This window comes from Epilithonimonas sp., from assembly GCF_032055105.1.
Lineage (GTDB): Bacteria > Bacteroidota > Bacteroidia > Flavobacteriales > Weeksellaceae > Epilithonimonas.
The window spans coordinates 1-57,671 of the sequence record NZ_DAMBRK010000014.1; the positions used below are offsets into that span (position 1 = coordinate 1).

At 36.1% G+C, this 57,671-nt stretch carries 51 protein-coding genes and 1 tRNA gene (1 of these 52 running past the window's edge); 38 read left to right on the top strand and 14 right to left on the bottom strand.

Translation table 11 applies throughout. From position 1 onward, the window contains the following. The first annotated feature begins 160 nt into the window (after window positions 1-160). The 5 genes from tsf (at window position 161) to trmB (ending at window position 10,259) form a co-directional block, all read left to right on the top strand. A complete protein-coding gene (tsf, locus tag RTY06_RS11990) occupies window positions 161-988 on the top strand; it encodes a translation elongation factor Ts (RefSeq protein ID WP_312825160.1) in 828 nt (275 codons plus the stop codon). Window positions 989-1,088: 100 nt separating this feature from the next. Further along, window positions 1,089-3,431 carry a choice-of-anchor L domain-containing protein gene (locus RTY06_RS11995; RefSeq protein ID WP_312825162.1) on the top strand — a complete coding sequence of 781 codons (2,343 nt, stop codon included), beginning with the start codon at window positions 1,089-1,091 and terminating at the stop codon, window positions 3,429-3,431. A gap of 68 nt (window positions 3,432-3,499) precedes the next feature. Beyond that, window positions 3,500-8,521: a gliding motility-associated C-terminal domain-containing protein gene (locus RTY06_RS12000; protein ID WP_312825164.1), complete on the top strand. Its 5,022-nt coding sequence runs from the start codon at window positions 3,500-3,502 to the stop codon at window positions 8,519-8,521. Window positions 8,522-8,667: 146 nt separating this feature from the next. Further along, window positions 8,668-9,468 carry a hypothetical protein gene (locus tag RTY06_RS12005; RefSeq protein ID WP_312825166.1) on the top strand — a complete coding sequence of 267 codons (801 nt, stop codon included), beginning with the start codon at window positions 8,668-8,670 and terminating at the stop codon, window positions 9,466-9,468. A gap of 110 nt (window positions 9,469-9,578) precedes the next feature. Continuing rightward, window positions 9,579-10,259 carry a tRNA (guanosine(46)-N7)-methyltransferase TrmB gene (gene trmB, locus RTY06_RS12010; RefSeq protein ID WP_312825168.1) on the top strand — a complete coding sequence of 227 codons (681 nt, stop codon included), beginning with the start codon at window positions 9,579-9,581 and terminating at the stop codon, window positions 10,257-10,259. Between the two features lie 108 nt (window positions 10,260-10,367). On the opposite strand, the gene RTY06_RS12015 is transcribed toward trmB, so the two are convergent. Then, window positions 10,368-11,390 carry a glutaminyl-peptide cyclotransferase gene (locus RTY06_RS12015; protein ID WP_312825169.1) on the bottom strand — a complete coding sequence of 341 codons (1,023 nt, stop codon included), beginning with the start codon at window positions 11,388-11,390 and terminating at the stop codon, window positions 10,368-10,370. A 170-nt stretch (window positions 11,391-11,560) separates the two neighbouring features. Here RTY06_RS12015 and RTY06_RS12020 point away from each other — a divergent pair, with 170 nt between their 5' ends. The 3 genes from RTY06_RS12020 to RTY06_RS12030 are packed head-to-tail and all read left to right on the top strand — an operon-like array spanning window position 11,561 to window position 13,538. Further along, window positions 11,561-12,055 (top strand): dihydrofolate reductase, encoded by a 495-nt coding sequence (locus RTY06_RS12020; protein ID WP_312825171.1) that lies wholly within the window; start codon window positions 11,561-11,563, stop codon window positions 12,053-12,055. 44 nt (window positions 12,056-12,099) lie between these two features. Beyond that, entirely contained in the window at window positions 12,100-12,711 is a 612-nt protein-coding gene (gene recR / locus RTY06_RS12025; protein ID WP_116035132.1) for a recombination mediator RecR, read from the top strand. Then, window positions 12,711-13,538 (top strand): glycosyltransferase family 2 protein, encoded by an 828-nt coding sequence (locus RTY06_RS12030; RefSeq protein ID WP_312825174.1) that lies wholly within the window; start codon window positions 12,711-12,713, stop codon window positions 13,536-13,538. The genes recR and RTY06_RS12030 overlap by 1 nt, the downstream gene beginning before the upstream one ends. Window positions 13,539-13,540: 2 nt before the next feature. Here the strand turns inward: RTY06_RS12030 and RTY06_RS12035 are convergent, their stop codons facing one another. Then, window positions 13,541-14,056 (bottom strand): hypothetical protein, encoded by a 516-nt coding sequence (locus RTY06_RS12035; RefSeq protein ID WP_312825175.1) that lies wholly within the window; start codon window positions 14,054-14,056, stop codon window positions 13,541-13,543. 328 nt (window positions 14,057-14,384) lie between these two features. Between RTY06_RS12035 and RTY06_RS12040 the strand changes: the two genes are divergently transcribed. The 25 genes from RTY06_RS12040 to RTY06_RS12160 all read left to right on the top strand — a co-directional run bounded on the left by RTY06_RS12040 (window position 14,385) and on the right by RTY06_RS12160 (window position 37,660). Further along, window positions 14,385-15,206, top strand: coding sequence for an energy transducer TonB (locus tag RTY06_RS12040; protein ID WP_312825177.1), 822 nt, complete (start codon window positions 14,385-14,387; stop codon window positions 15,204-15,206). Window positions 15,207-15,393: 187 nt separating this feature from the next. Continuing rightward, complete coding sequence (locus RTY06_RS12045) at window positions 15,394-16,167, top strand: AAA family ATPase (RefSeq protein WP_312825178.1); 774 nt, start codon at window positions 15,394-15,396, stop codon at window positions 16,165-16,167. A 75-nt stretch (window positions 16,168-16,242) separates the two neighbouring features. Beyond that, a complete protein-coding gene (locus RTY06_RS12050; RefSeq protein WP_312825179.1) occupies window positions 16,243-17,133 on the top strand; it encodes a ParB/RepB/Spo0J family partition protein in 891 nt (296 codons plus the stop codon). Continuing rightward, the gene (locus RTY06_RS12055; RefSeq protein ID WP_312825181.1) at window positions 17,134-17,763 is read left to right on the top strand and encodes a DUF5683 domain-containing protein; all 630 of its coding nucleotides are present in this window, start codon (window positions 17,134-17,136) and stop codon (window positions 17,761-17,763) included. A gap of 28 nt (window positions 17,764-17,791) precedes the next feature. Beyond that, window positions 17,792-18,490: a 4-hydroxy-tetrahydrodipicolinate reductase gene (gene dapB / locus RTY06_RS12060; RefSeq protein WP_312825182.1), complete on the top strand. Its 699-nt coding sequence runs from the start codon at window positions 17,792-17,794 to the stop codon at window positions 18,488-18,490. Between the two features lie 7 nt (window positions 18,491-18,497). Beyond that, window positions 18,498-18,827, top strand: coding sequence for a hypothetical protein (locus RTY06_RS12065; protein ID WP_312825183.1), 330 nt, complete (start codon window positions 18,498-18,500; stop codon window positions 18,825-18,827). Window positions 18,828-18,927: 100 nt separating this feature from the next. Then, on the top strand, window positions 18,928-20,562 hold the full coding sequence (gene lepB, locus RTY06_RS12070; protein ID WP_312825184.1) for a signal peptidase I: 1,635 nt from the start codon (window positions 18,928-18,930) through the stop codon (window positions 20,560-20,562). A 335-nt stretch (window positions 20,563-20,897) separates the two neighbouring features. Beyond that, window positions 20,898-21,512 carry a WbqC family protein gene (locus RTY06_RS12075; RefSeq protein WP_312825185.1) on the top strand — a complete coding sequence of 205 codons (615 nt, stop codon included), beginning with the start codon at window positions 20,898-20,900 and terminating at the stop codon, window positions 21,510-21,512. A gap of 140 nt (window positions 21,513-21,652) precedes the next feature. Beyond that, a complete protein-coding gene (locus tag RTY06_RS12080) occupies window positions 21,653-23,344 on the top strand; it encodes a S8 family serine peptidase (RefSeq protein ID WP_312825186.1) in 1,692 nt (563 codons plus the stop codon). A 107-nt stretch (window positions 23,345-23,451) separates the two neighbouring features. Next, the gene (locus tag RTY06_RS12085; RefSeq protein ID WP_312825187.1) at window positions 23,452-23,949 is read left to right on the top strand and encodes a lipocalin family protein; all 498 of its coding nucleotides are present in this window, start codon (window positions 23,452-23,454) and stop codon (window positions 23,947-23,949) included. A gap of 15 nt (window positions 23,950-23,964) precedes the next feature. Next, window positions 23,965-24,651, top strand: a complete 687-nt coding sequence (locus tag RTY06_RS12090; RefSeq protein ID WP_312825188.1) for an OmpA family protein — start codon at window positions 23,965-23,967, stop codon at window positions 24,649-24,651. Between the two features lie 84 nt (window positions 24,652-24,735). Beyond that, window positions 24,736-25,623, top strand: a complete 888-nt coding sequence (locus tag RTY06_RS12095) for a UbiA prenyltransferase family protein (RefSeq protein ID WP_312825189.1) — start codon at window positions 24,736-24,738, stop codon at window positions 25,621-25,623. Between the two features lie 58 nt (window positions 25,624-25,681). After that, entirely contained in the window at window positions 25,682-27,001 is a 1,320-nt protein-coding gene (locus RTY06_RS12100; protein WP_312825190.1) for an FAD-binding oxidoreductase, read from the top strand. 157 nt (window positions 27,002-27,158) lie between these two features. Beyond that, window positions 27,159-27,884 (top strand): SDR family NAD(P)-dependent oxidoreductase, encoded by a 726-nt coding sequence (locus RTY06_RS12105; protein ID WP_312825191.1) that lies wholly within the window; start codon window positions 27,159-27,161, stop codon window positions 27,882-27,884. Window positions 27,885-27,970: 86 nt separating this feature from the next. Then, window positions 27,971-28,558: an HAD family hydrolase gene (locus tag RTY06_RS12110; protein ID WP_116035180.1), complete on the top strand. Its 588-nt coding sequence runs from the start codon at window positions 27,971-27,973 to the stop codon at window positions 28,556-28,558. Window positions 28,559-28,609: 51 nt separating this feature from the next. After that, window positions 28,610-29,782: a cysteine desulfurase family protein gene (locus tag RTY06_RS12115; RefSeq protein WP_312825193.1), complete on the top strand. Its 1,173-nt coding sequence runs from the start codon at window positions 28,610-28,612 to the stop codon at window positions 29,780-29,782. Window positions 29,783-29,849: 67 nt separating this feature from the next. Continuing rightward, entirely contained in the window at window positions 29,850-30,167 is a 318-nt protein-coding gene (gene trxA / locus RTY06_RS12120; RefSeq protein ID WP_312825195.1) for a thioredoxin, read from the top strand. Window positions 30,168-30,301: 134 nt separating this feature from the next. Next, window positions 30,302-30,375: transfer RNA gene (locus RTY06_RS12125), tRNA-Asp, on the top strand. Window positions 30,376-30,624: 249 nt separating this feature from the next. Further along, a complete protein-coding gene (locus tag RTY06_RS12130; RefSeq protein WP_312825197.1) occupies window positions 30,625-31,863 on the top strand; it encodes a site-specific integrase in 1,239 nt (412 codons plus the stop codon). 260 nt (window positions 31,864-32,123) lie between these two features. Further along, a complete protein-coding gene (locus tag RTY06_RS12135; RefSeq protein ID WP_028123103.1) occupies window positions 32,124-32,312 on the top strand; it encodes a DUF3606 domain-containing protein in 189 nt (62 codons plus the stop codon). 95 nt (window positions 32,313-32,407) lie between these two features. After that, window positions 32,408-32,650, top strand: coding sequence for a DNA polymerase ligase N-terminal domain-containing protein (locus RTY06_RS12140; RefSeq protein ID WP_034981618.1), 243 nt, complete (start codon window positions 32,408-32,410; stop codon window positions 32,648-32,650). Between the two features lie 306 nt (window positions 32,651-32,956). After that, window positions 32,957-34,351, top strand: coding sequence for an ATP-dependent helicase (locus tag RTY06_RS12145; RefSeq protein ID WP_312825199.1), 1,395 nt, complete (start codon window positions 32,957-32,959; stop codon window positions 34,349-34,351). 248 nt (window positions 34,352-34,599) lie between these two features. After that, window positions 34,600-35,151, top strand: coding sequence for a hypothetical protein (locus tag RTY06_RS12150; RefSeq protein ID WP_028122560.1), 552 nt, complete (start codon window positions 34,600-34,602; stop codon window positions 35,149-35,151). 2 nt (window positions 35,152-35,153) lie between these two features. Then, window positions 35,154-36,512: a Dyp-type peroxidase gene (locus tag RTY06_RS12155; protein ID WP_312825200.1), complete on the top strand. Its 1,359-nt coding sequence runs from the start codon at window positions 35,154-35,156 to the stop codon at window positions 36,510-36,512. Window positions 36,513-36,523: 11 nt separating this feature from the next. Beyond that, window positions 36,524-37,660, top strand: coding sequence for a catalase family protein (locus RTY06_RS12160; protein ID WP_068941668.1), 1,137 nt, complete (start codon window positions 36,524-36,526; stop codon window positions 37,658-37,660). A gap of 225 nt (window positions 37,661-37,885) precedes the next feature. On the opposite strand, the gene RTY06_RS12165 is transcribed toward RTY06_RS12160, so the two are convergent. The 12 genes from RTY06_RS12165 to RTY06_RS12220 all read right to left on the bottom strand — a co-directional run bounded on the left by RTY06_RS12165 (window position 37,886) and on the right by RTY06_RS12220 (window position 49,403). Next, window positions 37,886-39,655 carry an oleate hydratase gene (locus tag RTY06_RS12165; protein WP_312825202.1) on the bottom strand — a complete coding sequence of 590 codons (1,770 nt, stop codon included), beginning with the start codon at window positions 39,653-39,655 and terminating at the stop codon, window positions 37,886-37,888. Between the two features lie 126 nt (window positions 39,656-39,781). Beyond that, window positions 39,782-40,780 carry an MlaD family protein gene (locus RTY06_RS12170; RefSeq protein WP_312825203.1) on the bottom strand — a complete coding sequence of 333 codons (999 nt, stop codon included), beginning with the start codon at window positions 40,778-40,780 and terminating at the stop codon, window positions 39,782-39,784. 3 nt (window positions 40,781-40,783) lie between these two features. Next, complete coding sequence (locus RTY06_RS12175) at window positions 40,784-41,551, bottom strand: ABC transporter ATP-binding protein (RefSeq protein WP_028122565.1); 768 nt, start codon at window positions 41,549-41,551, stop codon at window positions 40,784-40,786. 9 nt (window positions 41,552-41,560) lie between these two features. Further along, entirely contained in the window at window positions 41,561-42,322 is a 762-nt protein-coding gene (locus tag RTY06_RS12180; RefSeq protein WP_028122566.1) for an MlaE family ABC transporter permease, read from the bottom strand. A gap of 36 nt (window positions 42,323-42,358) precedes the next feature. Continuing rightward, a complete protein-coding gene (locus tag RTY06_RS12185; RefSeq protein WP_034981335.1) occupies window positions 42,359-43,318 on the bottom strand; it encodes an alpha/beta fold hydrolase in 960 nt (319 codons plus the stop codon). A gap of 100 nt (window positions 43,319-43,418) precedes the next feature. Further along, window positions 43,419-44,051, bottom strand: a complete 633-nt coding sequence (locus RTY06_RS12190) for a porin family protein (protein ID WP_068941673.1) — start codon at window positions 44,049-44,051, stop codon at window positions 43,419-43,421. Window positions 44,052-44,108: 57 nt separating this feature from the next. Beyond that, window positions 44,109-45,698: an oleate hydratase gene (locus RTY06_RS12195; RefSeq protein WP_312825208.1), complete on the bottom strand. Its 1,590-nt coding sequence runs from the start codon at window positions 45,696-45,698 to the stop codon at window positions 44,109-44,111. A gap of 99 nt (window positions 45,699-45,797) precedes the next feature. Beyond that, complete coding sequence (locus tag RTY06_RS12200) at window positions 45,798-46,673, bottom strand: helix-turn-helix domain-containing protein (RefSeq protein ID WP_028122570.1); 876 nt, start codon at window positions 46,671-46,673, stop codon at window positions 45,798-45,800. 602 nt (window positions 46,674-47,275) lie between these two features. Next, on the bottom strand, window positions 47,276-47,416 hold the full coding sequence (locus RTY06_RS12205; protein WP_154656849.1) for a hypothetical protein: 141 nt from the start codon (window positions 47,414-47,416) through the stop codon (window positions 47,276-47,278). Window positions 47,417-47,501: 85 nt separating this feature from the next. Next, on the bottom strand, window positions 47,502-48,236 hold the full coding sequence (locus tag RTY06_RS12210) for a hypothetical protein (protein WP_028122572.1): 735 nt from the start codon (window positions 48,234-48,236) through the stop codon (window positions 47,502-47,504). A gap of 134 nt (window positions 48,237-48,370) precedes the next feature. After that, the gene (locus RTY06_RS12215) at window positions 48,371-49,003 is read right to left on the bottom strand and encodes a hypothetical protein (protein ID WP_068941675.1); all 633 of its coding nucleotides are present in this window, start codon (window positions 49,001-49,003) and stop codon (window positions 48,371-48,373) included. Between the two features lie 55 nt (window positions 49,004-49,058). Next, window positions 49,059-49,403, bottom strand: a complete 345-nt coding sequence (locus RTY06_RS12220) for a helix-turn-helix domain-containing protein (RefSeq protein WP_034981338.1) — start codon at window positions 49,401-49,403, stop codon at window positions 49,059-49,061. A 961-nt stretch (window positions 49,404-50,364) separates the two neighbouring features. Here RTY06_RS12220 and RTY06_RS12225 point away from each other — a divergent pair. From RTY06_RS12225 to RTY06_RS12245, 5 genes are all read left to right on the top strand, one after another. Beyond that, window positions 50,365-53,349, top strand: a complete 2,985-nt coding sequence (locus RTY06_RS12225; RefSeq protein ID WP_212650770.1) for a SusC/RagA family TonB-linked outer membrane protein — start codon at window positions 50,365-50,367, stop codon at window positions 53,347-53,349. A 59-nt stretch (window positions 53,350-53,408) separates the two neighbouring features. Beyond that, the gene (locus RTY06_RS12230) at window positions 53,409-54,794 is read left to right on the top strand and encodes a RagB/SusD family nutrient uptake outer membrane protein (protein ID WP_028122576.1); all 1,386 of its coding nucleotides are present in this window, start codon (window positions 53,409-53,411) and stop codon (window positions 54,792-54,794) included. Beyond that, window positions 54,781-56,409, top strand: a complete 1,629-nt coding sequence (locus tag RTY06_RS12235) for a hypothetical protein (protein ID WP_312825215.1) — start codon at window positions 54,781-54,783, stop codon at window positions 56,407-56,409. Before RTY06_RS12230 ends, RTY06_RS12235 begins: the two co-directional genes overlap by 14 nt. Beyond that, the gene (locus tag RTY06_RS12240; protein ID WP_232816388.1) at window positions 56,379-56,795 is read left to right on the top strand and encodes a heme-binding domain-containing protein; all 417 of its coding nucleotides are present in this window, start codon (window positions 56,379-56,381) and stop codon (window positions 56,793-56,795) included. The genes RTY06_RS12235 and RTY06_RS12240 overlap by 31 nt, the downstream gene beginning before the upstream one ends. A gap of 85 nt (window positions 56,796-56,880) precedes the next feature. Then, a protein-coding gene (locus tag RTY06_RS12245) for a copper-translocating P-type ATPase (RefSeq protein ID WP_409450854.1) crosses the window boundary here: on the top strand, window positions 56,881-57,671 show its 5' portion. It continues 1,249 nt past the right edge of the window; 791 of the gene's 2,040 nt are visible here — the first part of the coding sequence; its start codon is at window positions 56,881-56,883; its stop codon lies beyond the right edge, outside the window.

Here is a 57,671-nt window from a genome sequence, read left to right on the forward strand (position 1 = left end):
TAGAAAAATGAATAGACTTAAAATTGAATTAATTTAATAATGCACTACGAGTTAAGAATATTTAGGTGTGTTATTTTTTTTATAAAAATCACTATATTTGCACGCTGAAAAACCTCAACGAGGAAAATCAAATCAATTAAATAAAAAAATAATCAATATTATGTCTTATACACCAGTAGCTGCAGACGTAGCAAAACTAAGAAACACAACAGGTGCAGGAATGATGGACTGCAAAAAAGCTCTAGTAGAAGCTGAGGGAGATTTCGAAAAAGCAATCGATATCCTTAGAAAAAAAGGACAAAAAGTTGCTGCTAACAGAGCAGACAGAGATTCTTCTGAAGGTGCTGTTATCGCAAGAGTAAACGAAGATAATACTTTAGGTGTTGTGATTTCTCTTAACTGTGAAACTGACTTTGTTGCTAAAAACGAAGCGTTCATCGAGTTGGCTTATGAGTTGGCTGAAATGGCAATTTTTGCTGCTACTAAAGAAGAATTATTGGCTACAGATTTCCACGGAATGACTGTTGCAGATAAATTAATCGAGCAAACTGGAGTTATCGGGGAGAAAATCGAGATTGGTGCGTTCGAAAGAATCGAAGGTCCTTTCTTAGGAGCTTACATCCACGCTGGAAACAAAATTGCTGCAATTACTTCTCTTTCTGCGAAGGCAGAAGGTGCTGATGAGGCTGCAAAAGCGGTTTCTATGCAAGTTGCTGCAATGAACCCAATTGCTCTTGACGAAAATGCGGTTTCTCAAGAAACTATCGATAAAGAATTAGAAATCGAAAGACATAAACTTATCGAAGAAGGTAAGCCTGCAAACATTATCGATAATATCTTGAAAGGTAAAATGCAGAGATTCTACAAAGACAACACTTTGGTACACCAAGATTTCATCAAAGATTCTAGCGTATCAGTTGCTGATTATGTAAAATCTGTAAACGCTGATCTTAAAGTAACAGGATTCGTAAGAGTTGCTCTTGCTTAATTAAGACTCGGAATAAATAAATTAAATCCTGCTATATTTTTATAGCAGGATTTTTTATGTCGTAATTAATGAATATTTTTGCATCCCATTATTATGTTAAATGATACGTTCTAAATTTTTCCAATTATTGCTTTGTTTTTTTAGTCTTAATAATATTAATCTGATCAAAGCGCAGAATATTAGCGTTGATACAAGTTTGAACGCACAGCAATTGGTGGATAAATTCATTGGAGCACAAAATGCAAGTTGTATCACTGTTTCGAATGTCTCTATCTCAGGATGGAATTTTGGAGGAAATGATACAAGTTATGGTTATTTTAGCAGAAATGGAAGTAGTTTTGAAATTGATGAAGGCATCATTCTTTCTACTGGAAAAGCTAAAGACGCAGAAGGGCCAAACAGTACATTGCAAAGTAATTTTGATAGCAATTGGCCTGCAGGAGATCCAGATTTGGTTTACATACTCAGTCAAGCGGGGTTGCCAACAGATAATATTCTGAATGCAACTTATCTCGAATTTGATTTTGTATCTCTGCAAAGTGATAAGATTAGTTTTGATTATATGTTTCTGTCGGAGGAATATCGTGATAGCAACTGCCGTTATTCCGATGCTTTTGCTTTTTTGATCAAAGAGGCGAGTAGTACAGATCCTTATCAGAATATTGCACTTGTCCCAGGAACCAATACGCCTGTAACTTCTCTTTCTATAAATGGAGCTACAAATTGTCCTCGTAATGTTGATTACTTTGGGGGTTTTAATGGATTGGTGAGTCCAACCAATTTTAATGGACAAACCAAGGTTTTGAAAGCTAACGCAACTGTGAAAAAAGGAGTGACTTATCATATAAAATTGGTAATAGCTGATCATGGTGATGCTAATGGACTCTATGATTCTGCGGTTTTTCTGAAATCTGGAAGTTTTACAGGGAATATTAATATTGGAAATGATCTTACAATTGATAATGCGGATCCACTTTGTGAAAATGTACCATATAGGATTCAACCCAATCCTATAATTAATGATCCATATGCCAAATATACTTGGTTTAAAAATGGAGTGGCAATTACTTCGATTCCTCCAAGTCAATCTTATTATGATGTTGTCAATGAAGAAGGGGATTTCAGTGTGGAAGTTACTTTGGGAAGTGGATGTAGATTGGAAGGTTATGTGAAGATTGAAAAAGTACCAGTTGCTAATATTAATACAACTCCAATTCAAGTTTGTGATAATGATTTTGATGGGAAGTATTCTGCGGTTCTATCGGATTTCAATAGTCAGATAATAACCAATTTTTCAAGAGATTTTAAGGTTTCTTATTATACTACTTCGGGAGCTCTAATTGATCCGGATAAAGAATTTGTATTTACTAGTAATCCCCAAACTATTAATGTTTCCGTAGGAGCGTTTTCCTGTACTCCAAAAATTTATCCAGTTCAATTTTATTATGGAACAAAACTGACGGTTAATTCAGTTCCTATTTATCCTATTTGTGATGATGAACTTAACGGGAGTGAGGATGTTAATTTGGCTGATTATGTATCGTTAATTACAAATGAAACTGGTGTTACGCCAACTTATTTTGCAACAGAAACCCAAGCGAAAACAGGCGGGAGTTCTACTATCTCTAGTTTACAAACCATCAGTACGGATAAGTCATTTTTTATCAGAATAGAGAAAAATGGGTTTTGTCCTAATTATAAAGAAGTGAAGTTTAACTTCAAAAAACCTAACCAATCTACTACGTTAACAAATGATCCGATAACTATCTGTAAAGGAGCTACCACAATCTTAGATGCTGGTATGGGTTTTACAAGTTATGATTGGTATAATGAGGCAGCTCCTACAGTTTCTATTAGTAATCTTGATAAAATAACAGTCGGTGTAGGTAATTATTTTGTAATTCTTACTTCTCCAAATGGATGTAGTTTCAAACAATCTGTAATAGTTGAAGAAGCTATAGAGCCAGTGATTGATAATGTTTTGATAGAGGGAACAACGGTTACGGTTTTGGTTTCGGGTGGAACAGCTCCTTATCAATATGCTTTGGACGGAGGTAGTTACCAATCCTCTAATATCTTTACAAACGTAGATCTTGGAAATCATACAGTTTTTGTTCAAGATGCAAATGGTTGTTCTATAATTACGAAAGATTTTTCTTTGATTAATATCCAGAATATCATTACACCAAACCATGATGGTATTAATGATGTTATCAATTATTCTTCTTTGTTAACAAAACTAGAACCAAGATTTGAAATCTATGATAGGAATGGGATTCTGGTTTTCAAAGGTGATGTCAATAACCAATTTGTTTGGGATGGTACTTTAAATGGAAGAATATTACCAACCGCTACATATTGGTACATTATAGAATGGAATGAATCTGGAAATCCTCAAAGAACAAAACTTACAGGTTGGATATTACTGAAAAATAGAAATTAGTAAATTTAAATATAAGGCAATAAAATGCTTTTTTCTACATTTGTAATAATATTGATAAGGTTATTACAATGAAGAAAGTTTTACAAATTCTATTATTATTTATTTTTTCCATAAAATTTTTTGCTCAATTAGATAGGGAACATTGGTTTGCACCAATGATTGATAGAACAGGAAATCCCAATCGATTTCAAACGTTGTATATGTCAACTGATGAGGCGGTGCCCTTCAAAGTCGATATTTATAACAATAATGTTGTTATTGGATCTGTCAATATCAGCAAGAATAATCCAGGGAAATTTGATATTCCAAGGAATTACATTATTACAACAACAAACGGAGATCTATTCAAACCTGTTTCAAAGGGACTTTATTTAAAAGGAGAAAAACCTTTCTTTTCTAGCTTACGCCTCTCAGTATATAATCATGGGGAATTGATAACATCCAAAGGGACTGCCGGAATTGGGAACTCCTTTCGAGCGGTTATGGCTCCTATCTCAGCAAGTAATAATATTCTGAATTTCATGACCAGTGTCATGGCGACAGAGGATAATACCAATGTTACAATTACAGGATTTAGTCCAAGTCTTATTTTTTCTGATGGAGTTGGAAGAACTCAGTTTACTTTTACTCTCAACAAGGGACAATCTTATATTATAGATGGTAGAGGAGGAATATCTCAAAACTGGACTGGTTTTATAGGTGCAAAAATAGATTCGGACAAGCCGGTTTCTATAACCAATGGTAATTTCAACGGACAATACGCAACTAGTTCTACAAATAGCTCTGATATCTTGATGGATCAAGGTGTTCCTATTGATAAACTGGGACAAGAGTTTGTTCTAATGAAAGGCAATGGAAATCCTTACAATGGGATGGAAAAAGCTCTTATTGTAGCAACAGAGGATAATACTCAGATTTATTTGAATGGTTCTGGAATGCCTGCTGCAACTATTAATGCGGGTAAATATTTTGTAACACCTAATAATGCTTACGTTTTGCAAGGTTCTACGCATTACAACATGCATGTTAAAACTACGAAAAATGTGTATGTTTATCAATTGTTGGCGGGAGATCCAAATAGTTCGGAAGTTGCAACAGGTGGTTTTAATTATATTCCGCCACTAAGTTGCTACCTACCAAAAAAGATTGATGAAATTGGAGCTATCCAAGAAAATTATGTTGTAAGCAACGGAAATCCCGGTGGCATTCTCAATATCCCAACAAAACTTAATATCATTACAGAAAAAGGTGCAACTATAGATGTTAAAAGAAATGGAGTTTCTCTTAATTTAACTTCTGCTAATGGACCTTTCAATGTTTCGGGATCTAGTAATTGGGTGACTTATTCTTATCCCAATATTACAGGAAATGTAGCGGTTATTTCCTCTAGTGCGGTTACTGCTGGTATCTCTGCAGGGGATGATGCTGTAGGTTACGGCGGTTATTTTGCGGGTTTCTCCTATATTCCGGCCATTATTAAGCAAGAAGGAGATTGTCTACCGGGAGTTAAACTTGCTGTAACAGAGGGTTTTACGTCTTATCAATGGGTTGTTAAAGATAATTCAGATGCTTATTCACCAGCACCAGGTGTTAATAATACTAATACTTATGAGCCGGCTCAAGCAGGGATCTATGCAGTAATTATTCAGCAAGGATCTTGCCCAGCAATCCAGACTCCAGATTTTAAATTTTATAATTGTACTACCTACACCAATGTCAATTATGAGACTTGTTCTACACTTACTATTACGCCAACATTTAGTTTAAGTCCACAGGCTTTAAATCCATCAACTGTAAAAATAGAAACACCTCCAACAAAAGGTACTGTTTCTATCGCAGCCAATGGTGTTATAACTTATACTGCAAATCCTAATACTTCTGGAATTGATATTTTCAAATTCTCATATTGTGGAAATGGCACAATCCCAGATTGCGAAACCACGCAAGCAACTATCCAAGTCAATCAAATTGTTGGACAAGATGCTACTTTGAGAGAGTGTACTTCTACAAATAGTGCAGTTTATAACCTTTCTCAGGCCGATGTAACATCAGATACAACAACAACCAAAGTCTATTACAAGTCGTTATCAGGAGCGCAAAACGAGACGACCGCAGATGAAATTTCAAACTTTACGGCATTCAACTCTCCAGATAACAATGTGTATGTTCGAATCAAAAATGCGACAGGTTGTTTTGCCATCTTTAAAATTGAATTGAAGCACAAAGCAAATCCTGTTGTTCAAGAAAATCTTTATACAAAAGTACATTGTGACGATGAAGATGGAGTTGTAGACGGTAATTATGTTGTAAATCCCAATGATATTACACCAATTGTGCTGTCAAATCCAGAAACATTTACTGTAAAATATTATGATTCTGCGGCTAAAGCAAATGCTGGAGGAACAGATAATATTACAGGAAATTATATTTTCACTGCTGCCAATGCAAAAATATGGATTAGAGTAGAATCTGTGGAAGCTTGTGCTGCGGTAAGAGAAATTACATTAAATATAGGTAATAAAATACCACTTATTACAAATAACCTGAATGCCGACGTTTGTGACAAAGGTTTAGATAATACAGAAATTGTAAATCTTGCCGACTATCTACCACAGTTGACTTCCGAAACTGTTCTTACAGCATTATATTATGCATCAATGGTAGATGCGCTTAGTGGTCAAAATGCAATTTCTGCATCGCAGACAGTAACTTTAGGAACAGTGGCTACATTTTATTATGTCATCAAAAATGCTAGTTTCTGTTCGGATGTTGCAACCGTTAATTTGACATTGATAGAAGGCGGAATTGCATCCACAACTTTGCAACCAAGCTATACGATTTGCGAGGATTCAACAATTCTTTTAGATGCAGGAACCGCTCATTCTACTTATAATTGGTATAACCAAAACGATCCAACTACAATTATAGGAACAAGCCCGAAAATAACGCTTCCTGTTGGAAAATATTTTGTAATCTTAATTTCTACCACAGGTTGCGAATACAAACAGTCTGTAGAAATTGTAGGTACGCCAAAACCGGTTCTTAATATTGCGGCTTATAATGCAACTCTTTGCGATGATAACCTAGATGGACAAATTGATCTTACATTCTCAACAAACGTTACACCAACTATTTTAACAAATAATAATACCTACTTCACGGTAACATATTACAACAATCCAGCAATGTTGCCAACACAAGTATTGCCAGATGCTTGGAGTTTCTCAGCAGATACAAGAGTGTATGTAAAAATAGCTTCTAGCAATTGTACAGATGTAACCGGTTTTATTGATTTCAAAATAGGAAATAAAGTTGTTCTTCTTACAGAGTCTGCTAATCAAAACATTTGTGATACAGATTCTAATGGCGATGAAAATATAGATCTTAATGATTATAAAAACTTATTTTTATCAGCAGCCGACATGGGAATCCAGCCCACGTTCTACTTGACTTTGTCTGATGCTCAAAATAATACTAATGCAATTGCAACTAATGTAGTTTTAACTGCAAATATTAATTACTATTACCGATTCGAAACCTCAGGAAGTTGTGCAAACGTTGGCGAGTTGAAAATAGCATTCAAAAATGGTTTTTCCTCTACAACGTTGCAGCCAAGCTATACGATTTGCGAAAATGCAGCAACAGAATTAGATGCGGGAACTGCTCATGCTTCTTACAATTGGTACAACGAGGCAGCCCCATCCACAATCATAGGAACAACTGCAAAAATTACTGTTCCACCAGGAAAGTACTATGTGATTCTTACATCGGCAGACGGTTGCGATTATAAGCAGAATGTTGAGGTTGTTGGTTCTCCTGTTGCACAGCTGGATGTTACAAAACTTCCATCAACTTATTGTGATGATAATATTGATGGTATAATTAATCTTCAACTATCAACAGACGTCACGCCTTTGATTTTGTTGAATAATAACAGTGTTTTCACGGTTAATTACTACAATAATGTTACGGGGCAATTGCTTCCAGATAATTGGAGTTTCACAACCGATACAGTAGTTAGAGTAGAAGTAATATCTCCATATTGTGGAACGGTTACAGGAATCCTTAATTTCAAAATTGGGGCAAAAGTTCCGCTTATTACATCTGCTGCAACAGAATCTGTTTGCGATGATGATCTAGATGGTGAGAAATTAGTTCAAAACCTGGATGACTATATTGCCAATTTTACATCCGATCCAGCGGTAACCGCTAAGTTTTATACTAATAAAGTAGATGCGCAAGACAATGCTTCTAACAATATTACAGAGATGACTGTTAACCAATCGCAGACTTTATTTGTCAGACTTTCTAGCCCAACAGAGTGTCCAGAGATAGTCGAGTTGACAATCAAAATAAAAGTTCCATTGCCATCCACTAGCTTGCAATCAGTTTATCCTATTTGCCCAGATGCAATAATAAGTTTAGACGCAGGTTCAGGATTTAGTTCTTACGCTTGGTATAATAAATCAGACCCTACAACTATCATTGGAAGTACTTCGGTGATTCCAGATTTGCCGGTTGGTAAATATTTTGTAATTCTAACAGGATTCTCACCAAACGATTGTCCTTACACTCAAAAAGTTGAGATCAAAGCAGTAGAATTGCCAATTATAGAGGGGATTGCCATCACCGGAAATACAGTTATTGTCACTGCAACCGGAGGAAACGCTCCGTATAGATATGCTCTAGATGGTGGTAGTTATCAAGATTCTAATACGTTTACCAATGTTGCACCAGGATTACATACTGCTTATGTAATTTCTGATGATAATTGTACACCAGTTACCAAAGATTTTTCTGTCATAGAAATTTATAATTTGATTTCACCAAATGGAGACGGCAAAAACGATGTTCTAGATATGTCGCTTCTGAAGTATAAAGAGAATGTGAAGTTCCAAATCTTAGATAGAGAAGGTAGAAAACTTTTTGAAGGTGATAACAAAAACAACTATATCTGGGACGGAAAACAAAATGGAAAAGTATTGCCGACATCTAGCTATTGGTATATTATGCAATGGCAAGATTTTGTTGACTCGCCTCCGGTTAAATATACCGGTTGGATATTGTTGAAAAATAGAAACTCCGACTAAAATAGATCGAACAGTTATGATGTAAAATATATTGTAATTCTAATTACTTAACACAAAGCCGATAAAGTTTAATATAATTTTAACCTTATCGGCTTCTTTTTTGTAACGATTCTCTGTTTATTTCTCTATAAATTTGCCGGATTATTATGAAGAAGATATTTATTGTTTTTCTATTACTTTTTGTAGCATATGTTTCTGCGCAGGAGATTCAGGGAGAGATCTTTATACGGGACAAGTCTAGCTTGTATCTTAATCAAGTCTATGTTACTAATCTCAATGAACACAAAAGTGTAATGGCGAACTATAATGGCGAGTTCAAAATTGCTGTTAAAGAAGGGGATGTCCTTAGATTTACTTCTATAGCAACAGAAAGAAAAGATGTAAAAGTTACCAGTCAAATGCTGGGGATTAGGAAAAATTTCGTAGAATTACAAATTGCTTATTACGAGATTCAAGAAGTTATCGTAAGCGCTTTCAAACCAACGGGCAACCTTCGTAGAGATGTCGCAATGCTGAAAGGTTCGGATAAAGCTTTCGAACTCAAAAAAATGATTGGCCTTCCAGAACCTAAAGGCGACGGGACTTCTCCAGAAATTCCTATCTTGGGCTTCAATCAAGGACTTAATTTTAGTATCGATAGTTTTTTTGATTTAATCTCGGGAGAAAAGAAAAAGAAAGAACGAGCCTATCAGTACGAAAGAATGAGTAAGAATATCAAGAATCTTCAAGATTATTTCGGGGACGATTATTTTATCAGAATGAAAATCCCAAAAGAACTGATCCCAAATTTCTTACAATTTATCTATAGTTCAGATAATATTACAGAGTTTTTGGAGACTAATAATTACGAAGCTGCAAAAATTAATATAGAAAAATATTTGCCGATTTATCTTAAAAGATTGCAAAATTCCAATCTGATGCAAGTTACATCAGATATGTCAAAATAATATTATTAACTAATTATCAAATTTTAAAAACAATTGAAAAAGCTGTAAGTTATTACAAGGTAGCTGATTACAAGTTTTTCATTTTCAAGATAAAAACAACCTTAGAAAAAATGGGCAAGAACAAAGCTGCAAGATTTAGAGAAAATACGATATTACCAAATGTAATCCAGCCAACGCGTGATCAGGCAATCAATGGGTTTGAACACAAAGGGAAATGGAAAGAGTTTTTTGGAAATGATAATCCAATAGTTTTGGAACTTGGCTGTGGGAAAGGAGAGTACTCGGTAGGATTAGCAAATGCTTTTCCGGATAAAAATTTTATTGGAGTAGATATCAAAGGAGCAAGATTTTGGTTTGGTGCAAAAGAAGCTATAGAAAAGAACCTTAATAATGTCGCTTTCCTCAGAACCCAAATAGAATTAATAGATAATCTCTTTGCTGAAAATGAGGTGTCTGAGATTTGGATTACGTTCCCAGATCCACAGATCAAATACAGAAGAACAAAACATAGGCTTACGAATCCAGAGTTTTTGGCAATGTACAGAAGGATTCTGAAACCAGACGGAATCATCCATTTGAAAACAGATTCCGAATATCTTCATGGGTACACCTTGGGACTTTTACAAGGTTTGGGACACGAGATTCTGACTGCTCATCACGATATTTACGGAGCTGCAGAATATCAGCCAGATACACCATTGTTGAAAGATATTAGAACTTATTACGAGGAGTTGTTTTCTGCGAAAGGAAAAACCATCACGTATATCAAATTCAAATTAAAGAACGAATAAAATTTTCTATAACAAAAATCTTGAAAATACAGATTTAGCGATTATTCATTAATAAAAAAAACGAGTTTCAAAAAAAGAAACTCGTTTTTTATGCATTGTAAAGTGAAATTACTTGATTGATATTTCGTAGATTCTGCTCCAGTTTTTACCAGTTATTACCATATTGTCTCCCTTGAAAGCGATCCCATTCAAAACATCTTCACCACCAGTAGAACTTTGTTTTACAATGTTTGTAAGATCAAGAATACCTGTGACTTCTCCATTAGTTGGGTTGATTTGCAGAATGATTGGTTTGTGCCAAACATTAGCATAAACAGAGCCGTTGTGATACTCTAGCTCATTTAGTTGATCGTAACCTTCTGTGTTGCTTGCTACAGCAATTGTTCTTAAGACTTTCGATGGATTTTCTGGATTCAGGAAGTAGAGGTTTTTTGTTCCATCGGAAAGGATAAGCTCTTTCCCGTCGTAAGTCAATCCCCAACCTTCACCTAGTATGTTGTCATAAGGGAATTCGCTTAATAATTTCAGACTGCTTTTATCGTAGATAAAACCTTTTTTGTTCTTCCAAGTTAATTGATAAACTTTATCTCCAACAATGGTACTTCCTTCCGAAAAAATGTCTTCAGGTTGAGATGTGCTGATGATTGGAGTTGTAGAGCCAAGATTATAAGTTAAAATTCTAGATTGTCCGTTTTGTCCATCAGATTCGTAAACGGTATTTCCGTCCAGTTGAAAACCTTGTACAAAATTATTGGCATCGTGTGGATATTGGTTTATGACAGTATATGTTATACTTCTTGGTTTTGCTTTTGCAAAAACGTTGATGGTTGCATCTTGCTGTAGAACTTCTCCACTTTTTGTTTTGATATTGAAAGTTACATCATTTTCTCCCAAAGTGAAAAAAGTTGGGTCAATGGTCAAATTGCTGATTTCTTTATCACCATAGCTTATTGTGATAGCTTCCGAATAGTCCAAAACATCTTGAGGGATTTGAAGTTTATCCCCAAAGTGATAACCTTTGCTCTGTTGGCTGATATTATAGTCATTCAGTGAGTTGAGGATATCCTTGTCATTAGTACAACTTACTAGAAATAAAAATGCAACAGCGGATGTAAAAAAAATCTTTTTCATTAGAAAATATTGTCTGTCGGACTTATCCGATTTTTAAATTAAAATTTGGGAGAATCTATTATTGTTTCCAATTCTATAGCTCAGAAACTTTGCCAAAATTACAAAATATGAAAACTAAGAGCTCATAAATTTTTCTTAATTAAACATAAAAATGTAGATTTGTAGATATTATGATTACGATAATTGCCGCTATAGGAAAAAATAATGCTCTAGGAAAAGATAACCAATTACTTTGGCGTCTTCCAAAAGATTTGAAACATTTCAAATCGCTTACAGAAAATCATCCCGTGGTTATGGGCAGGAAAACTTACGAAAGTATAGGAAAAGCTTTGCCAAACAGAACCAATATTGTGGTGAGTAGAAAAGATAACTGGTTTGAGGAAAACATTCTGATTGTTTCCAAACTTAAAGAAGCTCTCAAGTTTGCAAAAAAAATTAATGAAGATTTTTTCATTATTGGTGGTGGTGAGATTTATAAACAAACAATGGAATTGGCGGATAAATTAGAAATCACCTATGTGGAAGAAGATTTTGAAGCAGATACATTTTTTCCGAAAATAGATTTGAAAATCTGGCAAAAAACAAACGAAGAATTTCACGCAAAAGATGATAAAAACGATCACGATTTTTATTTTCAAACCTACGAGAGAATTAACAAAGATTAAATTATTAGGATTAAGTCTTCTGTCTCAATTCTTGATTCTGAATTATGGATTATCCAAGCAAAGTTTTATCGAAAGCTGTTGAAGAAATATCTGGTTTGCCCGGCATCGGGAGAAAATCTGCCCTTCGATTGGCGTTGCATCTGCTTCGTCAACCAGCTTCGCAGGGAATTTCTTTAGGTACATCAATCCAAAATTTGGTTACGGATATTAAGTATTGTAAAGAGTGTCATAACTTTTCCGATTCAGAAGTTTGCGATATTTGTAATGATCCCAAACGCAATGATGAGCTTCTTTGTATAGTAGAAGACGTAAGAGATGTAATGGCGATTGAGAATACAGGAAAATTCAAAGGGAAATATCTGGTTTTGGGAGGGAAAATTTCGCCAATGGAAGGTATTGGTCCCAATCAATTAAGAATAGGAAGCATAGAGAAAAAACTAACGTCCAATACAATAAAAGAGCTGATTTTTGCGTTAAGTGCTACTATGGAGGGCGATACTACGGCTTATTATATCTACAAAAAATTCAAAGCTCAGCAAGTCAAATTTTCGAGTATTGCTAGAGGAATTGCTGTGGGCGATGAGTTGGAGTATGCAGACGAAATCTCTCTAGGAAGATCTATAACAAACAGAACTGCTTATAACGAAGCCGAGTAATGAAAGTAAGTGTCATCATTGTTCATTACCAAGTAAAGGATTTGTTGAAGAGTTGTATCCTTTCTATTCAAAAATATTTTCAAGGATTTGACTATGAGATTATCGTTGTAGACAATAGCTCTCCAGATTCTGCATGGAAAAGCTTGATTAATCAATTTGATGATGTCAAATTCATTGCTCTAGAAGAGAATTATGGTTTTTCTAAAGCTAATAACATAGGTGTAAAATCTGCAAAAGGAGAGTATGTTTATATCTTAAATCCAGATACAGAAATTGAAAGCAATTATTTTCAAGAAGTTCTAGATTATGCAGATCAACAATCTGGATTTGGAGCATTGGGTTTGAGAATGCACGATAAGCAAGGTATGTTTTTGCCAGAAAGCAAACGCTCTATTCCTGCATTGATTAATTCCTTCGAAAAATTATTTACAAAACTGAGTAACGATTCCAAAACTTATTATCGTAATGATGTAGACGAATTCGAGATTGCTGAGGTTGAAGTGATGACTGGTGCTAATCTTCTCATCAAAAAATCGGTTTATGAAGAGGTTGGTGGTTTTGATGAACGTTATTTTATGTATGGTGAAGACATAGATTTGTGCTACACTATTCTGAGAGCTGGTTACAAAAATTTCTATTATGGGAAGTATTCTATCCTACATCATAAGGGTGAAAGTACGGTGAAAGATAGAGTCTATCTCAATCGGTTTTTCGGAGCGATGGATATTTTTATCAACAAGTATTATAAAAAACAAAAGCCTTTTCAGTTTGTCCTGATGAAAATTGGATTGAAATTGAAACATTTTATAGAAGCGCAAAAGGTTTGATATTAATCTTCCTTCTCAACGTGTAAAGTAGATTCTTCTGCAAATTTTCTTAACTCCTGCATTTCCTCTTTAGCTTTAATTTGTCCAAGTCTTGCCGCAAGATATGTAAGCGCAATTAATCCTAATACAGCAAAAGAACAAGGCAAAGCCCAAGGATAGTTACTGGTATTGATTTGTTTTTCTACATAATACAAAGTGACAAAAGTCATCCAGGAAACAGTGAAAAGAAAATATAAAAACATAAAAAATGTCCAGACAGAAGTACTCGGGCCAAAAATTCCTCGGATAACGGTTTTTTCGTCTTCCTTTTCAATTCTCAATGCTAGATTGGGTTTCCAGTAGTTGTCCTCTTCTTTTCTTACAAATATTGTTGCAACTTCTTTGTTGATATTGCCATAAAATTGATCTTGATGTTCATTAAGGTATTTTTTCAGATTAGCTTCATATTCTTCCAAAGAAAGATCTGTGTATAGCTTGAATCTCGGTCTGTTTCGTATGCTGTTCAAAGTCTCGTTCATAATTTCAAATATTAGTTTTCAATTATACCATTACTAAAATCATTCCTCAATGTAAGGAATTGGGTCTTTTAATGTGAATTCGAATTTTATTAGTAGACTGAGCGCTGGTCAAGACACTGAAAATTAAACTGATAATGATTAATAATTTCATCATATTAAATTACACTTATTTTTAATAATTGCAATTTTAAGAGAATTTATTTTATTAAATATTTGTGTTAATTATAATTTATTTGATAATTATTATAGTATTGGAATGTTATTTGGTGTTTTTTTCAAAAATTTTAACAAAATGTTGTTAATCGTTTAATTTAAAAATTTATCAGTTATGAAAAATCTATCAACTTACTTTGGAAAAGACAATTTGGATGAAATAGTATTCTCCAATAGAAATAAAGCTTATGGTGCTTATGCTCTCAGAAATGAGTATTCTAATGATCTTACGAAGGCATTATTTGTAGGTGTCGCTTTTTTTGCTTCAGTAGCGGTGATTCCGTTGGTGGTTTCCTCATTTGAAGTTAAAATTGTTCCTAAAGAGATTCCTGTTTCAGATCCAATTATTTTGGATAATGTAGATGATCCGGAGGTTGTAAGAGCTACGCCAGTTGCGGTTGCTCCACCTAATATTAAAACAGTTGTTAATCCAGAATATACACCAGTAAGAGATCTGAAAAAAGACACTCCAATTCCCACTGTTGATGATATGAAAGGAGCTGCTATTGGTTCCGAGACCAAAGGCGGTGATGAAACAACTATCGCTTATGTTCCTCCGGCTGTAACTTCTGGACCACCAGCGGTTGTTTATACAGCACCTGTAAAAGTTGAAAATCCTGATAAACTTATCAATCAAAATGAAGCAGACGTTGCAGCGGACTTTAAAGGAGGAATTAATGTTTTTCGTCAAAAAGTAGCGCAAAGTTTTGATACAGAATCTATGGATACATCTGGTATGATTTCTGCAGTTATTATATTTGTAGTAGAAAAAGACGGGAGTATTTCCAATTTGAAAGTCAACGGTTCTAATGCAGAGTTCAATTCAGAAGCAGAAAGAGCTGTTAAATCTGTTAAAACAAAATGGACGCCAGCACAATTAAAAGGCAAAGCTGTAAGATCATCTTTCAGAATGCCTATTTCCATGAAAATTGAATAGGCTGATAATCAGGGCTGTGAAAATATTAAACTTGTAGTTTTTTATAATTATCCACATTTTGTAAGGAAATGTGGATAATTTTTTTTTAAGCCAATCGTTTAATTAACAATACTTTAACGGCTTTTAAGGTTTTTCAAAACTTTCCAAGTAGTAAAAAATCGTATTTTTGAGGATTAAATTAATGTTTATGGCAAAAATTATAGGTGTTGCAAATCAGAAAGGAGGTGTCGGAAAAACGACAACTGCTGTTAATCTGGCGTCGGCTTTGGGGGTTTTGGAAAAGAGAGTTCTCTTGATAGACGCGGATCCGCAAGCCAATGCGAGTTCTGGTTTGGGTGTAGAAGAAATTAATTTTTCTACCTATCATTTGCTAGAACATAGCGCAGAAGCATCCAAGTGTATACTGCCTACAACTTCGCCAAACGTGGATATTATACCGTCTCATATAGATTTGGTAGCTGCGGAAATAGAATTGGTTGATCGTGAAAAACGAGAGTATATGATGCGTGAAGCTTTGAAGCCGATTAAAGATTTATATGATTATATCATCATCGATTGTGCTCCTAGTTTGGGTTTGATTACTATTAATGCATTAACGGCAGCAGATTCTGTTATTATCCCAATTCAATGTGAATATTTTGCATTGGAAGGTTTGGGTAAATTGTTGAATACCATCAAGAATGTGCAAAAAATTCATAATCCAGATTTGGATATAGAAGGTTTGCTTCTTACAATGTACGACAGCCGATTGAGGTTGTCCAATCAAGTTGTGGAAGAAGTTAATTCTCATTTTCCAGAAATGGTTTTCGAAACAATCATCAGTAGAAATGTAAGGTTGAGTGAGGCTCCAAGTTTCGGAGAAAGTATCTTGAGTTACGATGCAGAGAGCAAAGGTGCAATTCAATACATTCAGCTGGCTGAAGAAGTTTTGCTGAGGAACGAAAAATTAGTAAAGAATTAAAAAAGCCGGAAGTCAGAAGGTAGAAGCTTGTTTTAAAACTTCCATCCTCCTTCCTCCATCTTCCAACTTAAATATATGAAAGACAAAACAAGAGCAATGGGACGTGGTTTAGGAGCTATTCTAAACGCCGAAAGCAAAACAAATATCAACTCAGCTTCGGACGAAGGTGCAAAAACTTTGGTTGGCAATATTGTAGAAATTGCCATCGAGGATATCTATCCAAATCCTAACCAACCAAGAACCTTTTTTGACGAAAAAGCACTGAATGATCTTGCCGAATCTATTAAAAGCTTAGGGATAATTCAGCCGGTTACCCTAAGAAAAGATGGCGAAAAGTTCGAAATTATTTCTGGAGAAAGACGTTACCGTGCTTCCAAAATTGCAGGTTTAACTTCTCTTCCTGCTTATATCCGATTGGTCAACGATCAAGAATTGTTGGAAATGGCATTGGTAGAGAATATTCAGAGAGAAGATCTAGATCCTATCGAAGTTGCACTAACTTACCAAAGATTATTAGATGAGGTAGGGATGACTCAAGAAAATCTTAGCCAAAGAGTAGGAAAAGAGAGAAGTACAATTACTAATAGTGTTCGGCTTCTAAAGCTTTCACCAGATATCCAGAATGGTGTAAGAAGTGGTCAGATTTCTGCAGGCCACGGGCGCGCAATCATGGGCTTGGATTCTGATGAAAAACGCCAAATTCTTTTCGAAAGAATCATCAAAGACCAATTGAATGTAAGACAAGCTGAGCAATTGGCAGGCTTGATGAAAAATTCTCAGGATACAGAAAAAGTTGCGAAACAATCTATCGTTCCGAATCATTTTAAAAAAGCTCAGAAAACGTTATCTGATATTTTGGATGTAAAAGTTGAAATCAAAACTTCAGCTAACGGGAAAAAAGGTAAAATTGTTCTCGATTTTAAAAATGAAGAAGAGCTGGAAAGCATTCTTGCACACATTAGATAGATGAAGAAATTACTTTCAGTTTTTTTGATACTTTCTTTTTGTTTTGCCTTTTCCCAAGTCAATCCAAATGATACAATACGTCTGGAAAACCATCCGAAGGACAGTATTCCTGCAGCAAAACCGTTCTCTGAATCTCAGATCTTGGGAGGTATCGATCAAAAAAATGCACCTGCAAAAATTACAAAACTAAGTCCAATAAAAGCCGGATTGTATTCAGCAGTTTTACCAGGTTTAGGTCAGTATTATAATAAAAAATACTGGAAAATTCCTTTGGTTTGGGGAGCTGTAGGAACCGGGGTTGGGATAGCACTTTGGAATCAGAATCAATATGAAAGATATAGGAATGCTTTTGTAGCAGAGCTTAATGGTCTTCCTCATGAGTTTTCTGATAAACCATATGTTACAAAAACTGTTTTGGGAAATGCACAAGATAGGTTTAAAAGACAGCGTGATTACGCTATAGGAATTGCCGCTTTGATTTACATTCTTAATATTGTAGATGCTGTTGTAGATGCTCATTTGTATGAAGGTCGTCATGATCCGGATTTTGCCATTACACCTACAATTATTAATGATCAATTGGGGACTTCTATTCCAAAGACAGGATTAAGTTTAAGCTTTAAATTCTAAAAAAAACAATCAAATTCTAAAATTTAAAATGAAAATAGCATTAGTCGGTTACGGAAAAATGGGGAAGATTATCGATGAGATTGCCCAAAACCGAGGTCATGAAGTCGTTGCAAGATTAAAAGAAACACCAACTAAGGAATCTCTTAACAATGCAGATGTTGTCATAGAATTTTCAAATCCGGAAGCTGCTTTTGAAAATATTAAGGTTTGTCTGGAAAATAACATTCCAGTAATCTGTGGAACAACAGGTTGGTTGGATAAAAAACCGGAAATTGAGAAAATTACTTTAGATAATAACAGCGCATTTTTATATGGTTCTAATTTCAGTTTAGGAGTCAATTTGTTTTTTGCACTCAACGAAAAATTAGCCAAATTAATGAACAATGTCAACGAATATTCTTGTCAATTGGAAGAGATTCATCATATTCATAAGTTGGATGCGCCAAGTGGAACTGCTATTTCTATTGCGGAAGGAATTATTGAAAATTCTAAATATGAAGCTTGGAAACTAGATGAAACCAAAGATAATGAACTAGGGATATTTGCTATTCGTGAAAATGAAGTTCCTGGAACTCATAGTGTTTTTTACACTTCGGAAGTGGACGAGATAGAAATCAAACATACGGCTTTCAACAGAAACGGATTTGCTTTGGGAGCAGTCATTGCTTCCGAGTGGATTGTTGACAAGAAAGGTGTTTTCTCTATGAAAGATGTTTTAGGTTTGTAAATATAATATGGAAGAAGAGTATAATAAATCAATTACTATTACAGATAAGGAGTTTATTAAATGGTGTTCAACTTTTGATATTATTATATTCAAAATCCATCACGTAATAACTTGGGAAGAATGGGATGATGGAATAGAAGTTTATATTTTTGTTAAAACCAATTCTGAACTTAGGAAAATTGAAAACAGAAAATCTCACATTGAAAGTCAATATAAAAAATTTTTAGAGGCAAACAATTATCCATTTAATAAATTTCCAAACGTAAATTTTGATTTTGACTCAGATGAAAATGCGGTAAATCATTACGAGGAGAACTACTTCTACAGATTAAGATAAGTATTGAGAATAGAATTTTTTCTGTAACAAAAACAATACATCAAAAACTAATTATCAAAAATCAGCAAAAAGCTATTTGCCATTTGCCAAAAGCCAAAATATGAATTATATTATTACTTATACAGTTTATGTTCTTATCATCAGCGTTTTGATGGGACTTGCAACTTGGAAGTTATTCAAGAAAATGGGACATAACCCATTGCTGTCTTTCATTCCGTTTTATAATTATTTGATTATCCTCAAAGAAACCAAACATCCGAAGTGGTGGGCGATTTTATCATATTTACCAATTGTTGGTCCAATAATGATGTCGGTTTTTCATCTTTTCTTGATGAAAAAATTTGGAAAGAGAGGCGCTTTAAATGGAGTTTTAACAGTAGTTCTGCCTTTCATTTTTATGGCAACAGTCAATTACGGAAAAGACCCGGAAATTGAAACTGAAGAAGAGGAAGAAGAAAGCAAAAAGAAAGAAACATTCTTGGGTTCAGTGACTTTTGCTGTGGTTTTTGCAACTATTATTCACGCATTTATTACACAACCATTTGGAATTCCAACAGGTTCAATGGAGAGAACTTTGCTAGTTGGAGATTTTCTTTTCGTAAATAAATGGGCTTACGGTTACAGAATGCCGATGAGACCTGTTGCATTACCATTTTTACAAGGAACAATCTTCGATACTGGACAAAAAGGTAATCCAAAAGATGACCCAAAATCTTATGTTGATGCAGTTAAGTTACCATATCTAAGACTTCCAGGTTATGACGAAATCGAGAGATATGATATCGTAGTTTTCAATTATCCACAAGATTCTGTTCATACGGCAATCGATAGAAAAGACCCTTACGTAAAAAGATGCGTTGGTATTCCTGGAGACGTTATTGAGTTCAGAGCCGGAAGATTATTTGTGAATAATGCGCCTGAAAAAATTCTTGGAGACGAGTATCAGCAACACGGTTATTTGGTGACAACTAGCTCTCAGTTAAATATTCCTCAGTTATACAAAGCTTACGGTTTCCTTCCTGTTCAAGAAAATCAAACCAATACAGGGTTTTTGTATGCTTTCCAAGGTTTAACAGACCAGACTGCAAAAGAAATCAAAGCTCTTCCTGAAGTTGTTGAGATGAAGGAAATGATTGAAGAAAAAGGAGAAGGCGCAGTTAGATACAAACTGAATGCAGATAAAACAGCTTACACCAAAAATGTAGATACAACACAGTCCATTTATCCAATCAACAAGCCTTGGAATCAGGATTGGTACGGACCGCTTAGAATTCCGAAAAAAGGTGATGTTGTAACACTTAAACAAGAAACTTTACCGACTTACAAATGGATTATCTCTGAGTACGAGCACAACAAACTTGAAAACAAAAACGGAAAAATCTACGTCAACGGGCAAGAAACCAATCAATATACCATCAAGCAAAATTATTATATGATGATTGGTGATAACCGCGATGCGTCTTTGGATGCAAGATTTTTCGGAGTTGTTCCGGAAGAAAATATCGTGGGAAGACCGATGTTCACTTGGATGAGCGTGGAAGGATTGTTCTCCGATGCTAGCTCAACTTACCAAGCTCCGGGCAAAAAAATCCGTTGGGACAGAATGTTCAAAGCAACCAACACTGGCGAAGCGAACAAAACGTCCTATTGGTGGGTTGCCGTGATTATTTTGGTCTTGTTCTTCGGTTGGGATTATTTCGCCAAACTTTTCGGAAAGAAAAAAGAAGAAGATTAATTTAAAATAATTTAGGAGCTTAATCCCGCTATCCACTATATCTTTTTTGTTTTTCACAACGTTTATCATTCCGAACGAAGTGATAACCCAAAAAAACAAAAAAGGATGCCGTTCCTATCGGGGCTATGGGATTTGTCCTTCGAAATAAAGATTCAACACTTTGTCAGAGATTACTATCTTTGACGAAGTGTTTTGGTTTAATAGATGTGGATAGTTTATTCTTTGTTGAGTTTTACGTCTTTGCGAACCTTAAAACAATCAGTAATTAAAAAATCTTTGCGGGCTTTGCGTTTAAAATTAAATGCCTTAAGCAAATGCAAAACCCTATAATAAATATGAAAAAAGTTCTTTTACCAATATTCTATTTACCGCCAGTTTCGTGGTTTTCGGTATTCTTAAATGAAGAAAACGAAGTCGATTTCGAACAATTCGAAAACTTTCCAAAACAGACTTACAGAAACCGAGCATCAATCTACGGCGCTAACGGAAAATTAGCATTGATTATTCCAATCAAACACACTGGAAAACGAGAAATCAAAGACATCGAGGTTTCTTTTGCAGAAGATTGGCAGAAACTCCACTGGAAGTCCATTAAAACAGCTTATCAAAGCACTCCTTATTTCGAATATTACGAAGATAAACTCAAGAAAATATATGCGGAACAGATTGTTTCTTTAAAAGAATTTAATCTTAAAGCTTTAGGTATTATTCTTGATATTCTGAAGACCGAAAAAAAATATGAACTAACCAAAGAATATTTCAAAAAGCCAGAAGCAGAGGATTACAGAGAAAAATTCTCCGCAAAATCCGAATCAGCATCTGAGTTTGAAGAATATTACCAAAGCTTTTCGGACAAGAACGGATTTATAAAAGATTTATCTATTCTGGATTTGCTTTGTAACATTGGACCAGAAAGTTTGACTTATATCAAAAATATAAAACTCGATTAATAGCCACGAAACTCTACAAACGAGATTTTCTTTAATTAAAATAATTATTTAATATGAAATCGCTTGTTGCAAAAAATGTCTTTAAAGATTAGTGAAATAAGCGATAGCATAAGGCAATTAAAAACAATAGATTTATACTTATGAAAAAATTATTGATAGCGGCAGCTTTTTTATATGCAGGATTTGGATTGATTCACGCGCAGACAGCTTCTCCGCAGGAAGACAAAGATCAAAAAACTTGGTATCATAAAAATTATGCAACTACAAAAGTTTATGGCGTTAACACAGAAAATGCTTATAAGTTTTTAGAATCCAAAGGTCTGAAACCAAAAACTGTAGTTGTTGGAGTTTTGGATAGCGGCGTGGAAGTTGACCACCCAGGATTGATTAAAAATATGTGGACAAATCCGAACGAGATTCCTAATAACGGAAAAGATGATGATGGAAACGGATATATCGATGATGTTCACGGCTGGAATTTCTTAGGAGGTAAAAACGGCGATATCGATGTTGATAATATGGAAGTGACGAGAGTCGTGAAAAAGTATCAGCCAATTTTCGAAGGTGATGATTCTATTAAGAATAAAGAGAATCAAGCTAAGATGCCAGATGATTTTGCAATGTATATGAAGTCCAAAGAGATTTTTAACAAAAAAAGTCAAGAGGCAAAACAAAGTGTTCAGATGTACACGATGATTAACAATTCGATTCCAGATATGGTGAAATTGTTAGGTGATAAAACATTGACGAAGGAGAATCTTGCAACTATAAAACCTTCTACTCAGCAAGAGGCTATGGCAATGCAGGTTCTTTCTCAGGTTGCTAATGATCCTCAAATTGCAGGAAAGCCTGCTTCCGAAGTGAAAACTTATATGGAAGGTCAGATGAAAGAAGCTTTGGATTATTTCACACCTCAAGCAGAGAAAGGGTTCAATCTGGATTTTGATCCAAGAAAAGAAATCGTTGGAGATAATTACGATGATTATTCTGAGAAAAGCTATGGAAACAATCATTACGAAGGACCAGATGCAAAACACGGGACTCACGTTGCTGGGATTATTGCTGGTTTAGCAAATGGTTCTGAACCTCAATATGGTGTAGCTTCTAGAGTAGCAAAAATTATGACTGTGAGAGCCGTTCCAGACGGAGACGAAAGAGATAAAGATGTTGCTAATGCAATTCGCTATGCAGTTGATAACGGTGCGAAAATCCTTAATATGAGTTTTGGAAAACCAGTTTCTCCAGGTAAAAATGTAGTTTGGGATGCATTCAAATATGCAGAAAGCAAAGGTGTTCTTTTGGTAAAAGCTGCAGGTAATGAAAACGAAGATATTGCAGAACATCAGTATTTCCCAACTAATTTCAAATCTCAATCAGATGAGAAACCTTTCATTAATAATATGATTGTAGTTGGTTCAAATACGAATGATGCTAATGCTTTGAAATCAAGTTTTTCTAACTACGATGCAAAAATGGTGGATGTTTTTGCGCCAGGTTCAGAAATCTATTCAACAGTTCCAGATGGAAAATATGAGTATCTTCAAGGTACATCTATGGCTTCACCTGTTGTAGCTGGTTCTGCTGCTATTCTTTTAGCTTATATGCCAAATCTGAAACCAGAACAAATCATCGAATCTCTTGTTAAAACTACAAATGTAAGTTCAGCTAATGGCTTTGATAAATTGTCAAGATCCAATGGTGTGATAGATGTTGCAAAAGCTGCAGAATATGCTTATGCTAATTTTTACAGAGCCAATTCCTCTTCGAATTCTGTTAAAAAATCTATAAAAAAACCAAAAACGCATAAAGCGATTGATAAGTCTAAGCTTTAATTCATAGGCTGTTACATGAAAATAAAAAATCTGAGACTCACTCAGATTTTTTATTTTTTATCCTTTGGCATAGTTTTTTGTAATAACTTAGTAGTAAATATAAAACTATGAGAAAATTAATTTTTTTAGGATTTATTGGAGCTGCTTTGATTTCTACATCATGTGCTTCAAAGAAAACTGGAGTTAGTGCAGGTGAAGCTCAGACAGTACGTGCTGAAGTTATGAAATTGAAAGGTGAATGGTCAATCTCTGACGTAGATTATAACAAATCTTTCAAAATAAAACCTTTTGATGAAGGGGCAGATATCAATTGTTTCGTTGGTAGTACTTGGAAATTGATTCCAAACAATTATACCGGAACTTACACATTGAATGGAGGAGGAGATTGTCCTGCTAAAACTCAAGCAATTACTTTTAGTGTAGATAAGTTCAGTAATGTGTCTATCAAAAAAGTAGGTGAAGGAGAAAAAGCAAAACACATTTCTGCTGGATATATGCTAAGACTTGAGAATCCAACTGAAAATAGCTTTACATTGGTTCAATCCGTTAATGCTGATGGTTCACCAATGGACGTAAGATATAATTTTGTAAGAACTGGTAAATAATTAAAAATACATACAATGAAAATCACTAAATTAAATATAGCTGCATTTTTTATCTCAGCTTCTCTTTTATTAACAAGTTGCGAAGCTGTTCAAAATGCTAATAATACACAAAAAGGTGCTGCAATTGGTACTGCTGCTGGTGCTGTTCTTGGTGGAGTCCTAGGAAATAACCTTGGGAAAGGCGGTAATGCACCCCTTGGAGCTGTATTAGGTGGAGTTGTAGGTGGAGTTGCTGGTGGAGTTATCGGTAACAAAATGGACAAACAGGCCAAAGAAATAAAAGAAGTTTTACCTGGTGCAGAAGTAGAAAGAGTAGGAGAAGGTATCAAAATTACACTTCATGAGAATACTGTTAACTTTGACTTTAATTCATCTAATTTGACAACTTTAGCTAAGTCTAACCTTGATAAATTGGTAACGGTTCTTAAGAATAATCCAGATACAAATATCAATATTTATGGACATACAGATAGTATTGGTAGCGATGCTGTTAACTTAAGAATCTCAGGGCAAAGAGCTGCAGCTGTAAAAAGTTATTTCGTAGCCAATGGGGTTTCTGCTTCTAGATTGTTTACAGAAGGTTTAGGGAAATCCAGTCCTGTTGCAAGCAATGATACCGATGCCGGAAGAGCACAAAACAGACGTGTTGAGTTTGCAATTACAGCAAATGAAAAAATGATTAATGATGCAAAAACAAATTAATATTCATTAATTTACCAATAAATAAAAACCGCAATTTGCGGTTTTTTTATTTTAATGCTATTTTTGTATATTATAGAACAATTGATGAAAAACTATTTAAAATTAATAAGAGTAGAGCAGTGGGTTAAGAACTTATTCGTGTTTGCTCCATTGTTTTTTTCAGGAAAGATTACAAACTCGTATTTATTTTACGAGAGTATTTTTGCTTTTTTAGTTTTCTCATTCACTGCAAGTTCTATTTATATCATTAATGATTATTTTGATATAGAATCGGATAAAAAACATCCGGAAAAGAAACTTCGTCCGTTAGCAAGTGGAGCAGTTTCAAAAACAAGTGCGAAGATTTTGTTTGCTTTTTTGATTCTTTTATCCATATCATCAGTTTTTATTGGGAATTATATTTTCCATACCAATTTTTGGAAATTCGGAGTGATTATCGCATTTTACTTTGTAATGAATCTTTTCTATACTTTCAAGCTAAAACAAGTTGCCATTGTTGATATCTGTATTATTGCCATTGGTTTTGTTCTGAGAGTCCTTGCTGGTGGTTATGTTACCGGAGTTGTTGTTACTAATTGGGCGATTTTATTAACTTTTGTTTTGGCTTTAGTCTTAGCAATCGGAAAGAGAAGAGGAGAATTAATCAATGCGCAGATTTCTGGAAAAACAAGAAAAGCTTTGGACGGATATAATGTTCAGTTTGCAGATATTGCTTTGTCAATCAGTTGTACTTTGGCAATTATTTGTTATCTGATGTTTACTTTGTCTCCAGAAGTTCAGGCGAGATTTCATCCAAGAGTTTTCTATACCGTGATTTTTGTAGTATTTGCATTTCTAAGATATTTGCAACAAACTTTAGTTTATAATAAAACTGAATCGCCCACCAAAATTGTCTACAAAGATCGATATATACAAGTCACAATTATCCTTTGGGTAATCGTGTTTCTTTTACAAATCTATTTTAAGAATTAAAATCAAAATATTAGAAGTTGAAGAACACATTCAATTTTGAATAATTAAAAACCCAAAGATGAAACCGAATTTTGTGCAAAAAGTAACCAATTGGGGTAATTTTCCCATTGTAGAAAAAGAAATGAAATCGGATGATTCTGTTTCTAAGATCAAACAATTTGTAACAGATAACAACGAAGTTATCGCAAGAGGTAACGGACGTTGTTACGGAGATGCTTCTCTTGGTGAACATATCTTTTCTACGAAAAGACTTAATAAATTCATCTCTTTTGACAGACTCAACGGAATTATCGAATGCGAATCCGGTGTTCTGCTGTCAGAGGTTTTGGAAGTGGCTGTGCCGCAAGGTTATTTTCTGTATGTTACGCCAGGAACTAAGTTTGTTTCTGTTGGAGGCGCCATTGCTTCCGATGTTCACGGAAAAAATCACCACGCAGAAGGTTGCTTTTCAGAATATGTAACGGAGTTCAAATTGTTGAATGAAAACTCAGAAGTGATTACTTGTTCCCGCGAAGAAAACTCAGATAAATTCTGGGCTACAATTGGCGGAATGGGTTTGACAGGAATTATTTTGTCAGCTAAATTCAAACTGAAAAATATAGAATCAGCTTACATTAGACAAGAAAGCATCAAAGCTGAAAACCTGGATGAGATTTTCAAACTGTTTGATGAAAGTGAAGATTGGACGTACAATGTGGCTTGGATTGACTGTTTTCAAAAAGGAAAAAATCTGGGACGTTCTATCTTGATGAGAGGCGAACACGCTTTGAAAGCCGAGCTGCAATCCAATCTTCAGAAAAAATCTTTAAAACTTAAAGAAAGATTCAAGCCGACAATTCCTTTTTATTTTCCAGGATTTGTCTTGAATGCTTTATCAATTAAGATTTTCAATTTCCTTTATTATAATAAGCAGACAAAGAAACAAATTAATAATTTCATAGATTACGAAACTTTTTTCTATCCTTTGGATTTTGTGAAAGATTGGAACAAAATCTACGGTAAAAGAGGATTTATCCAATACCAAATGGTAATACCAAAAGAAAACGGGAAAGAAGGAATGAAACAAATCTTGGAAGCTATTGCAAAAAGCGGAAACGGTTCTTTTTTAGCGGTTTTAAAATTATTTGGAAAAGATAATCCATTGGCTTATAATTCATTTCCAAAAGAAGGTTACACTTTGGCATTAGATTTTAAAGTCAACAAAGGATTGAAAAAACTGGTTGACCAATTGGATACAATCGTTGAAAATTTCGGAGGCAGAATTTATTTAACGAAAGATAGTATGAGTAAGTCTTCTCTTACAAATTATCTTCAAAACGTTGATTCTTCAAAGTTTGTATCACTTCAACACAAAAGAATATTGAGCGGAGGAAAATAAACGCAATTTATACATTCTGTGTTTACAGATTATAAACTTTTGTAAGCGTTAGCGCCTTTGTGAACATTATAAAGAGTAAATTAAAGTCATTATGCGCTTTGTGTTCAAAAAAATTACTTATAAAAACTAAAACTTAGCGCAACTTGCGTTCAATAAAATGATAGTATTAGGTTCCAATTCCGAAGTTGCTCAAGCATTTGTAGAAGAATGTCTTGCAAAAGGAGAAAAATTCCCTGTAATTTATTTATTAAGTTCCAATCCAGAAACGACAGAGAAATTTGCAGGTCACATCAATGTGAAATTCCTCCAGCATTCTGAAATTATTTCTCTGGATTTGATGAATGAAATTGACTATAAAACTTTGGAAAATATCAACTCCGATTTATTGTTTTGTGCTTCAGGGTATCTAGGTTTAGGAACAGAAGAAGGTCTTTATGACGATGAAAATACAGCCCAAATTATTGATGTTAATTACGCAAAGTTAGTTCCTGTTCTTAATTTCTTCGCCAAAAAAATGGAATCCAAAAGAGCTGGGACTATGATTGTTTTATCATCGGTTGCTGGCGAAAGAGGAAGACAAAGTAATTTTATCTATGGAAGTGCGAAAGCGGGCTTAACAGCTTATTTAAGCGGGCTTAGAAATTACTTATTCGATAAAAAAGTTCAGGTTTTGACTGTGAAACCTGGTTTTATGGACACCAAAATGACAGAAGGTTTACCTCTGAATCCTGCGTTGACAGCAACTCCGAAAAAAGCGGCGGAAGGAATTTATAAAGCTTATAAAAATAAAAAAGACGTTGCGTACGTTTTACCAATTTGGGCAATCATTATGATGATAATCAGAAATATTCCTGAGTTTATTTTTAAAAAATTGAAGCTTTAATTTAGGTTTAAGGTAATAGGATTTGGGTGATTTAAGAAATTATTTCCTAACTTATAGCCTAAAACCAATTCCTAATACTTAAAATGATGAAAAAATTATATCTATTTGACTTCGATGGGACTTTAACTTACAAAGACACAATGTTTATGTTTTTGAAGTTTTATGACCCTGCAAAATATTCCGTCCAGTTCTTGAAACACGTTCCACTTTTTGTTTTATTAAAATTAAAGTTGGCAGACGCAGAATCTGTCAAGAAAAGTTTGATTGCATCCATTCTGAAAGGCAAATCAAGACATCAAATCGAAAAAAAAGCACAACAATTCTTTGAGGAAAACTATCCAAGTCTTTTCAGAGAAAACGCTTTGGATTTCATTAATAATATTGATAGAACTCATACCGAATCCTATATTGTTTCAGCATCTCTGGATATTTGGGTAAAGCCATTTGCTGAGAAATTCAATATGAAATTGCTTTCTACGCAGGCGGAGTTCAAAGATGATATTTTTACAGGGAAATTCGTTGGGAAAAACTGTAATAAAGAAGAAAAAGTCAATCGAATTAAACTTGAAATTGGAGATAAGAAATTCGATAAAACAATTGCATTTGGAGATACTTCCGGAGACAAAGCAATGTTCAAATTTGCAAATGAGTCTCATTATCGATTTTTTCACTAATTTTGTAGCTTAATTTTTCGAACAATTTTCGGCTTCAAATCTAATTTAAAAATGGAAAGAATTTATCTGGATAACGCAGCAACTACGCCTCTAGACGATGAGGTGATAGACTGTATGGTGAATGTTTTAAAATTCAATTATGGCAATCCGTCATCAACACACAGTTTGGGACAGGAAGCCAAAACCATTTTGGAAGAAGTTAGGCGAAAGATTGCAGACTCTTTGAAAGTTACTCCAGGAGAAATAGTTTTCACATCTTGTGGAACCGAATCCAATAATATGATTATCAAATCTGCTGTGAATTACCTCGGCGTAGAAAGAATCATTACTTCTGCTCTAGAACACAAATGTGTGGCTGAAACATGTCTTGAAATGAAAAAATTGAAAGGTGTGGAATTGGTTTATTTAAGACCAGATTCCAACGGAGATTTCGATTTGAATAAATTAGAAGAAGTTCTAAAATCATCAGACAAAAAAACTCTTGTAACATTGATGCATGCCAACAACGAAATTGGGAATATCCTTGATATCGAAAAAGTGGCTCATCTTTGCAAAGAAAATAATACATTGTTCCATTCTGACACAGTTCAGACAATGGCGCATTTGGATTTGGATTTTTCTAAAATTCCATTAGATTTTGCATCTTGTAGTGCTCATAAATTTCACGGACCAAAAGGAGCTGGATTTGCTTTCGTAAGAAAATCATCTGGTTTGAAAGGAATTATCACAGGTGGGCCGCAAGAAAGAAGCTTAAGAGCTGGAACAGAAAATGTTACCGGAATTGCAGGTTTAGGAAAAGCTTGGGAAATTTCTCAGGCAAAATTGGAAGATTATAAAAATCATATTCTTGATATCAAGCATTACGCAATTCAGCAATTGAAAGAAAAAATATCAGGAATTAAATTTAATGGAAGAAGTGCAGAAGACAGCAGTCTATACACAGTTCTGAATCTTTTGCTTCCTTATAAAAACCCATTAATCGGATTACAGTTGGATATGAAAGGAATTGCCATTTCTCAAGGAAGTGCTTGCAGTTCTGGAGCTTCAAAGCCTTCTATGGTTTTGATGTCCGTATTGTCAGAAGATGATTTGGATAATTGTACGCCAGTTCGAGTATCATTCAGTCATTTCACCAAAAAGTCTGATATTGATGCATTTGTGAATGCTTTGGAAGAGATAGGGAAACAATTCGTTATAGAAAAAATTGATAGTTTACATAGATAATCAACAGATTAATTACAATATAAAAGTTGTAAATTTGTTTAATAAAAACAATTAAGAATAAGAAATCATGGCAGTAGAAATTACAGATCAATCCTTTCAAGAAACAGTTTTAAATTCAGATAAACCAGTATTGGTAGATTTTTGGGCAACTTGGTGTGGACCTTGCAGAATGTTAGGACCAATCATCGAAGAGGTTGCAGCAGATTTTGAAGGCAAAGCTTTGGTAGGTAAAGTAGATGTAGATAACAATCAACAGATATCTGTAGATTATGGAATCAGAAATATTCCTACAGTTTTAATTTTTAAAAACGGAGAAGTTGTAGATAAAATTGTAGGTGTAGCACCAAAAGAAGTAATCGCTGAAAAGCTGAATGCCTTCTTGTAAGAAATTAATATACTTGAAAATGAACGTTTTCCCTTGTGGAAGGCGTTTTTTTTATTTAAAATTTGCAAATATAAAATATTGTTGTATTTTTGCAACCACAATAACAGAGGGTGATAATCCTGGTTATGGCAAAAGATCCGGTAGTTCAGCTGGTTAGAATGCCGCCCTGTCACGGCGGAGGTCGCGGGTTCGAGTCCCGTCCGGATCGCAACTACAATATCAATGTAGTACAAAAAGCTTTAAAACGTATGTTTTAAAGCTTTTTTTTGTTTTATGTCTGTTCAAAGAGAACTAAAAAAGCACAATCTGAAAGTGACCTATTCAGTGACCTGTTAAAGCAGGTGTAAAAAGGTCACTGAAAATTCAGAGAAACCCTTTTCAGTCGCTAGTTCAGCAATTGAATATCTTGTGATAAGTTTTTGCTAAGATTAATTTTAAATCTCAAAAGCTAAACGAAATGAACAAGACATTCAATTTACTTTTCTATGTGAAAAAAGCTAAAATCAATTCTGTAGGAGAGTCTCCTATATATTTACGAATTACAATTGATGGGAAAATATCCGAGGTCAGTACAAAACGTACAGTAAAGCCTTCAAAATGGAACTCTGCAATCCAGAAGGTTAGCGGCTCTTCAGAAGAATGCAGATCACTTAATTTTTATCTGAAAACATTTGAGCAGAAAGTTTATGATTCCTATCATGAACTAATCAGAGATAAGGAAACAGTATCTTCTGAGGCTCTTAAAAATAAGGTAGTAGGTAGAGGTGAACTGACCAGAACACTCATTCCTGTTTTTCAGGATCACAATGATCGAATGGAAAAACTGATTGGAAAAGAATTTGCCCAAGGAACATTAACCCGTTATAAGACCTGTCTAAAGCATACCAAAGATTTCTTGAAATGGAAATACAGTGTTGCCGACGTTGAAATTAAAAAGATTGATTACGCCTTTCTGAACGATTTTGAATTTTTTTTAAGAACCGAAAGATCCTGTAACAATAATTCTGCAGTAAAGTATATCAAGAATTTTGGTAAGATCATTCGTATCTGTCTTGCAAATGGATGGATGGAGCGAGACCCTTTTATGAACTATCATTCTAAGTTCAATGAAGTGACAAGAATGTTCCTTAATGAAAAGGAAGTAGAACTGCTTTTTGACAAAGATTTTAAAAATGAGAGATTGTCTTTGGTAAGAGATATTTTTCTGTTCAGCTGTTTCACCGGATTGGCGTATATTGATACTCAAAAACTAACATACCAAAATATCAATTTAGGACTTGATGGTTCTCAATGGATCTATACCAAACGTCAGAAAACTAAAACTACTTCTAATATTCCCTTGCTTTCTCAAACAGAGAAAATTATTGAAAAGTATAGAAATCACCCTGTATGTCTTAATACTGGAAAGTTGCTTCCTATTCTTAGTAATCAAAAAATGAATGCATATCTTAAAGAGATTGCTGACCTGTGCGGAATTAACAAAGAATTGACCTATCATATTGCACGCCATACTTTTGCAACAACGATCACTTTATCTAACGGGGTTTCAATTGAAAGTGTGAGTAAAATGCTAGGTCATAAGAGTATTAAGACAACACAGCATTATGCCAAAATACTTGATGAAAAAGTCAGTGAGGATATGATGGAATTGAAACAGAAATTTATTGATAAAAAGAAAATTGCAATAAGTTGTTAGGTTATTTGGGTTGACTGAAGGATTCTTATTTTTATTAATTATTTGAAAATCACTGAGAATATGGAATTATGTGATGTGACTTTTGTACAAAAACTTATTTCTAGGCAGCCAATTTCGTGTTCCTGTGGATAAGGCTCTGTAAATGAATATTGTTCTTCTTTTGAAACTTTTATTCTACAATCAACATGTAATCTTCGCTTTGTGGCTATTGATGTCATTACACTGGCATTTTATTTGTTTCTTTTCATCAAAATCACATTATGGCAGACAATAAATCAAAAAAAGACCAGCGTGACCGCAGCCAGGTCAGTGGTTCTGAAAATTATGAAATTCAATATTTCAAAGATAAACTGGGCGTAAGCTCACAGGCAGTAACCGGAGCAATCCGGGCAACGGGGTCTAATGACCGCAAGACACTTGAAGCTTATTTAAAAGATAAGCATAAATAATAATTTAAAAAGCAAACAGCAAACAGCAGAAAGCTTTTTAATGATCTGATCTTTCTGGCATTGTCAGGGAGATTTTTTTTGTTAAAGAAATTAATATGAGCTTATCAAAATATCATAAAAAAAGATCAGAAGACAAAACACCTGAACCCTTCGGCGGTGTTCCGTCAGGAAAAGAATTGAGATTTGTCGTTCAGAAACACGATGCTTCACATTTGCATTATGATTTTCGTCTGGAAATGGATGGCGTCCTGAAAAGCTGGGCGGTACCGAAAGGGCCTTCACTGGATCCGAATATCAAAAGACTTGCGATGATGGTAGAAGATCATCCGTATGGTTAAAAAAAACATTAGAAATTGATTTATTTCCTTCATCTGATATCAATACAGAATATTTAAAAGAATGCTTTAAAAACTTAGGACATTCAAAATCTTATGATAATTTAATTGAAAAAACAACGGAAAATCCTGAACTTTGGGAGTCTGAGTTAATTAAAAGAATTGACAATACTATAAAAAAGGGAAGGTTTGCTCAAGAACTAAGTATTTTAATTGAGGGAGGGGCGCTAATTTATGGGGAATTCATTGTGCCAGGCTATATTAAAAATGCTATTACACACATTGCAAATTGTAAAAAAATTTCTATAAATGCTAAATAGTAGGCAGAAGAAAGCAGCATTTGAAATCTCTGGAAATACAATAGTAAGCGCCTCTCCAGGAACAGGTAAAACAAAAACTCTAATTGCTAGAGCACAAAAAAAACTTGAGTCTATTCCTAAACATAAGTCTTTAGCTCTTATAACTTATACAAATGCTGCCGCAGATGAAATTGCTAGTAGATTAAATACCGATGATAAAGATATATTTATTGGTACAATTCATAGATTTTGCCTTGAATTTATATTAAGACCCTTTTCTTTGATTTACAAATGGCATAAGCCAAGAATAATTTCATATGATGAGCTGAAAGAATTTATAGAAATAAACTCCGATATTGAGTTAGGAGATAATCCACTTGATGAACTAAGTAAAATAAAAAGACTTTTAAATGGTGATTTAGATTGTTCAAATACTGATAACATTGAATCGTGGATATATATTTCTGAATTATATTTCAATTTCTTAAGAGATAAAAAGGCAATAGATTTCAATGAAATTTTATTCAAATCATATAAGATTGTTTCTGAAAATGATTTTGTTGCACAATCTATAGCAAATAAATTTTACGAAATATCGATTGATGAGTTTCAGGATACAAATATATTTCAATACGAAATTTTAAAGGCTATTCGAAATGAATCTGAAGATTGTACATTTTTTATGGTTGGAGATGAAAAACAAAAAATATATGCCTTTGCTGGAGCTATTGATAATGCATTCAGTAGAGCATCATATGATTTTCAAGCAGAAATAGAAAATTTAGATACAACATATCGTTCTACTACAAATATAGTTAAAGGATACTCAATTCTTTTTAAAGATCATATTGAATTACAGAATGATTCAAAGTACAAAGACTTTAATTTTGATATAGTAATTTGTGAAACCAAATATGACAATAATAATGATTACATAGCTAATACCATAGCCAAGCTTATAAGTGATGGTAAAGCTGAATTATCCGATATTGCTATATTAACAACGAGTTGGAGAGATGCTTATTTCATAAGTAAGTCACTTCGTCAAAAGTATCACGTGGTTGGTCTTGGGTCTTTACCTCATAAAAATATGAATACTTCCTCTTTTGGACTTATACGTTCTTTAAGCAAATTTTTATTTTCACCTTCAATTATAAACTTAAGAATAATCAAAAGAAATTTTGATTCTCATTCTTTAGAAAATAACATAGTATTTACAGAAAAAGAATTAACTTATAAAATTAACTCATTGATAACAAGTTTTAAAGAGCTTGAATTAACTGCTAATTTAACTAAAGGTTTAAGTTCAGTAAAACACATATTTGATACAATTTTTAGTGTAAATAACTCTGATATTGAAGAAATAATCAACAGTATAAATAATATTGATAAATCTCAATTATAAAGATTGATTTTTTATAGTTAAATAGGTTTTATTCTCTCAAAATTACAACAAGATTAAAGATAAGATATTTCCTTTTATCAATTGAAGCTTTTAAAGCAAATAGGTGGGATTAGGGAGTTTTAGTACATAATATACGAATTTTGGTATATTTTTAAGGCTGCCTGTGGCTTTACATTTGTAGTACACTCTTGAAAATTATTGTTTTTATCTCAAAAAACAATGTGAATAATTAATCAAAAATCTGAATTATGGGTTTCATAGACAAAATCAAATTGACTGCCGAATTGGCAAAGGCGAATTTCAGTGAAGGTATTGATGATGGTTACGACCATTCCACTACATCTGCCGGCAAAAAAGGGTTACGCTCTGGGCGTGTATCTGAGTTAACGGCGATGGCAGACCTTAAACCGGGAGGTGCAGAAAACCTCAGGACCATAATGGAAATTGCAGGCGGAAACCTGAAAGGGGCAACCAAAGTAGGAACACTGCACGACCTGCGTATCGTTTTATTTGATAACGATACCAAGATTCTTTTCTGCACGGCTTATGATGGCGACTGGGATGCTTATATTGATGATTTCGCCACAAAAATTCCGCAGCTGATGGACATCATTTTCGGTAATGTGGAAGGCTGGCCGGGCATAAAAGACCCGAGTGTAAAACAGTTCATTCTAGACCATCAGATTACCGCGACCGGCTGGTATGTTGGTGTTCCGCATCTTACTGTAAATGATGTGAGGAGAAATGATAAAATCATTACCGGACTTAATAGGGCGATTGACGAAGCAAATAAAATCTAAGTATGGCATTGGAATTTTTAAAGCGGATATTCAATCCCAATAAAGTAGAAATTGAGCTGAACGAAATACAGGCCTTAATTCTCAGAAGCCGCCCTATTCCGTATTTCGGAACGGTGGCAATCATTGAAATCAAAGATGCTGTGGCAGCCAGACAAATGCTCCAAAAACTCTTGCCGATTGTGAGTTCTGCGGAAGACTGGCATAAGAATGAAGGGGCATCGGTTACGTTGACGTTCACTTATAAAGGTCTGGAAAAAATCGGCGTGCCTAAAGAGTCGCTTGAGACTTTCCCCGAATCCTTCAAGGAAGGAATGGCAGACCGCTCCCGTTTTCTATATGACATTGGTGTCAATGACCCCAAAAACTGGGAAAGGGTTTTTAAAAGGTCGCATATTCACATCGCTGCGGCGATTATCGCCAACAATGAAGAGGCGTGGAAAAGCAAGCTGGAGGAATTTCGGTCTAAATTGGCTGATAATAGAGGCATAGAAGTAATCTTGAGTCACAATTTCAGCGTATCTGAAGAGGTTAAAAATGTGTTCGGATTCAGAGACGGTATTAGCAACCCGGAAATTGAAGGCAGTGGGATAGAAGTTCCGGCTGGATTTGACCGCCCGCTTAAAGCAGGCGAATTTATACTGGGCTATCCTGGAGAAGCCGGCACCATAAAGCCGTTTCCACAGCCTGAAGTTTTAGGGAAGAACGGTTCTTTTATGGTTTTCAGAAAGTACCAGAGCCAAGTGGCGGAATTTAATCAGTTCGTTAAAGAAAATTCTTCTTCGCCGGAAGAGGAAGAGCTCTTGGCTGCTAAAATGGTAGGTCGCTGGCGAAGTGGTGCACCTTTGGTTTTAGCTCCCGAAAAGGATGATAAATCGCTAGGAGATGATATGCAAAAAAACAATGATTTTTCTTTCAAGAATGATGAGTACGGTAAAAAGTGTCCGTTCAGTTCGCATATCCGCAGGATGAACCCAAGAGATTCCAAATCTTTTGTTTTGGAGGATGAACGTTTGCACAGGATTATCAGAAAAAGTGTAACTTTTGGCGACATTGTTCCGCCGGAGGTAACCAAAAATGACGGTAAGGAACGTGGACAGTACTTTATTGGCATTAGTGCTGATGCAATGGGAACACTGGAATTTCTTCAAAAACAATGGGCAAACGATGGTAACGCCCAAAATCTGGGAACAGAAAAAGATCCTATGATCGGTGTACAGGACGAAGACGCACTGTTTTCTGCACCGGGAGAACCCCTCATCAAAAGATACCGTGGTTTGCAGACCTACAACATCGTGAAAGGCGGCGAATATTGTTTTATCCCAAGCATTTCTGCTCTAAAATGGATTAGCGAATTAAAATAAAAAAAAGCACTATGGAAGAATACATCAAGTACAGTTACGAAGTGGAAGAAATTCCAGAAAATTTCGATGAGTATATTACCACCATTAATAACGATATCCGCGAATACATCAAAAATACGCCAAACCTAAGCAGGGCGACCCATCATACAAGAGATGCGCACGCCAATGGCTATGCAGTGCTGAAAGCAGAGGTTGAAATTTTGGATAATCTGCCCAAAGAACTGGCGCAGGGCATTTATGCGAAACCCGGAACACACCAGGCAGCAGTTCGCTTTTCCAATGGTTCGTCCAGAGTTTTGCCCGATAAACTAAGCGGTAATGCACAAGGATTTGCTTTAAAGATTTTTGGGATAGATGGCAAAAAATTATCTCCCGGAGAGGAAGATTCTCCCAATGTTGATTTTAACCTGATTAATAATCCCGTGTTTTTCTGTAACTCGGCAGAACATTATGTTTTCATTTCAAAGCTTTTTTTAAAGCTAAATGATTTCTTTGAAAAGGGAGCCTTGGGAAAATTGGAATTTGCCACACTTTGGGTCACCGAAAATAAAAAAGCATTTCCAAATTTTGAGGCTTTGAAGGAATTGGGCGCTCTTAAAACTTTTGAAAAAATCCCTTCCATCAACAGTTTTCTTTACGAATTTTACAGTATGGGAGCGGTACGCCACGGTGATTATATCGCCAAAGTAAGAGTGATCCCAACTGAGCAGACCAAGAACGCCATCACGGAAAAAGATATTGATCTAGACAGCGCAGAATGGCCGTACAGAAAAGGAATTATCAAAGAAATAGCTCAAAAAGAACTTACATTTGAGTTGCAAATACAACTTTGCAAAGACCTGAAAGAAATGCCTGTGAATGACCTTACAAAAGAATGGTCGCAGGAATTATCACCATTCCGTACGGTGGCAAAAATCACAATACCAAAACAAACGGTTCCTGAGGATGGTAATTTTGAAATTATGGAAAATCTGTCTTTTACACCGTTTAGAACCATCGAAGAGAATTCACCGATCGGGAATTTACAGCGTTCACGGCAGTCAGCGTATGTAACATCTTCAACCTCAAGACACGAACTAAACCACAAAAAACGTAAAGAACCAAAGAATTTGGAGGAAGCATTCAGTCCGGAGTTTTATAAATTGTAAAATATTATAAATAAGAAAATCGAAAATCAAATGCTAATATCCTGGAAATTTATGTGATACTGCTATTTCTAGGAAATTTCCCTTTTATTTTAAAGATGAGAAATGGATTTCAACAGAGGGGAATTAGAAAAGTATATGTAGATTCATTTTCAAAATAAAAAGAGGCTGTTGCTTTGTAACAGCCTCTTTTTATAATTGTATAAATAATTAAATTAAAAAAATCTTTTATAACAACTTGGCTTCTTTTAAAATCTCTTCAACATAAGTACCTTCTATTTTCTTGACACCATATTTTTCAAGGATTGAAATCAACCAAGGAAATTCAATTTCATTTAGGTTTTTATTGTCATTAAGGTGATAGATGGATTTCAGCAGTACCCTGATGTCATATGAAGAAGCAAAAACTTCCGGGACACCTCTGTCTACATCCAAAAGGGTGTAAACTGCCTCCATTGCTGTACGCACGGAATATTCGGTCGTGAATACGGTGTCTTTTCCAGTTTCGGCAAAATTACCGATAAAAGCAAGGTTCACAGAACCCTCCGGAACCACCAATGGGCGGTCTCCCAATGCACGAGGCATAAAGTAAGATGTGATATAAGGCATACGGCAAGGGATGCTGTTGGCAGCTTGTGCAATTTCTGCAATTTCATTTTCAGGAACACCAATATGGTATAAAAATTCTTTGCAAAGCTCTATCCCCGTGGCTTCCGTAATTTTCTTTTGGATATAATTTCCTGGTTTATGAGAATACAACCCATAAACCCAAACAATTACTTCATTTTTTTTCTGAGCCTTGAAGTGGGGCTGTCTGCTGATGGAAAAGCCATACCACCAGTTAGAATCGTTTATTGTGACAGGTCCGCTAGTCACTATAGAACCGCTTCTTGGGTCTTTTTTTGTTATTTTTTCTATATACGGAATCACTTTTTCGTCGAAGAAGGTAATGCTTCCGGAGATTACCCAGTTGGCTTCGGGAATGTTTTTGTAGAACTTTTCGGGTTTTCCAAAGGCATCATCCTGGTCTGCCAGATTCTGCCAAAGTTGCCAACTTCCGCCAATGCCGTCAGCAACAGGAGCAGGGTTATGATTGTCACCGTATGTACTGCTTTCGGTAATGGAGCCGTTGGTAACAAACACCAGGTCGTTTTCGGTCAGGCTGATGCTTTCTGCATTGCCATCCTTAATATATTCGATTTTCTTCGCTACTTTTTTGCCGTTTTCATTTTCTACAAGTATGTTCTGAACCTGGCTATCATACTGGAAGGTAACACCGTGGGACTCAAGGTAGCTTACCAACGGACGAATCAGTGATTCATATTGGTTGTATTTCGTGAAGCGTAATGAGGACATATCTGCTACGCTGCCAACGTGATGGATGAAACGAAGAACATATCGGCGCATTTCCATCGCACTTGCCCAAGGTTCGAATGCGAACATCGTAGCCCAGTATGTCCAAAAGTTGGATTGGAAAAATTCTTCTGTAAATACCTGGTCTATCTGTACATCCTGTAGTTTTTCTTCAGGAAGAAGAACCAGCGCTATAAGTTCGTGGATGGCTTTCTGGGACAGGGTAAGCTTACCATCCGTGGGCAGTCTTTCTCCACGGTTTTCGATAACACGGGCGTGGGAAAAGCTAGGGTCTTCTTTATTGAGCCAATAATATTCGTCCAGTACGGAAACGCCTTCCGTTTCTAATGAGGGTATCGAGCGGAACAAATCCCAAAGGGTTTCGAAATGTGTTTCCATTTCCCGTCCGCCTCGTATGATGTAGCCTTTCTGCTCATTCCAGATGCCGTCCATACTGCCACCGGGTAAAGCTAATTCTTCCAGAATACGGATTTTGTTTCCTTCCATTTGCGCATCGCGTATCAAAAAAGCTGCAGCAGCCAATGAAGCTAATCCCGAACCGATAAGAACGGCAGATTTCTGTTCAATATTTGCCGGTTTTTTCGGGCGGGCAAATGCTTCGTAATTCCCATGACTGTAATACATAATTAGAATTTTTTAGTTTATAATATATGATAAAATAACCTTGTTTTTATTTAATAAAGTTACACATATTGCTTTCACTTTATATATCCCAAAATTCTAATTGTATATGCTGATATTCCAATAATATTATCTTTGGAGATTCTGTTTTTCGGCTTCCTTTTTCTTTTTTTCCTGCTTGCGGAAGTAACCTCTGAAGAGAAAATTATGCTTCAGAGCCTCCATATTCTGGTTGAAGCCTTCGGTTCCCTTTTCGATATTGTAAAGGCTGTTATTGATGTTTTTTGTAAGAACGGTATCAGTGATAAGGGCATTTACCGGTCCTTTTCCATTTTCTATATTTTTACTGAATGTCTGCAGGTTTTTACCAACTGTGATAAGTTCATTGCTTACTGTATTAAGATTATTGCTGGCGGCATTGACGTTATTGAAAGTCTGCTTAAGCTGGGACTCAAAATCTTTGTTGGCAAGGAGAAGTCCCGTTGCTCCTTTTCCCTGGCGTGTAGACGTAATGATGGCTTCTGCAGTACTGCTCAGGTTTTCTATATTTTCCGTGCTTTGGCGTATTTTCAGGATGGATAATTTTAAGTTTTCGGCAAATGCCTTGTCATTAATTAATTTTAAAATCTGGCTGCTGTCAATTTTATGCACAGTGTTTTTAAGAGATTTGGATATATCGTGTATATTGTTGTTGCTTGCCGATAGCGTGTTGAGTATTTCATCCACACCTGGTTTGGTATCTGCCGTGAGATATTCTTTTTCCTGCACCGGTCTGCCCGGCTTCCCGTAAGGTAAAATATTGACCACCGCATTGCCGATAATGCCTTCTGTTCCAATCGAGGCTTTGGCACTATTGTCTATATGCTTTGCAATATCTTTGTCTATAAGCATAATGACCTCTATATCATCCCTTTCGGACAATTTTACAGATTTTACAGAACCCGCCTGCATCCCTGAAAATAGCACATTGCTTCCTTCCCTGAGCCCATTAGAGTTTTTGAATTTTGCCCTGAGCTCAAATTTGCTGGTAAAAATACCCGAACCGCTGCCAATGTAAAAGAAAACAGCCATCATAAGTATAAGCCCCGAAATTACAAATAAGCCGAGCTTGATATTATTTTTATTCATATTTTAATCAAAAAATTGTTTAATGTTTTCGTCATCAGAACTTTCAAATTCCTGATAAGTACCTTGTGCATAGCATTTTCCGTCAAGCAGCAAGACTACTCTGTCAGCCGTATTTTTCACACAGTTCATATCGTGTGAGATAATGATTGATGATGTTTTGTATTTTCTATGTATATCCATGATAAGGCTGTCTATTTCTTTTGCCGTTACCGTATCAAGTCCGGTGGTAGGTTCATCATAAAGGATGATTTCCGGCTTGAGGATGACAGTACGTGCCAGAGCTATTCTTTTCAGCATCCCTCCCGACAATTCGGATGGCATAAGGTCTACGGTATGTTTAAGCCCCACACTATCGAGTGCTTCTTCAACCCGTGCGTCAATTTCAACCTGCTTCAGCCGGAACCACCGTCTTCTTAAAGGGAATTCCAGATTTTCGCGGATGGTCATAGAGTCATAGATGGCATTTCCCTGAAAAAGAAAACCTATTTTTGAGCGTGCCTTGTCCAGCTCTTGATTTTCCAGTTGGACAATATCCTGCCCGGAAATCATTATCCTACCGCTATCAGGTGTTAAAAGCCGGACGATACATTTGATAAGCACAGATTTTCCCGTGCCTGATTTTCCGAGAACTACAACATTTTCGTTCTTATCGACCGTTAGGTTAAAACCGTTAAGCACTTTTTTTTCACCAAAGCTTTTATAAATATCTTCAATGACGATGGCCGGTCCATTGTCATTATTGCCGTTTGCTGTTGTTTTTGTTTCCGCCATAATGATGATTTAATTATATCCGAGAATGCCGGTTATCTGTACCGCAATCAGGTCCAAAACGAAGATAAGGATAGAGGAGAGCACGACCGCTGAATTGGCGGCGTTCCCCACGCCCCGTGTTCCTTTTACTGCATTATAGCCTTTATAGGCACCCACGATTCCCACTGCAAAACCGAAAAAAAAGCTTTTGATAAAAGCTGGTATGATGTCACTGAAATCCAAGGAGTCAAAAACCTGTGAATAGAAAAGTGACAGGCTAGTTGTACCGCCAATGTTAACACCTATCCAGGCACCATATAGTGAAATGGCATCCGCCAGGATGATAAGTACGGGAAGCATAAATGTTGTAGCCAGGACACGTGTGGCAACAAGGTATTTAAAAGGATGTGTACCGCTTACTTCCATTGCGTCTATCTGTTCGGTAACCCGCATCGAGCCCAGCTCTGCCCCGATGCTACTGGCAATTTTACCTGCAAAGATGAGAGCGGCGATTACGGGTGCTATTTCACGGATGATGGCAATGCCTACCATTACAGGCAGCTGGGATTCCACACCATAGCGTACGAGGCTTGGCCGCAGCTGCATCGTAAGAACCAAGCCGATGATAAAGCCTGTCATGGCAATAAGCCCCAAAGATTTGTAACCTATGAGATAGCATTGTGCGAGCAGTTCCTTTATTTCATATGGTGGACGGAAACCTAATAGAAAGTAATTTTTGGTAAACTGTGTGATATTGCCTGTTTCCTGTAAAAAACTACGTATTTTAATCATTAACAAATTATTTTTTTAAATTAAAATATTTTTAGTCTACTTTTCCAATTGCTGTATTTTTTTATTGAGCCAATCCCTTATATCTTCATATACATATTCTTTAATATCCTCATTAAGTATTTCGTGCCGCATAGCAGGATAAATTTTAATTTTAACATCTGTAAATCCATCTTTTTGCATTTGTGTTACCGTTTTTTCAACCCCTTTTGCGAAGTCTCCTATCGGATCATCAGCTCCGCTTACAAAAAGAAAGGGAAATTCTTTTGGTAATTTTTCTGCCCATTTTCTTTCCGTTGCCTGTTGGTTTAGAGAAACTAATGCGTAAAAACCATTATTGGTAAAAGGTACTCCGCATAGGCTGTCCCGGCAAAATGATTCACGGTTGGATTTGCTGAGGCTCAGCCAGCTGGTAAGGTCGCCATCTTTCTCGCCTTTAAAATGTTGATTATTAATTTTTGAAAAAGTTTGGTTGATGAATTTGCTCCTGTGTTTTGGGGCAATAATATTCTTAATGGACAGGAAAAATTTAGCCAAACCGATTCCGTTGATTTTTCCTCCCGTTCCCACGATGACTGCGCCTTTAAAATCGGCTTCCTGATTCTGAAGTAAGCATCTTGCAATGAAAGACCCCATAGAATGACCTAGTAAAAAGTGAGGAATGTTAGGGTAATTGTTTTCTAAAAATGCAGCCATCGTTGCGGCATCGTCTATCAGTTGCTGCTTGGGATTTTCTTTTTGAAAATAGCCAAGTTCTTCCCGATTTTCCGCCGTTTTTCCGTGTCCGAGATGGTCATATAATAGAACTGCAAAACCATTGCTCGCCAGATATTCCGCAAAATCCTTATAACGACCGCTATGCTCCTGCATCCCGTGGAGAATAAGAACCGTAGCCTTTGGTGATTCATTTATTGGTTCGGATAATTCATAAAAAAGCGTGTGCGAACCTGAGTTGCCAATTTTCTGCTTGATTATATAGCCTGATGTATGCCTTGCCATAGTCGGTTGGTTTTGCACAAAAACAAATTCTGCCCTTGACAAAAGTAAGAGCAGAATAAAGTTAGATAAATTGGTTATTATACAAAATCTCTTTTATTGATTAAAGAGAGATTCGATATCCTAATGAAAGATTCCATCCACGGTTATAAGATGTTACGTTGTCTATATTGGAAAGATTACCTAATCCCAGGCCATATTGTCCTTTCAGATAGATTCCCCAAGGTGTTTCGTATCCGGCACCGAAATTAAATCCCCAATCGAATCCTTTAGTTTCATCGCTGCCACTACCAAAGTTGATGTCGGTTTCCTGAGAACCGATTACTGGGATATTCTCTCCTTTATATTTACCGCTTACTCCAAATCCGATGTAAGGCCCTACCTCTGCAAAAATTCCTCCGGACTTTCCTCCTTCAATTTTATACTGATATCCGAGATTAACAGGGACTTCAAGGTAATCCATGCTGGTTTTGAAATCTCCGATGCTGGTAGCGGTTTTTGAGCCCTTGTTGCTGTAAAATAAACCGGGCTTTACGTAGAAACCTTGTGACAAAGGGATGTTAACGCCTGCCCCGATACGGAACCCCGTTTTGGAGTCATCGGATTCGGAAGAATTATCGCCTACCTCTGTCTTTATTTTATTAAAATTCAGACCTATTTCAGGGTCAATCGTTATTTGCGCCTTTACAGCGAAAGTAGTTGCACAAAGTGCAATGGCCAGTGTGATTTTTTTCATTTTTTGTATTAATTTAAATTGTCAATCTAATATTGTCGTTAACAAAATTTTTTTTGTTTAATTTCTGTAAGAGGTATGAATGGCTTTTGCCAGCACGTCTGGTTTTTTCCAGTGTTCCGTTACTGGTGTTACTTTTTTATCGAGTCCGAGCAGGGTATAGACCGCAAGGCGTGCTGCACGAACCGAATATTCTTCTGTGAATACCATATCTTCCGGTATTTCCACAAACTGGCTGATAAGAGCCAGGTTGGTGCTGCCTTCAGGAACAACTGCAGGACGGTCTTTTTTAGCTCTTGGCTGAAACAAAGCATCGATGTAAGGCATCATACAAGGAATAACATTGATAACGCTATCTTTTATTTCCTGTTCTTGTTGTTCAAAATGCAAATGATGAATCAACTCCGTCAAAATTTCTTCGCCCGTGCAATCAATCATCGGCTTTTTCACATAATCTCCCACTGCATCTGGATATAATCCGTAGCCCCAAAGAATAGTAGTATCATCGCCTTGCGCTTTGAAATGCGGTTGTGCAGCCACCACAATTGACATCCGCCACGATGAATCTTTAAATGTCATCAAAGCTCCGCTGCCCGGCTTGTTGCCAGTGTATTCTTCAATAAGTTTCAGAAATTTATTTCCTTTGAACGTTGGTGTGAAAGAATACCATTTTGTTTCGTCAGGTTTGGTAAAGAACGGGTCGGGATTACCCAACTTGCCAGGTTTCTTGTTGGCAATTTTACGCCATAATGCAAAACTTGGCGGATTTGACGGCAAGTATTTTGCAGGCGTGTTATAATCGCCGTTATTAGAATTGTCTGTAATACATCCGTTGGTAAAGAATACCAAATCGCCTTCATTCACGGTTATTTTCTCTGTGTTTCCTTCTGCATTGATGCATTCTATTTTCGTTACGGTAATGCCATCATTATCGGCAAAATCCAAATCGGTAACGGTTTTTCTTAATGAAAAGTCCACTTTATGCTGGTCCAGAAATGCCTTCAACGGTAAGATAACGGATTCATATTGGTTGTATGGTGTTCTGGTAACGCCTTCGAGTGTTTCGATTCTTGAAAATTCCAACAGCATACGTTTTATATAGCGTTGAAATTCAAAAATACTGCTCCATTCCTGCCAGGCGAAAGTGGTTTGCCACATATACCAGAAGTTGGTCGTAAAAAAATGGTCGTCAAACCAATCACGAATGGTAATGTTGTCTAAATCATTTTCATCGGCAAAAAACAATTTCAAAAATTTCATCCGGTCCTGAGTATTGAAACCCATATCCGTTACAGGTAAAATGTTTCCGTTTTTGTCAATCAACCGCGCTTTTGCATTTGTCGGATTCGCGTGGTCAAATGCCAGAATTTCGTCTTTTACGGAAATGTTCGGGACATCCAGAGAAGGGATACGGGATGTTAATTCCCAAAAGTTTTCATAGGTTTCTTCGTTGAGCATACGCCCGCCACGACAGATGAACCCTTTTTCTTTAGTTCCTGCACCATCGTTGCTACCGCCCAAAATCGGCAGGGCTTCAATGATGTGAATGTTTTCGCCTTTAAAGCCTCCGTCTTCTAACAGATATACGGCGCCGGCAAGACTTGCCAATCCGCCTCCGATGAAATATGCATGTTTGTTCGAATTGCTCATATGATATTTTTTTTAGGTTATTTTTATATGATAAAGGTATTGATATACATTAATTCCTTGGTATCCCTAAATTCGAAAATCATATACGGAATTTCTTTTTTAAAAATGCTGTTGTCTTCGGTACCTTTGGGGCGATATTGACGCATGCTTTTTAAAGAAACGGCCGAATGCAGAGGTAGAATTAAAGCCTGTTTCAAAAGCAATCTGAGAAATATTTTTTTCTGGATAGCCGAGCAGAACGCAAACCTCTTTTAATAAGGCCTCATCAATAATCTGATGCGGCGTTTTGCCGGTCGCTTTTTTTACAATCAGAATAAGATATTTGTTGGAAATGAATAGCTTGTCCGCATAGTATTGTACGTCCTTATGCTGCAAAATATTTTCTTTCACCAATTCATTGAATTTAAAAAAAATATGATTGTTATCCTGTGGAGTGGGATATGCGTTGTCTTTTCTGCCTTCATCAATTAGAACTGCAACTTCCAATAAAATATTAATAATAATAGTACGAAAAATATCTTCTGTAAAACGGCCATTCCTCGTGGTCTGCTGCTGAAGATATTCCAACAAATTGATTAAGTGTTTACTACTTGCTTCGTTGGAAATAACTACATTAAAAGTAGTTTTATTGAATAGAGACAGATTCTCGATAAAAAATGGATTAGAAATGTTCTTAAGCAGGAAATTCTTTTCAAAGAATAGAACCTTCATGCGGAAATCTTTGCTGGTATTTACAAATTTTATAATTGTTGACGGAGCAGATATCAGGAATCCGTTTTGGGATATATTGTAATGGTGATTATCAATTTCTAAATCAATACTACCGGAAACACAGATGCAGAATGCATAAAAATCCATGCGGAACAGTCTTTTTGGGAATTCAAAAATGAGTTTTCCTGAAGATATATAGTAAGGTTCATCACAGTGTACCTGATAAAAAGATAATATTTCTTTAATACTTTCGTAAGCTTTCATAGTTCCTTATTTAATTCAACAATTTATAAAATATTATTGATTTGTAATGTCAGGAATAGTTCTGTAAGTCCTTTCAAACATTTCTATAATATTTCTTTCCTCTTTGTCAATATCCTGAACATTGTTGTTAAGTAACATATATGAGCTGATCGATGGATATTCAATATGGGAAAATGTCTCGTTACCTACTTTACTCTGAATATACTGAGAATAGACCCGAAACCTCTGATTATTTGGTAAATGCTCAGTTAACTTTTTAGGATTAGAAAAATCGATAGATCTTGCGGAACACAACCCAAAACTACAATCAGGATGCTTATCAAGCAAGGTCGGAATTAAGGAAATACAGGTATCTAGTATTTTGACAACAGTTTTGAAAGTATTTTTATTAATAATTTTATTGTACTTATAGTCGCTTCCCCGGTCTTTTTTACAATAAAATTTGAGAGCAATTACATTTCCATTATGATACTCTGCCCTAATAATATAATGCAGTTTAATATCGGTACAGAAGAATTTGTATATATATGTAAAAAGATGGTCGGAACCATCTTTACAATTATCTTTCTGTATGAATTTTAACTCGTACAAATTTTTAAAGTTTAATTTATCACTCTTTTAGAACTGTGTGCGGACACAACAACTTTCCTGCCCTTAAGATCTGCGGCAGAAATCTTTACAGAAACTACTGTTCTCAATGGTTTCCAGTTCAGCTTCTCTCCTTTTGATATCGTCTTTTTCATTATAGAATATATTGTGCTTTACAAAAATACAAAATTTATTCCTATTTGCAAGTTGGAAAAATTTGACCTAAGTTTAAATATATTATCATTTATTATTTAAAAAATCAATTTCTTTGTGAATGTCAATCAGAACCAAAAATACTTCTATATCTTCTTCATATTCATAATCCTCACCATATACTTTCATTGCAAATTTTATGAAATATCCCAAAAAGCCTAGTGCAATAAAACAATGAAATTTATAGCACTCTAAAGAATGTGATGTAAACTTCGGATAAATAGATGCTTCCGCCCGGTTGTGACCTTCGTCAAAATGCGATATTAAATTTATGACATTATTACTTCCAGAATGTGCAATTTCGGAAAGTTGTCTGTACAACTCCTTCGTGGTATTATTAAATACATTATTTACATTAGGTGTTTTCTTTTCTAGCTTAGAAACCTCTTTTTTCTCAAGCTCAATTAGCCTGGTGAGTGCCTCAAGTTGCTTTCTAATTAAAGTTGATGCTTCAATTATATCACCGGACATTATTAAATTGTTAATCAAAAAATGTGTCCTTATATAAGATGCAGATACACCAATCTGGTACGAGATATTATCATCAAGATTCTTAACAGGTGTATGGAAATTCTTTGAAATTGTCAACATAAGACCGTCCAATATCAACTTAAAGTCTGGTAACTTTTCAATTTCGGCTTCAGCCAACTTGTACTGCTCCTCGGAACCTTCTCGTGATTTTTCCGAATTGATTATAAAATTGGAAATTTCTTCCATATAATCCGCTACAATCTCTATAAATTCTCTATCATTTGTTTCCATGAAGTTATTTGGATCTAATATACGATTTCCTAGGTGATTGAGAATTAATTAGAAATTATCGTATATCTCAAATACTTTCGATTCCAAATTGCTCAAACTTAAATTATGTATTTAAAACTGATATAAGTGTACAATTATTTTAATTTTATTTTTTCCTGATATGACAAAAACGATGACTCCGCGTATTTATTTATTTCTTCATACTCATCACGAAATCTTTTGTAATGCTCTATCGAATTGAAGAAATTAGTTTGCAAGTTGATTTGCCCTAAGACCATACTGAAATAGTAGTTATAAATACTTTTAAGATCATCATCCAGTTTATTCAGTAAAAAATAATAGTACATTCTCCAACGAAACCAATCATCATATTTTCCAAAGAATAACCAATTATTAAAATGCATAGTTATATAATGATTTAGAGCATCCACCCCAAACTCATATTCAATTTGAAGATTTTCCTGACCAAACATTTTGCTTTCTAAATCTGCAATTGTACTTGCATATATATTTTTTCCATACATATTTTTAAAAAATACTCTATGGTAATATTCGTTACTTTGCAGATAATCGTATTTGTCGGTGAGGATGTCATCTAACTGAGCAACGAGATGAATTTCCAAGCAATTATGCTCAATAGCGCCGGTTTGCAACCATTTTTTGAAGTTAAAATCTTGGATTAGATCTTTTCCCATATGATTAGCGAATTCGACAGCTCGATCCATAGCATTCCACCAAATTTGAGGAGAAAAATTAATTCCATTCATAAATATAGTTTTGGATTATTAGTTTGTGTTGCGAATAGATTATGGTTTCTGTAAATTAAAGAGGTTCAATTTTCAATATCTCAATATCTACAATTCTGGTCCCGTTTTCATTATAAATCTGCTTCACAGTTACTTTAATCTTATCATATTTTGGTGTGGGAAAATTCATTAATTCAGAAATGTTTAAAAATCCAAAAGCTTTCGCTAATAAAGCAATATGGCGTGTAGAATATTTATGATTTTCCTTTATATTTTCAACATTACCGACAAAGCTTTTAGTTAAGCCCATTTTTAAACTTAATTTTTCTTGAGAAATTTCTTTCTCCATTCTAAGTCTCTTAATATGATTAATGAAGTCATAATCAAATTGAGTTGTTTCAAAAACAAAAGTTTTTTCCATAATTTTTTTAAAAAATCACACCTATATATTGGTGTATTGAAATTTATTCTTATATTTGTTCTAGCGAATTGATAATTAGCCCATATAGGGAAATTAAAACGATGTATCTCGGACCGAAAAGACCAATTTTACCTTCGAGATTATCGTGAAATCGCTCCATGTCTAAAAGTTTCTTACTTTTGCATACGGCATGCGAGCGGTTCTCACGTTAGCTTTAGAAGGTAATCTTTAGATGAAAATTTAAAGAAGGGTTTGGTCGCCCTCGGTTCTAAAGTGTGAGACCGTTCCATGCTATTTTTGCATTTAACTCCTCATCTTAAACGCATCGTTCCATATATAAAATAATATTTATGAGGACGACATTTTCAACCATTCTGCTTATTTGCCCACCGGAATAGTCCGCCAGCATAACAGAAAAAAATTACAGCTTTATGCCAGTTTTGCTTGCAAAATGCTGGATTGGTATAACCTACATATTATCGACAAACTCCGAAATTCCTTTAAAAGTAAAAGGAAAGCCAGACTACGCTTTAAACTCGCACATTAAAAGTACTCGCTTTCTTTTGATTTTCCAAATTATTTTCAGCACGAAGGGAATTTAATACTGAAGACAAAAAAATTCAACGGTCTGTATAATGCATATGGTTACTGTTGTTTTTAGATTTCAATAGAATGTTTTCTCATTTAGAAATGACACTTTACAATGAGTTTACTCATTGCGGCTTTACAGCTTACACGGGACACGATTTCATTCATATTATTTCAAGATGTGCTAGGGCAGGAGGTTTTGCTATGTCCTTACTGAAGCTTCCTCCCAAGCATCATCAAATAGATACGCTAAAAACATATTCAAGAAACAGAAAGTGTAACGTAACCATAGAAAAACAAAAGCCCTTTCCACAAAAGTTGACTGCTAGCGTAGGAAAGAGCAAAGTCTAACGAATTAAACCTATTCAAAAGTATGAAAAAAAGCTTTTGCAACCTAAGTCATCTTCAAATGGCTTTTGGCTTCACCTTGCTCGTCTCCGGCGTAGCAATAGGGCAGATGCGCACCATTACAGGCACTGTCACGGAAAATAACCAGCCAGTCAAAGGTGTTTCCGTATTTCAGGAAGGTAAAGAAGAAGTGGCTGTGACCAATGCAGCAGGCGTTTACCGTGTTCAGGTATCGGGAGAAAATCCCGTAATCATTTACCGCCATCCGGACTATCCCGAACGAAAAATCACTTTAGGCAGCAGGATAACCGTCAATATCTCATTAGGTAAAGAAAAGGAAATTGAGGAAGTTGTTCTCAATGCAGGTTATTATAAGGTCAAAAACAAAGAAAGAACAGGAAGCATTGCCAAGATCTCAGCCAAAGACATCGAAAATCAACCTGTCACCAATGTCCTTGCTTCAGCGCAGGGTAGGATGAGCGGGGTTTCGATCACTCAGAATTCGGGAACACCTGGAGGGGGATTTGATATTCAGATCAGGGGTAAGAACAGTATCCGTCGGGAAGGGAATGAACCGCTATATATTATTGATGGTGTTCCTCAGGCTTCTGAAACGCCTTCATTGTATTCCAACAGGATCCTTCCTTGGTCATCGATCAATCCTTTGAATGCGATCAATCCAAATGATATTGAAAGCTTTGAGATTCTAAAAGATGCCGATGCTACGGCTATCTATGGAAGCCGTGGAGCCAACGGGGTCATCATTGTGACCACTAAAAGAGGGAAGAAGGGAAGGTCCGAACTGAAACTGAACACTTCCTATTCTTTAAGCAGGATCACAAGACCGATGGAGCTGATGAATACGGAACAGTATATCAGCATGAGAAAACAGGGATTTCAGAATGATAATGTGCTATATCCTGCAACTATGTATGATATCAACGGAACCTGGGACCAGTCGAGGTATACCGATTGGCAGAAAGAACTGATCGGCGGAACAGCTGATGCTTATGCCGTTCAGTTGTCTTTGAGCGGAGGTTCTGAGATCACCTCCTACAATATAAGCTATGGTCATAATGAACAGTCAACGGTTCTTCCTGCTGATTTCAGGTACAGGACGGATAACGTCAATGCCAATTTTTCTTATTTTACGCCTGACAGGAGACTGGAGTTCAATTTTGTCAACATGTTCTCCTTTCAGAAGAACAATGTTCAGAACGATGACCTTACCCTGAAAAGCATCACCTTAAGTCCGAATGCGCCTGCACTGTACAATACGTCCGGAAATATCAACTGGGAAAACGGCACCTTTACGAATCCTGTAGCCTCATTCCTCAGTGAGTATATCAATAAGACCGCATTTTTTGACAACGGGCTAAACGTCTCCTACAAGCTTTTTCCTTTTCTGTCGGTCAAGATGAATGCCGGGATCAGCTATCAGAATTTCGAGGAGAGATCACTGAAGCCCCACACCATCAATAACCCCGCATTGGGTCAGACGAGCCTGAACTCGACCTCATCAAAGAATAATCAGGTGAACTTTTCCTACATACTTGAACCGCAGGTTGTCGGAACGTATCAGTTCGGGAACCATCAGTTTGAGGCCTTGGTAGGGACTACTCTTCAAAAGACGCAATCTGATCAGGGTGCGATAACGGGAAGGGGATTTGAAAGCAATGCACTGATCGACAATATTGGCGCTGCCAGTGTAAAGACCATCTCTGATCAGGTACGCAGTGAGTACAACTATACCGCAGTGTTTGCCCGATTTAATTATCAGCTTAAAAAAAGGTATATCCTAAACCTTACAGGAAGACGGGATGGTTCAAGCCGTTTCGGTCCCAACAATCGCTTCGGGAATTTCGGGGCATTAGGAGGGGCGTGGCTGTTTTCGGAAGAGAATTTCCTGAGAGATTCCAAATGGCTGACCTTAGGTAAGATCAGAGGAAGTATAGGAACGACAGGAAATGACAAGATAGGGGATTACCAATACCTCAACACCTATATCATTTCCTCCAATATCTATAACGGACAGACCGGGCTTAATCCCGCACGATTGTACAATCCCAATTTCAGCTGGGAGAAGACGGTGAAAAAGGAAGTGGCAATGGAACTTGGATTTTGGAAGGGACGCTTTAACTTCTCAGGAGCGTACTATGAAAATACTTCATCTAATCAGCTGGTGGGTATTCCACTTCCTGCAACTACGGGGTTTTCCTCGATACAGTCCAATCTTCCTGCAAAGATCAGGAATACGGGATGGGAATTTGACACGTCGATTCAGGTACTCAAAAATGGAAAGTTCAGATATGATACGTCATTCAATCTGAGTATTCCTCGAAACACGCTGGTAGAGTTTCCGAACCTCGAAGGTTCGACCTACTCCAATCAATATGTTATTGGCTATCCGACGACTATTGCGAGAGTGTACCAGTATGAGGGAATCGATCCTGCAACAGGATTATATAAGTTCAAGGATTTCAACGGTGATGGAAAGATCAATTCTCCAGATGACAACAAGGCAGTGGAAAAACTTGGCGTCCGGATGTTTGGCGGATGGTCAAGCCAGTTCAGGTTCGGTCAATGGTCAGCTTCCTTCCTGTGGCAGTTCGTTAAACAGAGGAACTGGAATTACAACCGCCAGATGCTGATGCCGGGAACACTCAGCAACCAGCCTGTCGAGGTTCTGGATGCATGGTCGCCCTCGAATCCGGAAGGAACCTATATGCAATACTCAGCGGGCTATAATCCTCAGAAACTTTCACTGCATGGTTTCTTTCAGAATTCTACCGCTGCGGTAAGTGATGCCTCTTACATCAGGCTGAAAAATGTACAGGTCAATTACCGGATACCGGTAGATAGAATGGGGATCAAGGAAGCGATGGTCTATTTTCAGGGACAAAACCTTCTGACCATCACCGACTATTTCGGAATGGACCCGGAATTTTATCTGGTAGGTTATCTGCCGCCTTTGAAGACGTATTCTTTGGGATTTCAGGTGACGTTCTGATGTGAAACTGAATTCCTTTGATATGCAAATAAAAACTATACTCTTAATATTTAAAGAAAATGAAAAATATAATTAATCAAATGATGTATCTGCTCGTGATGCTCGCCGCTCTACTCAGTACGATTGCCTGCGAGAAGTTTGTGGAAACTGATTTCCCGAATAACCAACTGGCCACTGAAATGATCTTTGAAGACGAAAAAACGGCAGATGCCGCCCTGGCAGGTTTGTATTCAGGTCTGTGGACCGGCTCTGTGATCAGCGGTACATCAGACGGTTCAGGTGCTCTGCTGGGAACCTATTCCGATGATATTACCTGTGTCTTTACCAGCGCAGGGAATGCGATCCTGGATATTTACAACAACCAGCCCCTTGCAACGAATTCTACAGTCAGTCTGGTCTGGACAAATGCCTATCAGCAAATCTATATGGCGAATAGTATTATCGAAGGCGTGGAAAGATCAAAGAGCCTTTCTGAATCGGCAAAGGACAGGATCAAAGGGGAAGCTCTGATGATCCGTTCTCTGATTTATTTTTACCTGTACCAGATCTATGGAGAAATTCCTTATACCGATACTACAGACTATGTGTACAACAGTACACTGAACAGAATGCCAAAGGATCAGTTTCTGATAAAGCTTGAAACAGATATGTCTGAGGCGGTAAACCTGCTGCCGACAGCATATCGTAATGCGGAGCGGATCTATATAAATAAGGGGGTCGGATATCTGGTGCTGGCCAAGATGAAGATGCTGATCGGTAATTGGCAGGAAGCGGAAGTACTATGTCAGGCAGTCATTCAGAATGCGGACTATGTTTTTCAAAATGACCTGTCCAAAGTTTTTCAGAAAACAGGAAAGCATATCATCTGGCAATTGAAGCCTAAGAATAACACAGACCCAACCAATGAAGCATTGCTCTACAATTTTGTTTCAGCACCAACATCTTTTGTCCTTAACCCTGATCTTATCAATTCTTTTTCTATGGGTGATCTCCGCAGACAACAATATTTTGTAGCAGTGGTATTCGGTTCCCAGACGAATTATAAGCAGACCAAGTACAAGGTGACTACAACGACCAATAGTACTGAATACTCCGTCATTTACAGGTTGGAGGATGTTTATCTGATGCTTGCAGAATCTCTTATGAAACAAAACAAGACCGCTCAGGCAGTACCGTTCATTAATTACACCAGACAGAGGGCAGGACTGACTGCATTAACTACTTCGATTTCACAGTCTCAGGCGATGGAGGAGATAAAGAATGAGAGAAGAAAAGAGTTTTTTGCAGAACACGGCAACAGGTTTTTAGATCTGAAAAGATGGGGACAGCTGGATCAGCTCAAACCTGTAAAGGTCAATTGGAAAGCAACCAACCAATTCTTTCCGTTGCCACAGAAAGAAATGCTTTTGAACATGAATCTAACGCCACAGAATGATGGATATTAGTAAGAGAGATAAAAGTGTAAGTATTTTAAGATTTAACAAGAGGTTTTCAGAAATTTGGAATGTAGAAGGACAGGAGTTCAAATCCTTTGGATATGTAATGAAGTACAGTTTATATGCTTTGCTTATGACTATGTTCGTCAGTCTGACTACCGGAAAACTATCTGCTCAAAACTATGAACATCTTGCAAAGTTGGTAAGGGAAACTGAGGAAATTCGTTTCCCTGAATCTTCTGATAATGGCAAATGGCTGGCCTGGTATTCTGTTTTGGGCGATGGTTCCAAAAATCTGAAACTGCAGAGTATATTGAATCAAGATATTCTGTTGGAAAGGAAAAATATCAATTTAATGATGTTTGTTGGGAATCATCTGGCAATCCAATTCGGAGAAATGCTGGAATACCTCGATCCTGAAACAGGGAAATCCCAGTCTTTGAAGAATGTCAGCAAATTTCTATATGATGATAAGACTAATGCCTTGATCGTATTGTACACAGAAAAGGAAGGCCGTTTGTTAGAAGTTTTTGATACCGATCTGAATCTCCGGCAAACTATTGCTGATGTTCAGTATGTATATGCAAAAAATGATCAAACGGTCGTCAGAAGAAAGATGGGTGATCTGAATGAAGTTCTGTTACTGAAAAAGGGACTTTTTGTAAATGTCTTTTCAACAACGGAAGACCTGAAAAATGTAGTTCCGTCAGGAACTAAGGAAAATGGTCTTGTGGTTCATAGCCTTAACGATGGTAAATCTAAGATCTACTACATTGCTCCGGACAAAAAGCAATATGTAATGGACATCAGTAAGTACAATGATTATGATCAGATGACGCTCAGTCCGTCACGTTCCGATCACCAGATCGTTATCAAACTAGAGAAAAAGTTAAAAGCCAAAAAAGAAATGGTGGATGTTTGGTATGGAACAGATTTCGACCTTGCGGCGCATAATACCTCCATACTTAAAGCTATTCAGATTGACTGGAACCCATTCACTGCAAAGACCAATTTGATGACCCGTTCCGGTTATTTTGGGGAAACGGCAGTAGGTAATGACCTGTATCTAATAAATCAGGTCGACAAAGATCAGGTGGATAAGATGGATAAGGCAGGAGGACAAGGTTTTGATAAACTTTTTTTGTGGAATGCCGCTGTGGATGAGTACACTTTTATCTCCGATGTGCAGAAAGAAATGGTGATCTCTCCGACGGGTGAGTACCTCCTTATTCAAAAGGAGAATAACTGGCAACTCTATAACACAATAAAACGCCAAATAGTGGATTTAGATGTTTCTCGGGAAATGATGCCTTATTTTACTTCAGACAACGATGTCCTTTGGGTCGGGGGCAATACGATTGCTGAGCAGAATCTCTTTAACAGAAAGGTCAGGGAAGTAGTTAAGGGAGAAAACTCAATGATCGAACTGATCGATTTTAAACGTGTGTATACAGATATCGGAAATAAAAGAGATTTCAGGACAGCGGATCTAAAGAAACCTTTGGTTGTCAAGATCACGAATCTAAGTGATCAAAATGTATCCTATGCCTATTTGAAAAATAGGAAACTCCAGTACTGTTTTTTTTTATTGCTATACAATTATATCAGCCTGCCCTCAATGTAAATAAGGGGCAGGTTGACAAAACCGATTTTGCAAAAGTTTATACCGTTCCGGAAAATGTGCAAAACATTTTACAAAATGCCTGTTACGATTGTCATAGCAATAATACCAAAAATACGTGGTATTCCAACATACAGCCTATGGCGTGGATGATGAAAAGGCATATTGATAATGGCAAAGAAAAATTAAACTTTAGTGAGTTTGGCAGTATTAGTAGTCGAAGGCAAATAAGTAAATTGAAAGGAATAGCAAACCAAATTAAAGACGATGAAATGCCTTTAGCTTCATATAAAATAATGCACAGCTACGCAAAGCTCTCAAAAGAGCAAAAAAGTTTGATAATGGATTGGATGAACAAAAAAGCAGACAGCCTTTCAATAGAAAATTAAAAGCAGTGCACAAAAAAAATATTAATCACCATTCTTAAAACAATCTATATTCGCAAAAAGGATTGTTGCAAATAAAATTATTTATATGGAACATCAACATACAGAAAATAAAGACACCCATACAGGGCATGACATGAGCAATATGCAGCATGGAGCAAACCCATCAATGGGCATGGCAGGACATAACCACCATGCCATGATGATTGCCGATTTTAAAAAAAGGTTTTATGTTGTGCTCATCCTAACCATTCCAATCATGTTGCTATCAACCATGATACAGCATTTTATGAAAGTTGATTGGCAGTTTGCAGGTTCGCAATACATACTCTTTGCATTATCAACCGTTGTATTTTTCTATGGCGGCTTTCCATTCTTAAAAGGATTGGTTGACGAAGTAAAAGCAAAGAACCCCGGCATGATGTTTTTAATCGGCTTCGCCATTACGGTTGCATACATCTACAGTGTAGCAATCGTATTTGGTTTGCAGGGCATGGACTTCTTTTGGGAATTGGCAACGCTTATTCTTATTATGCTATTAGGGCATTGGATAGAAATGAAATCTGTTGCAGGTGCATCTAAAGAATTGGAATTATTGGTGCAGTTGATGCCAGCAGATGCACACATGGTTATGCCAAACATGGTGCATGATGTAAAGACCGACACTTTAAAAGAGAACGATATTATTTTAGTAAAGCCAGGCGAAAAAGTAGCAGCAGACGGGATAATATTAGAAGGAGAAAGTTACCTGAACGAAAGTATGCTTACAGGCGAAAGCAAACCAGTACAAAAAGTAAAAGGTGATAAAGTAATTGCAGGTGCCATCAATGGCAATGGCTCCATAAAAGTTACCGTTTCTCATGCTGCAAAAGACTCTTA

Coding starts and splice junctions, on each gene's coding strand:
- RTY06_RS12030 (WP_312825174.1), top strand. CDS start 12,711: ATGAAAGTAAGTGTCATCATTGTTCATTACCAAGTAAAGGATTTGTTG.
- RTY06_RS12200 (WP_028122570.1), bottom strand. CDS start 46,673: ATGAAAGCTTACGAAAGTATTAAAGAAATATTATCTTTTTATCAGGTA.
- RTY06_RS12075 (WP_312825185.1), top strand. CDS start 20,898: ATGAAAAAAGTTCTTTTACCAATATTCTATTTACCGCCAGTTTCGTGG.
- RTY06_RS12065 (WP_312825183.1), top strand. CDS start 18,498: ATGGAAGAAGAGTATAATAAATCAATTACTATTACAGATAAGGAGTTT.
- RTY06_RS12130 (WP_312825197.1), top strand. CDS start 30,625: ATGAACAAGACATTCAATTTACTTTTCTATGTGAAAAAAGCTAAAATC.
- dapB (WP_312825182.1), top strand. CDS start 17,792: ATGAAAATAGCATTAGTCGGTTACGGAAAAATGGGGAAGATTATCGAT.
- RTY06_RS12230 (WP_028122576.1), top strand. CDS start 53,409: ATGAAAAATATAATTAATCAAATGATGTATCTGCTCGTGATGCTCGCC.
- RTY06_RS12140 (WP_034981618.1), top strand. CDS start 32,408: ATGAGCTTATCAAAATATCATAAAAAAAGATCAGAAGACAAAACACCT.
- trxA (WP_312825195.1), top strand. CDS start 29,850: ATGGCAGTAGAAATTACAGATCAATCCTTTCAAGAAACAGTTTTAAAT.
- RTY06_RS12160 (WP_068941668.1), top strand. CDS start 36,524: ATGGAAGAATACATCAAGTACAGTTACGAAGTGGAAGAAATTCCAGAA.
- RTY06_RS12185 (WP_034981335.1), bottom strand. CDS start 43,318: ATGGCAAGGCATACATCAGGCTATATAATCAAGCAGAAAATTGGCAAC.
- RTY06_RS12050 (WP_312825179.1), top strand. CDS start 16,243: ATGAAAGACAAAACAAGAGCAATGGGACGTGGTTTAGGAGCTATTCTA.
- RTY06_RS12035 (WP_312825175.1), bottom strand. CDS start 14,056: ATGAACGAGACTTTGAACAGCATACGAAACAGACCGAGATTCAAGCTA.
- RTY06_RS12225 (WP_212650770.1), top strand. CDS start 50,365: ATGAAAAAAAGCTTTTGCAACCTAAGTCATCTTCAAATGGCTTTTGGC.
- RTY06_RS12190 (WP_068941673.1), bottom strand. CDS start 44,051: ATGAAAAAAATCACACTGGCCATTGCACTTTGTGCAACTACTTTCGCT.
- RTY06_RS12135 (WP_028123103.1), top strand. CDS start 32,124: ATGGCAGACAATAAATCAAAAAAAGACCAGCGTGACCGCAGCCAGGTC.
- RTY06_RS12045 (WP_312825178.1), top strand. CDS start 15,394: ATGGCAAAAATTATAGGTGTTGCAAATCAGAAAGGAGGTGTCGGAAAA.
- RTY06_RS12235 (WP_312825215.1), top strand. CDS start 54,781: ATGATGGATATTAGTAAGAGAGATAAAAGTGTAAGTATTTTAAGATTT.
- tsf (WP_312825160.1), top strand. CDS start 161: ATGTCTTATACACCAGTAGCTGCAGACGTAGCAAAACTAAGAAACACA.
- RTY06_RS12005 (WP_312825166.1), top strand. CDS start 8,668: ATGAAGAAGATATTTATTGTTTTTCTATTACTTTTTGTAGCATATGTT.
- lepB (WP_312825184.1), top strand. CDS start 18,928: ATGAATTATATTATTACTTATACAGTTTATGTTCTTATCATCAGCGTT.
- RTY06_RS12205 (WP_154656849.1), bottom strand. CDS start 47,416: ATGAAAAAGACGATATCAAAAGGAGAGAAGCTGAACTGGAAACCATTG.
- RTY06_RS12210 (WP_028122572.1), bottom strand. CDS start 48,236: ATGGAAACAAATGATAGAGAATTTATAGAGATTGTAGCGGATTATATG.
- RTY06_RS12080 (WP_312825186.1), top strand. CDS start 21,653: ATGAAAAAATTATTGATAGCGGCAGCTTTTTTATATGCAGGATTTGGA.
- RTY06_RS12175 (WP_028122565.1), bottom strand. CDS start 41,551: ATGGCGGAAACAAAAACAACAGCAAACGGCAATAATGACAATGGACCG.
- RTY06_RS12215 (WP_068941675.1), bottom strand. CDS start 49,003: ATGAATGGAATTAATTTTTCTCCTCAAATTTGGTGGAATGCTATGGAT.
- RTY06_RS12090 (WP_312825188.1), top strand. CDS start 23,965: ATGAAAATCACTAAATTAAATATAGCTGCATTTTTTATCTCAGCTTCT.
- RTY06_RS12015 (WP_312825169.1), bottom strand. CDS start 11,390: ATGAAAAAGATTTTTTTTACATCCGCTGTTGCATTTTTATTTCTAGTA.
- RTY06_RS12105 (WP_312825191.1), top strand. CDS start 27,159: ATGATAGTATTAGGTTCCAATTCCGAAGTTGCTCAAGCATTTGTAGAA.
- RTY06_RS12155 (WP_312825200.1), top strand. CDS start 35,154: ATGGCATTGGAATTTTTAAAGCGGATATTCAATCCCAATAAAGTAGAA.
- RTY06_RS12110 (WP_116035180.1), top strand. CDS start 27,971: ATGAAAAAATTATATCTATTTGACTTCGATGGGACTTTAACTTACAAA.
- RTY06_RS12145 (WP_312825199.1), top strand. CDS start 32,957: ATGCTAAATAGTAGGCAGAAGAAAGCAGCATTTGAAATCTCTGGAAAT.
- RTY06_RS12115 (WP_312825193.1), top strand. CDS start 28,610: ATGGAAAGAATTTATCTGGATAACGCAGCAACTACGCCTCTAGACGAT.
- RTY06_RS12055 (WP_312825181.1), top strand. CDS start 17,134: ATGAAGAAATTACTTTCAGTTTTTTTGATACTTTCTTTTTGTTTTGCC.
- RTY06_RS12095 (WP_312825189.1), top strand. CDS start 24,736: ATGAAAAACTATTTAAAATTAATAAGAGTAGAGCAGTGGGTTAAGAAC.
- RTY06_RS12020 (WP_312825171.1), top strand. CDS start 11,561: ATGATTACGATAATTGCCGCTATAGGAAAAAATAATGCTCTAGGAAAA.
- recR (WP_116035132.1), top strand. CDS start 12,100: ATGGATTATCCAAGCAAAGTTTTATCGAAAGCTGTTGAAGAAATATCT.
- RTY06_RS12180 (WP_028122566.1), bottom strand. CDS start 42,322: ATGATTAAAATACGTAGTTTTTTACAGGAAACAGGCAATATCACACAG.
- RTY06_RS12150 (WP_028122560.1), top strand. CDS start 34,600: ATGGGTTTCATAGACAAAATCAAATTGACTGCCGAATTGGCAAAGGCG.
- RTY06_RS12220 (WP_034981338.1), bottom strand. CDS start 49,403: ATGGAAAAAACTTTTGTTTTTGAAACAACTCAATTTGATTATGACTTC.
- trmB (WP_312825168.1), top strand. CDS start 9,579: ATGGGCAAGAACAAAGCTGCAAGATTTAGAGAAAATACGATATTACCA.
- RTY06_RS11995 (WP_312825162.1), top strand. CDS start 1,089: ATGATACGTTCTAAATTTTTCCAATTATTGCTTTGTTTTTTTAGTCTT.
- RTY06_RS12000 (WP_312825164.1), top strand. CDS start 3,500: ATGAAGAAAGTTTTACAAATTCTATTATTATTTATTTTTTCCATAAAA.
- RTY06_RS12195 (WP_312825208.1), bottom strand. CDS start 45,698: ATGAGCAATTCGAACAAACATGCATATTTCATCGGAGGCGGATTGGCA.
- RTY06_RS12170 (WP_312825203.1), bottom strand. CDS start 40,780: ATGAATAAAAATAATATCAAGCTCGGCTTATTTGTAATTTCGGGGCTT.
- RTY06_RS12040 (WP_312825177.1), top strand. CDS start 14,385: ATGAAAAATCTATCAACTTACTTTGGAAAAGACAATTTGGATGAAATA.
- RTY06_RS12100 (WP_312825190.1), top strand. CDS start 25,682: ATGAAACCGAATTTTGTGCAAAAAGTAACCAATTGGGGTAATTTTCCC.
- RTY06_RS12165 (WP_312825202.1), bottom strand. CDS start 39,655: ATGTATTACAGTCATGGGAATTACGAAGCATTTGCCCGCCCGAAAAAA.
- RTY06_RS12085 (WP_312825187.1), top strand. CDS start 23,452: ATGAGAAAATTAATTTTTTTAGGATTTATTGGAGCTGCTTTGATTTCT.